Source organism: Candidatus Palauibacter polyketidifaciens (assembly GCF_947581785.1).
Taxonomy (GTDB): domain Bacteria; phylum Gemmatimonadota; class Gemmatimonadetes; order Palauibacterales; family Palauibacteraceae; genus Palauibacter; species Palauibacter polyketidifaciens.
Genome location: NZ_CANPVO010000045.1, coordinates 1 through 57085, shown reverse-complemented (window position 1 = coordinate 57085; position 57085 = coordinate 1). Strand labels below are relative to the sequence as shown.

Below are 57085 nucleotides of genomic sequence, written 5' to 3'. Positions count from 1 at the left end.
GGGCTGAACAAGGGTCGCTGGGTGCTGATGGACTACGTGGGTCTCATCGTACACGTCTTCCTGGGCGAGGTCAGGGAGTTCTATCGGCTCGAGCGGCTGTGGGGCGACGCCCCTCTCTTTGAACTGGAGTGAACCGGGCTCGTGGCCGTTCCGTGACCGGAGGTACGGCGCTAGCTTGGAGGGCCATGAATCGTTCTTCCTCTCGCTTCGTCGTGTGCGGGGCGAAGTTGCCGGCTGCGCTCCTTCTCGTGCTGGGTGTCGGGGGTGCGTCGGGCGCCTGCGGAAGCCCCCCGGAAGATCAGCCCGCCCCCCTCGAAGGCCCGACTCTCGTCTCCGGCACGTCGTTCGAGCGGTACGGACTTCTCGTCATTCCGCGCGGCGGCGGAGTCGCGGAGTTCCGTTCGATCGAGAGCCCGTCCACCGTGCGCTGGACCGGACGCCTGTCGCTTGAAGGCGTCACGGCGGCCCATTCGCTCGGTTCGGCCGCCGTGCTGCGGCGGGGGAGGCAGCTTCGCCTCTACACGACCTCGCCGGTGGAGGCCGAGACCCCGCTTCCCGACGTATCCGCCGAGGCGCGCTGGATCCCGTCTCCCGCCGGGGGCGCCTTCGTGTCCGGGGACCGGATCCTCGCCGTCACCCTCACCGGCACCGCGGAGGTCACGGCCGACGGTGCCGTGCACTGGGCGGCCCCCGCCGCCGGAGATCGGGTCGTCGCCCTCGTCGAAGGGGCGAACGGAGCTGAACTCGCGGTATGGGAAGCCGGGGAATCGCGGCCCGCGACGACGCGGGAGGTCGGTACGAGAGGCCCCGTCGCGCTCGCGGGCTGGGGTCGGACGATCGTGACGGCGTCCGGGGATGGCCGGGGACTCACGGAGTGGTCGATACCCGGGCTCGAGCCGGCCGAAGGGGCGGAGATCGGCGGCGCGCCGTCGGCTCTGGCCATCTCCCCCTCGCAGCACCGCGTGTTCGCGGCGTCGGTCGACCGGCCGCGCTTCACGGTCATCGATCGCTACGACTGGCGCGAACTCGGGTCGTCGCGGCTGGAGGCGCCCCTCGAGGCGTTGCGGCCGGGCATGACGGGAGACCGGCTCGTCGCCTGGGATGGCTCGAACGCGTGGTCCGCGAGGGCGGGGAAAGCCGGTTTGGACGCAGTGCCGGGACAGTGGCGGGCGGACCTGCCGCTCGCGCTTCCGGGTGGAGCGGTCCTGGTGTCCGCGGAGAGCGGCCTCGGCCTCCTTCGCCCGGACGGCGGAGTCGCCGCCGTGGAGGGCCCCGCCGACGCCTGGTGGCTCCCGTTCCGCTGGGGGCGTCGCCTGCCCGTCGCGTCCGCCGCCGTCGTGCCGGAGGACACGCTGGAAGATGCCGAGGAGGCACTGGACGCACTTGCCGACAGTGTTCCGCCCGGCCGCCGCATCGGACTGTTGACGGTGGGGAGGGTCGGGAGGACGACGGACGGGAGCCCGGCACTCCTCGATGATCTCGCGCCTGCTCCGCTGCCGGAGCTTCCCGGCGGCTTCTACGCCGTCGCGCTCTCCTCGCGGCAGGCGGCGGCGCTCGGGCAGATGCGCGAACTCCTCGACGCCTCGGGCTACTCGACGCACGTACTGCGGCGGGTGGATGAGGCGGGCGACATGTGGCATCGGCTCCTCGTCGGCCCGTACGAGACGCAGTCCGACGCGGAGGGCGCGGCACTCGAGTTGCGGCGGGAGAGAGGGATCGACGCGTGGATTCACGAGGAGGGAGATGAGGCGATGAGGCGAGGCCCGTGAGCGCCGCCGCCGTCCCGTTCACGTGGGAACTGCCCGCGGATGCGCGGATCGTGGCGCTCGTCTTCGAGCATTCGGAGGCCGGGCGGAGCGCGACGGTCGTCGATACGATCGCGACCTCCATCGCCCGCCGCCGGGGGCGGACGCTCGTACTGAATTCCGAATCCGCGCCGTCGCCCCTCGATGAGCTGGCCGGCGCGCCCGAACGGGCCGAGTCCCGCGGCATGGCGGAGTTCCTCGCGGGCCAGTCCCGGCTTGCCCGCGTGGCCGTGCGGCGCGCGGACTGCCCCTACGTATACCTGCCGGCGGGACAGGTGCCGGAAGGCGTCGTCGGTCTGCTGGAATCGCCCGCGCTCGCGCGCTTCGTTTCCCGCGTTAAGGAGGAGGACGGGACGCTCTTCATCGTCATGTCCGAACGCGGGCAGCCCTCCCCCGGCCTGATCGATCTCATCGACGGGTACATCGCCGTGGGAAGCGTTCCCCTCGAGGACCACGGCATGCCGTGTTACGGCCACGTACCCTTCGAGTCGAGCGTGGCGCCCACACCAGCTCCGGGGTCCGAGCCGGCGCCCGCGGAAGACGCGGCCAAGCCCCGGCCGGAGCCCGCGCCCGCGCGGGAGTCCGTGAAAGACGTCGCCGAACCCCTGCCGGAGCCCGCGCCCACGGCGGCCGCCGAGGCCGATCCGGAGTCCGGGCCCGACCCGGCGCCGGTGGACTCTCCACCGACACCCGGGAAAGCCCGGCACCGCCGCCCGCGTGGGCCGCTCGTCGCGGCGCTGGCGATCGCGGCGTTGGCGGTCGGGAACTTGTGGGCGTACAGGAACGGGTGGTTCGACAACGCGATCTCCCGTGTCGGGTCGATGATCGCGGCCCGGAATGAGGCTCCGGCGGAGGTTCCGGCGGCGGAGACGACGCCCGTGGAGGACGGCCCGGCCGCCGAAGACCCGGGCACGCCGACGGACCTGCCGGAGGGCGCCGCGCTGACGGCTCCGCCGGAGATCGCGGCGCCGGCCTCCATTCCGCCGCCGCCGGACGAGTCTGCGGTCGCAGCCGCCTTCCAGTCGGCCGCCGAACGGCCCTACTCCGTCCTCCTCGGGAGCTTCAGCGATCCGGCCGAGGCGGCGGAGCGCGTGGCGGAAATCCGGACACTTCACGGAGGCGTGCTGTACTTCATGGCCCCCACCACGATCCGGGAGGTCCGGTATCAGCGGATTCTCGCCGGGGCCGTCGCGAGCGAGGCGGAGGCTTCCGCCCTCATGGACGAACTCGCGGCGGTGGGCGTGGCCCAGGAGGCGAGTGCATGGCTCCTCCGCCCCGTGCGACTCGCGTACGATCTCGGCGTGTTCACGGATCGCGCGGGGATGGAGGCGCGGATTGCCCAACTCGCGTCGGTCGGCATCCCCGCGTACAGCCTGGAGACGGCACTCGACGGCATGCCGGTCTTCAGGGTGTACGGCGGCGCGTACGAGAACGAGGCGGCGGCCACCCCCATGAGCGATGCACTCGACGCCGCCGGCGAAAGCGCGCCACTCATCGTGAGACGCGGCGCCGCCACTCCTTCAACCCCCTGAGCGCGCTTGAAGATCAAGGCCCTGACGCTGCGCGGATTCAAGTCGTTCGCCGACCGGACGCGGATCGAGCTGCACCAGGGCATCACCGCTGTCGTCGGCCCGAACGGCTGCGGAAAATCGAACCTCTCCGACGCGCTGCGCTGGGTTCTGGGGGAACAGCGTCCCACCGCCATCCGAGGGTCCCGCATGGAGGAGGCGATCTTCGGAGGCACGGAGGCGCGCCAGCCCATCCACCGGGCGGAAGTCCTGCTCGAACTCTCGAACGAGGACGGCGTGCTTCCGGTGCCGTATGCCGACGTCGCGATCGGCCGCACGGTCTACCGCGGAGGCGAGAGCGAATACACGCTCAACGGAACGGCCTGCCGGCTCAAGGACATCCTGGACCTGTGCCGGGACACCGGGCTGGGCTCGAACGCCTACGCGATGATCGAGGGCCGCATGGTCGACGCGATCCTCTCGGACCGCGCCGAGGAGCGCCGGACGCTGTTCGAGGAAGCGGCGGGGATCGGGCGCTACAAGGACCGCCGCCGGATCGCGATCCGGCGGCTCGAGCAGGCGGACAGCGATCTGCAGCGGCTCGAGGACGTGCTGATCGAGGTGGGGTCCAAGGTCCGCTCGCTCGCGCAACAGCGCGGACGGGCTGAGCGCCACGCGAAGCTGCGGGCCCGGCTCCTGCAACTCGAGGTCGCCGTCGCGGACGCCCGACTTGAGGAGACGACGCGGCGGCTGGCCGAGGCACGCGCGGAACTCGAGCGCCTTGAGCCGGATACGGGGCCGGACCATGTGGATCTGGGTACGGCGGAGACCCGGGCGGAAACGCTTCGCCTGGAGTACACGGACATGGAGCGGGAACGGGCCGGTGTCGCACGGCGCCTTGAGGAGGCCAGGCGCGCCGTGGAGGAGCTGGAGCGTACCCGCCTCCTCGCCGGGGCGAGAGCTTCGAGCGCGCGCGACCGGCTGGCGACGCTCGAGGAGGAAGTGCGCCGGAACGAGCGCCGGCGCGAGGACCTCCGGGAACGGGTGGGGCAGGCGCGATCCGCCCTGAAGGAGGGGCAGTCGCTCGCCGCCGAGGGCGCCGCTGAAGCGGCTCAACTGGAGCTTCGGGCGGAGGCTCTGGCCGAGACGGCCCGCGACGCCGCGCGCGCGCGCGGTGCCGCGAGGGAAGCGGTCGAAGAGGCGCGCCGCGAGGTGGAACGCTGGCGCCTCGAACTCAGCGTGAAGGAGGTGCGGGCCCGCGACCGCAGCGAGGAACTCGAGCGGCGACGGCCCGCCCTCGACGCGCTTGCGGCCCAGGAGGACGGACTTCGGGCGGAGGCGGAGCGTGCGTCGGGACGCGAGGCGCAGGCGGGCCGGGCTCAGGAGGAGGCGCGCGACCGGCTGCGAACGGCGCGTGAGGCCGCGTCCTCCGCGGACGGGGCGCTGAGCCGGGGCCGCGAGGAAGCGGCCGACCTCGAGGGACGCCTCGCCGCCGCGCGCGCCCGCGCCTCGAGTCTCGGGTCTCTGGTGGGGTCGAGCGCGCTGCTCCCCGAAGCCGTGGCCCAACTGCTGAAGGACCGGAGCGCGATCCCCGGGCTCCACGGCGCACTGTCGGAGTTCATGGAAGTGTCCGCTCCCTGGGCGGCGGCGGTCGAGTCTCAGCTCGGCCCGTACCTGCACGGCGTCGTCGTGCGCGACGTGGCCGCGGTCCGGGCGGTCGAGGCGTGGCTCGAACGCCGGGACGGAGAGGAAGGCCTCCTCGTGCTCCCGCTCGATCCGGGCCCGCTCCCGGGGCCGGCTGAGGCCGCCGCGCCGCTCATGCGACACGTCGACGCGAAGGGGGCCGGCGCGGTCTGGGTGAAGGCGCTCCTCGCCGGCATCGAGGTCGCGTCGAGCGGTGACCTCACGCCGCGCCCGCACCCCTGGGTGGATTCCGAGGGGCGGCGCCAGGATCGGTTGGGCGGCGTCTACGTGGGAGGCCCGACCTCGGAGGGGCTCCTGAGCCGGCGAGCCGAACTTCAGGCACTCCGCGCGGAAGTGGAGGCGCTGGAAGCGGACCGCGTGCGGTCGCGGGAGGCGGTGGAGGCGTCGGGGGCCGGAGCCGCCGAGGCGCTCGCGCAGGTGAACGCGCTGCAGCGCTCGGTGTCCGATGCCGAGGCGGCGCGCCGCGAAGCCGAAGCCGACCGGACCTCCGCCGAGGCGCGGCTCGTCCGGCTGGAAGATGAGCGTCGCGAACTCGCCGGCCGGATCGAACAACTGGAAGCGTTCAGCGACGATGAGGTGTCGCTCTCGGCGGACGACGACGCCCGCGGCGGGGAACTCGACGGGAAGGTTTCGCGACTGTCCTCCGCATACGCGGATGCGCGAGAGAAGGCCGATGCCGCCCGTGCCGCCGCCGACACGGGGAAGGCCGAACTGCACGACGCGGAGCTTGCGCAGGCGCGGCGGGAGGCCGAGGTCGAGAACCGCCGCGGAGTGGAGGGCCGCCTCGCGGAGGCCGCCGACGACGCGGAGGAGCGGTCGCGGACGCTGGCGCGGGAGGTGGATGGGCTCCACGTCCTGATCGCGGAGAGTCAGGCGCAGTCGGAGGAGGTGGAGGCGTCCATCGGTGCCGCGCTCGAAACCAGGACCCGGCGTGAAGCGAATCTCGCCGCGCTGGAGCGCCGAATCGCCGAACGCCGCGCACGGCTGGACAGACTCGAATCGGAGCTGAGCGAGGCGCGTCGGCTCGAGCGCGAGCGCGTGAACGCCCGGCATCGGCTCGAACTGGAAGTCACGCAGCTCGAGGCCGGGGAGTCCGCGATTCGGGGCCGCGTGGAAGCGGAGTGGGACGCGCCGCTCGCGGAACTCCGGGAACGCGTCGACCCGGTCGACGATGCCGAGCCCGCCGAGTGGGAACCGGAGCTCGAGCGCGTGCGGCGCTCCATCGCCCGCATCGGCCCGGTGAATCTCCTCGCGCAGCAGGAATACGAGGAAGAACAGAAGCGTCTCGAATTCCTGACGGGACAGCGCGACGACCTGACCCGCGCGCGAGACGACCTCCGCACCTCGATCCGACGCATCAACCGGGAGGCGACCTCCGCGCTCATGGAGACGTTCGAGCAGGTCAGGACGAACTTCCACCGCACCTTCGATTCCCTCTTCGAGGGCGGACAGTGCGACCTCAAGTTCGAGAATCCCGACGATGCCCTGGATTCCCCGATCGAGATCTCGGCCAGCCCCCGCGGCAAGAAGACGCAACGGATTCACCTGCTCTCCGGCGGTGAACGGGCCCTGACCGCGCTCGCCCTGCTGTTCGCGATCTACCTCGCGAAGCCGAGCCCGTTCTGTCTGCTTGACGAGGTCGACGCGCCGCTCGACGAGACGAACATCCTCCGGTTCGTCGGCATGTTGAAGGAATTCAAGGAGGAGACGCAGTTCATCGTCATCACGCACAATCCGCGGACCATCGAGAACGCCGACTGGATCTACGGCGTGACGATGCAGGAGGCGGGCGTCTCGTCGATCGTCGGCGTGGAGTTCAACTCCGCCACGCAGGTGGCGTGAACGAGGCGGAACCCGCGCGAGACGCGCCGGACGGCGCGGCGGCGGATGAACTCATCGTCGTCGGGTGCGGGACCGTCGTCCCGGAAGCGGACCGGGCGGCCTCCTCCTACTGGGTCTCGTCCGCTGACCCGGAATCCGCGGCACGCATGCGCGTCCTCTTCGACTGCGGCCCCGGAGCACTGCAGGCGCTGGCCCGGCTCGGCCTCCCGTGGGGGAAGATCACCGACCTCGCGATCACCCACTTTCACGCGGATCACGTCGGCGCGCTCCCGGGACTCTTCTTCGCGCTGAAACACGGTCTCGCCCACCCCCGCACCCGGCCGCTCACGGTGTGGGGGCCCGCGGGCACGCGCGGGTTCCTCGAGAAGCTTGCCGGCGCCTGCGGGGACTTCGTCCTGGATCCCGGCTTCCCCGTCCTCGTCGAGGAACTCCCGCCGGGGGAGGTGCGCGAGCTGAGCGGAGGTCCGCGGCTCGAAGCCCACAAGACGCCGCACACCGCGGAGAGCGTCGCGTGGCGCCTCGATGGCGGGGCGTTCAGCTTCGGCTACACGGGCGATACGGGGCCGTCCACGGAACTGGGGTCGTTCATGCGCGGCGTGAACGCCCTCGTCTGCGAGTGCTCGCTCCCCGATTCGCAGGCGACGGACAACCACCTGTCGCCCGCGCGCGTCGCCGAGCTGGCGGCCGTCGCGCGCCCGCGTCTTCTCGTGCTCACGCACATCTACCCGCACCTCCGCACGGGTCACGACGTTCCCCGTCTCGTGGCCGAGGCCGGATACGCCGGCGCTACGTGCGTCGCGAGGGAGGGACTCGGCGTCTCGTTGACGAACGGGTGACGCCAGTGGAGTATCCTGCTCCTGCCGGCGCCGCGGGGAGCGGACCGGGGAGTCACGGCCCTGCCGCGCCGGGAGCGTGCGCAACGGGCGAAATCCACCCACAGGGGGACCAATGCTGGTGGTCATGAAGCACGGCGCCACGGACGGGCAGGTCGAGGACGTGGTCCGCGCGATAGAGGATATGGGATATCGGGCCCGGCCCATGCCGGGCGCCCAGCGCACGACCGTGGGTCTGGTCGGCAACGATGGGCGCGTCGAGGAGAGCCGGCTCGTGGGGATCGAGGGCGTGCTCCGCGTCATCCACGTGTCGCCCCCGTACAAGCAGGTCAGCCGGGAGTGGTGGCCCGAGGACACGATCGTCGAACTGTCCAACGGCGTGCGGATCGGCGAGGAGGACGTCGTCGTCATGGCCGGTCCGTGCTCCGTGGAATCGCGCGAACAGATTCTGGAGACCGCGCACCGGGTCGCGGAAGCCGGGGCGACCGCGCTACGCGGCGGAGCCTTCAAGCCGCGGACCTCGCCCTATTCGTTCCAGGGGCTGGGGGAGGAGGGACTGCAGTTGCTCGCCCGCGCGCGGGAGGAGACCGGCCTCGCCGTCGTCACCGAGGCGCTGGACACGGAGAGCATGGGCCTCGTCGCGGAATACGCCGACGTCATCCAGATCGGCGCGCGGAACATGCAGAACTACTCGCTGCTGCGGGCGGCGGGCCGCGCCGGCAAGCCGGTCCTCCTCAAGCGGGGGATGTCCGCGACGATCAAGGAGTTGCTGCTCGCTGCGGAGTACATCGTGGCCGAGGGCGAATCGCGCGTGATGCTGTGCGAGCGCGGCGTCCGCAACTTCGACACGCACGCGCGGAACCTCTTCGACCTCACCGCCATCGTGACGATCCACGAGTTGTCGCACCTCCCGATCGTCGCGGACCCCAGCCACGGCACGGGGGCCCGGTCGAAGGTCGGACCGATGGCCCGCGCCGCCGTCGCGGCGGGCGCGGACGCGCTCATCCTCGAAGTCCATCCCGATCCCCCGACGGCGGCATCGGACGGCCAGCAGTCTCTCACGTTCGAGCAGTTCGACGCGCTGATGGTCGAGCTTCACGCCATCGCGGACGCCATCGGCCGGCGGATCGCGCGCGCTCCGGTCCCCGCCCACGGCTGAAGGGGCCCGGGGCGCCCGGCCCCCGACGAAGCGCGGCCTCGGCAGCCTCGGCGAGCGAATCGCCGCGCGCCACCTGGCGGACGCGGGATATGAGATCCTCGACCGCAACTGGCGCGTGGGACGGCTGGAGATCGATCTCGTGATCCGGGACGGGGACACGGTGGCCTTCGTCGAAGTGAAGACCCGCCGCCCCGGCGTGCAGGCGCCCGAGGAGGCGCTCTCCCGCGCCCAGCGCGGCAGGATCCGCCGCGCGGCCGGAGCGTGGCTCAGCCGCCATCCGGGCGCCGCCGCGGAGGCCCGCTTCGACATCGTCGCGGTGGAGGTCGATCGCCGCGGAACGTCCCGGGTCCAACACATCCCGGAAGCCTTCTATGGCGACGATACATGACGGTTTTTTCTGGCCGCTGCTCCTGCGGGCCGATAAGATAATGGTGCCCCAGGCCCGTGGGGCCGGAGCGCGTAAATCCCGTCAGGACCGTGAAGGTAGCAGCGGTAAGCGTGTGACGGTCGCCACGGCCCGCCTGGGGTCGTTCGCCCGACGCCGGCGGCGTCCTCGCGTCGCGAGACGCGGGCGCCCTCAGACCCGAAGGAGTCGAACCCGGCCGGGGCCGTGACCCCCGGCCGACCCAGATGGCTCACGAGCCCTTGTACCGCACCGCGCTGGCCAGAACCTACCGGCCCCGACGCTTCTCGGAGCTGGTCGGACAGGACCACATCGGGTCCACGCTGAAGGCCGCCATCGAGTCCGGGCGCGTCGGCCACGCGTATCTTTTCTGCGGCCCGCGCGGGGTCGGGAAGACGACGACGGCGCGCATTCTCGCGATGGCCCTGAACTGCCCCGACCGCTCCGGCGGCGAACCGTGCGGCACGTGTCCCTCGTGCGAGCGGATCTGGTCCGGCGGCGCCTCGCTCGATGTCGTGGAGATCGACGCGGCGAGCCACCGGGGCGTCGAGGACGCGCGGGACCTCCGCCGCCGGGCCGCCTACGCGCCCACGAGCGAGGAGCGCTACAAGGTCTACATCCTCGACGAGGCGCACATGCTCACGCGCGATGCGTGGAATGCGCTTCTGAAGATCCTCGAGGAACCGCCGCCACGCGTGATCTTCGCCTTCGCCACCACCGAGCCGCAGAAGATCGAGCGCGGCGCGGCTCCCGTCATGTCCCGGTGCCAGCGATTCGACTTCCGGCGGGTCTCCGTCCGCGACATCGCGGGCCGGCTGGAGACGGTGCTCGAGGCGGAGGGCATCGCGGCCGAGTCGGCGGCGTTGCGGGCGATCGCGCGCCGGGCCGAAGGCGGCGTCCGCGACGCGCTTTCGTCCCTCGACCAGGTGCTCTCCTTCCGTGGCGACGCGGTGGAACTCGCGGACGTCGGCCGCATGCTCGGGCTCGTCGACGAAGATCGATACCTGGCGTTCTTCGAGATTGCGGCGAACGGGGATCGGGCCGGGGTGTTCGCCTTCGTCCAGGACCTCCTCGACGATGGGCACGACCCCGCGGAGTTTCTGCGCGGACTCGGCGACGCGCTGCGCACCCTCCTGGTGCTGAGGCTCGATCCGGACGCCGAGGCGGTCGAACTCCTGCCCGAGTCGCGGGGGCGTTTCCTCGCCGCCGCCGAGGCCCTGGTGCCGGCGGACCTGCTTAGGATGCTCGCCGCCCTCAGCGAATTCGAGGCCTCCGGCATGCTCCACCGGTCCTCCCAGCCGCGCATCCAGCTCGAGGTCCTGCTCCTGCGTCTCGTCCGCATGGAATCGACCGTCGAACTCGAGGAACTCCTGGCGGCCCTCGGCGCCCCCGACGGCGAGCCCGCGTCCCGGACGCGAACGCCGAACCCGCCCCGGCACCAGCGCGAGAAACGTCCTTCTCGGCCCGCTCCCGCTTCCGCGGACCGGTCGCCGGCCCCGCAGCCCGCGCCCTCCGCGGCGCCCCCGCAGCGCGCGTCGGCCCGGCAGTCCGCGCCGCCCCCGCCGCCGCCCGCCGACGCCGGAGAGACGGCGCCGTCATCCCCCGTCCGCGATGCGTGGGCGGCGGCGGTCGCCGAGACGCAGGGGCTGGGCGGCATGTCCGGGCTGGCTCTGCGCGGCACCGAGGTCGCCGGCCTCGTGAAGGACGAGCTTCGGCTCCGGGTCCAGGCCGGGTGGCGCGAGGAGCTTGAGGAACTGCTGAAGGACGATTCGCGTTCCGGCGCCCTCCGCGCGAATCTCGCGGAACGCCTGGGACTGCCGACCGTCAGATTCGCGATCGTCGACCACAAGGGCGGCCGCATGACCGCCGGGGAAGCGGCCCGGACGCGGGTCGAGCGGCTGCTGGACGGAAACCCGCAGCTGCGGGAAGCCGTGAAGGAACTCGACCTCACCCTGAAGGAGTAGGAGAACAGGAGAATCGGAGTGGACGGCGTAAACATCCAGCAGTTGATTCAGCTCAGTCAGCAAATGCAGTCGCGCATGAGCGAGATGCAGGAGAAGCTCGAGCGCGAGACGATGGTCGCGGCTTCCGGCGGCGGGATGGTGGAGGTGACGGTGGATGGCCAGGGGAACATCAAGGGCGTCTCCATCGACCCCGCCGTCGTGGACCCGGAAGAGGTCGAGATGCTCGAGGACCTCATCGTCGCCGCGGCCTCCGCGGCGCAGCGGCGGGCGAAGGACCGAATGGAGAGTGAAATGCGTCAGGCTGCGGGAGGCCTGCCGCTGCCGGGTCTGGGCAACATCCTCGGCGGTCCGTGAACGCCATCGAAGCGCTCGTGGGCGAATTCGGCCGGCTCCCCGGGATCGGTCGCAAGACCGCGCGGCGCCTCACGTATCACCTTCTCAGGAATTCGAAGGACGATACCCGGCGCCTGGCACGGGCCCTGGAACGGATCGCGGCCGAGGTCCGCGTGTGCGGCATCTGCGGCAACCTCAGCGACATGGACCCGTGCGAATACTGCAGCAGTCCGAGGCGCGACCCGGCGCAGGTGTGCGTCGTGGAGGAGGCCTCGGACATTCCGGCGATCGAGAACTCGGGGAACTTCGCGGGGCAGTATCATGTACTTGGCGGACGGTTGTCCCCTCTCGATGGGGTGGGGCCCGATGACCTGAATATCCGGGCCCTGCTTCGGCGTCTCGACACCCCGATCCGGGAGGTGATCATCGCGACGAACGCGAGCGTCGAGGGAGAGGCGACGGCGACGTACCTGCAGCGCCTGCTCGCCTCGGCCGCCGATGTCACGGTCACACGCCTCGCGCGCGGGCTGCCCGTGGGGGGGGACCTCGAGTACGCCGACGGAGTGACGATCGCCGAAGCCTTCGCCGGCCGACGGGAGATGTAGCAGCGATGACGACTCGAATCGAATACGAAGATGCGGACCGCCGTTCCGCGACGGGCTGGAAGATCGCGGCCGCGGCCCTGCTGGGCGCCGCCGCGGCCGTCGGCCTCGGGATCTATCTCGCGCGGGATCAGATGCGCCGCCACCGGCGCGAACTGTTCAGTCCGCATCCGCTCCGGCGCCTGGCCGCCCTCGGATACCTGAAGTCGCACCCGTCCGTGGACGATCTGCCGCTGTTGAGAGATTATCTGGCATGGGAGGAGCGACCGCTCCTCCGCAAGCGCGCGACGGCGGTTCTGGAGAGTCTCGAGAGCGTGCTCGCGAGCGACGAGGTCCTGGAGAGCGGAGACCCACACTGAATCTCCCGAACACGATTACCACGGGCCGGATTCTCGCGGCTCCCGTCGTGACGGCGCTGCTCCTGCAACCTCGTCCGGCGCCGCGCATGATCGCGTTCGTCGTGTTCGTCCTCGCCGCGCTCTCGGATCTGTGGGACGGACACCTGGCCCGAGCCCGCGGCGAGGTGACCTCCTTCGGCAAGATCGTCGACCCGCTGGCGGACAAACTGCTGCTCGTCGCCGCCCTCATCCCCGTCTACAGCATCAATCTCGGGCAGGCGGGAAGCCCGTCTCTCCCCCTGTTCCGCGTCATTCCGCTCTGGGCCATTGTCATCTTCCTGGGGCGCGAGGCGCTGATCACGCTGCTCCGCTCCTTCGCCGCGCGGCGCGGGCGGATCGTCGCGGCGCAGATCCTGGGAAAGAGGAAGGCGCTCGCGCAGAACATCTTCATCGGCTCCGCGATCCTCTGGGTCGCGTTCCTGACGCCCGGCTTCGTGGCCCCCGGCGGCCGGGCGTGGCAGTGGTTCTCCGCCTTCCACGGATGGTTCACGACGACCTTTCTCACCCTCGCCGTGTTGCTCACCCTGGCCTCCGCCGTGACCTATCTGGGCACGTTTTCGCGCCTCATGGCGGGTCGCCATTCGTAAGGGCGGTCCGTCGCTGGTCGAGGCCGCCGCGACGCTCATCGAAGGCCTGCGGGAGAGGGGTCACACCCTGGTGCTCGCCGAGAGTTGCACGGGCGGCCTGATCGGCGCCGCCCTCACGGCTGTACCCGGAGCGTCGAAGGTTTTGTGGGGTGGGCTGATAAGCTACGATGACGACGCCAAAAGGGAGCTGCTGAAGGTGTCGGAGGCGTCGCTCCACCGGTACGGCGCCGTTTCGCGGGCGGTGGCGGAGGAGATGGCCGCCGGGGCGCGGCGCGTGGCGGAGAGCACCTGGTCCATCGCCGTCACGGGAATCGCCGGGCCCTCGGGGGGATCCGCCGAGAAGCCCGTGGGCACGGTGTGGATCGCCCACGACGGCCCCTCCCGCGACGCGCGGTGCCACCGCTTCGGGGGGAGCCGGGACGAGATCCGGGAAGCTGCCGCGCTGGAAGCGATGCGCTGGCTGGATTCGCGGCTTTGACGAGCACACTCGAGGATATTCGATGGGAACGAGGGATCTGGAACAGGAAATGGAGAGCGCGCCGCCGGAGGATACCGCTCCGGAGGACGTCGCTCCGGAGGCCGCCGGCGACGCCGCCGAGCCCGATGCGCCTGCGCCGGAGACTCCCGGGCACGTGGACGAGGTCGGTCCGCCCGAGTCCGGCGAGGATCTCGGGCCGGCGGAGGAACTCGCGGCGCTGCAGGACCGCCACCTCCGGCTCGCCGCGGAGTTCGACAACTTCCGGCGCCGGACGAGGGGCGAGTTGGGCGATGCGGGGGAGCGGGCGCGCGCGGAACTCGCCGGCAAGCTGCTCGAAACGATGGATGACCTGCAGCGCGTGGCCGACACGCCGCTCGAGGGCACGACGACGGAGGCCCTGCACGAGGGGATCGGGCTCGTGGCCCGGAAGTTCGCGAAGGTCCTCTCCGACAACGGCGTGGAACCGGTGAACCCCGTAGGCGAGCGCTTCGATCCCAACCTCCACGACGCTCTGATGATGACCCCGACGGACGACCCGGAGCAGGACGAACTCGTGTCGCACGTCGTCCTGATCGGATACCGGCTCGGCGACCGGCTGCTTCGCCCCGCGCGCGTCACGGTCTACCGCCACGAAGCGGAAGCTTCCTGATCCGATGGCGACGCAGGCGAAGGATTACTACAAGATTCTCGGGGTCGCGGAGAACGCGAGCGAGGACGAGATCCGGAAGGCCTACCGCAAGCTCGCGAAGGAGCACCACCCGGACGCGAACGCGGGCGATCCGAGGTCGACGGAGAAGTTCAAGGAGGTATCGGAGGCGCACGGCGTCCTCTCCGATCCCGACAAGCGCAAGAAGTACGACCGCGTGCGGAAGTACGGCGGCCTCGGCGCATTCGGGCCCGGCCAGCCGGGCGGAGCCCCCGGCGGCGCGGGCAACTTCAAGTTCGAGGATCTGTCCGACCTGGGCGGCATCGGCGGCATCTTTTCCTCGATCTTCGATTTCGGGAAGAAGGCGAAGCCGGAGAGCAAGGGGCCGAAGCGGGGCCGCAACGTCGAATACCTGGTCACGGTGCCGCTCCGCACGGCGGCGCGGGGCGGCCGGGTCGCGGTCACGGTGCCGATCAACGAGGAGTGCGCGACGTGCGACGGGGATGGCGCCGCTCCCGGCACGTCGCTGGTACGCTGCGCCGAGTGCGATGGCAAGGGCGAGGTCACGTTCGGGCAGGGCGGGTTCTCCGTCACGCGCCCGTGCCCGGTGTGCATGCGCCGAGGGATGGTGCCGGAGACGCCGTGCTCGAGCTGTTCCGGGCGCGGCCAGGTGAACACGCGGCGCAAGCTCAGCGTCAAGGTGCCCGCGGGGGTGGAGAGCGGCTCGCGCGTCCGCATCTCCGGCAAGGGCGAACGCGGTCCGGGCGGCGGCCCCGCAGGCGACCTCATCATCAAGTTCCAGGTCGACCCCGACCGCTTCTTCACCCGCGACGGGCTCGACCTCGCCTGCGAGGTGCCGATCAACGTGGCGCAGGCGATCCTCGGCTCGAAGGTGAAGGTGAGGACGATCGGCGGGAACAAGGTCGTGCTCAGAATCCCGCCGGGCACGCAGAGCGGCACCACGTTCCGGATAAGGGGCCAGGGCATCCGGCGCGGCGACAACCGGGGCGACCAGCTCGTCAAGGTCGTCGTGGAAACGCCCGACCTCTCCGGCGAGGGCCTGAAGACGGTCCAGGATCTCGCGAAACAGGAGGGCCTCTCCTACTGACCCGCGCCCCGCGCCTTGGCGCTGGCCGCCAGCGCCTTGCGCCGGCCGTCAGTTTGAGACGATGACGCCGCCGCCGAGGACGAGATCGTCCCGGTAGAGCACGGCGCTCTGGCCCGGCGTGATGGCCGACTGCGGCACGGGCAGCTCCAGCGAGAAGCCCGTCGGCGTCGCCTCGATGACCTCCGCCTCGACGATCGCGGCACCATGCCGGATCCGCACCCCGATGCGCTCGCCCCCGTCGGGAGGCTCGGCCAGCCAGTTCGCACCCTCGGCGCCGATGCGCGAGCGGGCCAGGGAGGCCCGCGGCCCGATGATGACGTCGCGCGACTCCGGCCGGATCTCGAGCACGAACATCGGTTCGGGAAGGCCGCCCGGGAGCCCCTTGCGCTGTCCCACGGTGTAGTGTGCGTAGCCCGGGTGCTCGCCCGCATCGGAGCCGTCCTCGAAGCGGATGGCGCCGGGTGAGAGGGCAGGGTGGTCCTCCGGCAGGTACCGGCGCAGGACCCCGGCGTAGTCGTTGTCGGGGACGAAGCAGATCTCGAACGACTCCGGCTTGTCCGCCGTGTCGAGGCCGAGCCGCCGCGCCTCCGCGCGGACCTGTGGCTTCGTCAGCTCGCCGACCGGCAGGAGCAGACGGTCGAGCGCCTCGCGGGGCATCCCCCACAGGAAGTACGTCTGATCCTTGTGGTCATCCGCGCCGAGGTGGAGTTCCGGAGGGCCGGAGCGGGGTCGGACCACGCGCGCGTAGTGCCCCGTCGCCAGCCAGCGGCAGTCCAGCGCGTCCGCCCGCACGAGGAGGTCCCGGAACTTCGTGAAGCTGTTGCAGCGGACGCACGGGATCGGTGTGCGGCCGGCCGCGTACTCCGACACGAAGTCGTCGATCACGTCGCGCGTGAACTCCTCCTCCACGTCGAACACGTGGTGCGGCATGTCGAGCTGGGCGGCGACGGACTTGGCGTCCGCGATCCCGTCGAGGCCGCAGCAGGTGCGCGTGGGGCCCTCGCTGCCGGTGTAGCAGAAGGTCTTCATCGTCACGCCGATGATCGGGCGGCCCTCGCGCGCCAGCAGCGCCGCGGTGAGCGACGAGTCCACACCGCCCGACATGGCGACGAGCACGGAGTCCGCGAGGCGGTTCGGGGCGATCATGGATGCGCGATCTCAGGCCGTGATGGCGACGACCCGCGCGGCCACCCGGGCCAGCGCATCCGCCGCCGCGTCGACGTCCGCCCGGGACGTGTCGTGGCCGAAGCTGAAGCGCACGGCCGCGTACGGGACGTCGCTGGTGATCCCGATCGCGTCCAGCACGTCGGAGCCGACGCTCGAGTCGGAACCGCAGGCCGATCCGCCCGAGGCCGCGATCCCCTCGAAATCGAGGGAGACGAGCACGGCTCCGCTGTCACACCCCGGGATCCCGATGCTGACGAGATTCGGCATCCGCAGCGGCGCGTCGCCGGCATGGATCCGGGCGTCGGGGATCTCCGCGCGGATCCGCGCCTCGAGGTGATCCCGCAGCGCAGTCCAGCGTGCGACCTCTGCCTCGCGGTCCTCGAGCGCGAGCGCGAGTGCGGCCGCGAAACCCGTCGCGCCGATCGGGTTCTGCGTGCCCGGCCACATGGACCGTTCCTGGCCGCCCCCGTAGCTCAGCGGCTCAAGCGTCACCCCCGGGCGCAGGTAGAGGAGGCCGATCCCCACGGGCCCGCCGAGCTTGTGCGCCGTAGCCGAGAGAAGATCGACCGGCGTCCGCTCCAGATCGCAGTCCACCTTCCCCAGGGCCTGCACGGCGTCCGTGTGTACGAGCGCCCCGTACTCGTGGCCCAGCTCGACGATCTCCCCCATCGCCTGGACCGTGCCGATCTCGTTGTTCGCCCACATCACCGAAATCAGCGTCGGCGCGTCCGGGTCCGCCGCGAGTTCCCGCCGCAGCCATCCGAGGTCGATCGTCCCCGACCCGTCCACGGGAATCCGCGCCACGCGGGCTCCCTCCACCGCGCCGCGGTCCCCCGCCTCGAGGCATGCCTTGTGCTCGATCTCGGACACGAACACGCGCGGACTCCGCCCCGGATTCGACCGCACGAAGCCGAGGATCGCGAGGTTGTCGGACTGCGTGCCACCGCCCGTGAAGTAGATGGATGACCGCGCGCACCCGAGCAGATCCGCGATCCGCCCGCGCGCGACCTCGAGGCAGCGATGGGCCCGCCGTCCCGGGGCATGGGCGCTCGCGGGATTGAAGCCGTGCCGCAGCTCCGCTCCCATCGCCTCCCATACCTCCGGCCGCATGGGCCAGGTCGCCGCGTAGTCGAGGTAGAGTCTCTCTTCTTCCCGCTGTGTCATCGTCGTTTTCGGTCCGGATTCGCCCGTCGAGCAGAGAGCGTCTATTGTGTCGAAGCTTCAAACAACGCCGCAACTCGGGATGGAGTACATGGAGCCACCACGTTCCGCGCCGGGGCCGACCCCCCCGGCGCCAAGCCCCACAGGGCCCACGTCCGACGAGCAGAGCATACCACCGCTCGGGGCCCCGGTGTTCCGCACCACCGTACACGGACTCGCTTTCGAAGACCGCGCCCGCCACCTCGACACGGTAAGCCCGCAGGAGGAACTCCTCCTCATCCCCGACCCGCCCGGAGGCGAACCCGACGATGTCTGGGTCCACATCCGCGATGGCGATCCGGTCGGCCACCTCCCGAGGGAAATCGGCGCCTGGCTCGCCCCCTGGATGCGGCGCGGCGGCGCGGCACGCGTGCAGGTGATCAAGGTGGGCGCCGAGTCGGTCCCGAGCTGGAAGCGGCTCCTCGTCGAGGTTCGCTGCGGCTGACGGCTCCAGCGCCTTCTTACAACGAGCGGACTCCGAGGCGTGTGACATCGCTCACGCGCATCGTCTCATCCGTATGGAACGGTTCCCCGTGCGGCGCCCGGACCAGCGAGCCGTAGTGCCGCGACGCTGTCTCGATGCGTTCGACGAGCGGCTGTCCGGTGGGGAAGATCTCGCCCGCCGCCGTCGAGCCCTCGAACTGTGACGCGTAGCACCGCACCGCCTCGACCTTGCGCTGGAACTGCTCTTCGGTGAGCGGGACGACGAAGGTCGGTTTCACCGCGTCCTCCCGATACGCCATGGCGTAGAGGATCTTCTCCGGCCGCCGCCCCGGGCCGCCTTCGTACTCCCGCAGTCCCGCGAGGAAACAGGCATCGCGGGCGAGCTCGGAGGCGACCCGATGATCCGGATGACGGCCGCGCGGATACGGCAGGATCACGGTCGCCGGAGCGAGGTCCCGCAGGTGTCCGACGACGATCCGCCGCGCCTCCTGCGAGTTCTCGAGTCGCGCATCCGGGAGCCCGGCGTTGACCCGGACCCCGACGCCCAGCGCCGCCGCCGCCTGGTCCGCCTCCTCCGCCCGCAACTCCGGAGTCCCGCGCGAGGCCATCTCGCCCCGGGTCAGGTCCAGGATCCCCGTCCGGTATCCCTGTTCCGCGGCACGGGCCAGCGTCCCGCCGCAGGTGAGTTCCGCATCGTCCGGATGCGCCGCGATCGCAAGGAGGTCCAGAGATTGTTCGGTCATCGGGCGGTCAGCCGCTCGCCTTTCGGTCGCCTACTCGTAGCGCAGCGCTTCGATCGGATCCAGCGCTGCGGCCCGCGAAGCCGGGTAGAGTCCGAAACCGATCCCGGTGAGCACCGATGCCGCAAGGGCCGCCACGATGGACCACAGTGGCACGACGGCCGGGAGCGGCGTGAGCGCGTTCACGACCCAAACGATTGCGCCGCCCATCAGCATCCCGGTCGCTCCGCCCAGCAGCGTGAGCGTGGCCGCCTCGACCAGGAATTGCCACATGATGTCCCGCCGCCGTCCGCCCATCGCCTTCCGCAACCCGATCTCCCGCGTCCGCTCCGTCACGGAAATCATCATGATCCCGATCACGCCGACCCCCCCCACCATGAGCCCGATGCTCGACAACCCGAGCATCGCCGCAAACAGGACGTTTGTCAGTTGACCCCAGAGATTCAGCAATTGCTCCTGGGTCAGCACCGCGAAGTCGTCCTCCTCGGCTGGCTCCAGTTGGCGAAGCTGCCGCATCCGCGCGTGCGTCGCGTCGCGCGCCATCTGAAGGTCGGCTTCGGGTTCCGGCCGCACGATGATGCTGACGGCCCGGTCCCAGACGGGCAGCAGCTTGTCCGCGCTCGCGAACGGTACCCACACGTAGTGCGACGCGAGGCCGGCGAACAGGTTGGCCGGCACGCGGTACACGCCGACCACGCGGAACATGGCTCCGCGGCTGCCTTCGCCGATCCGGATCTCGCGGCCGAGCGGATTGAGCGACCCGAACAGGTCGGCCGCCACGGTGGAATCGATCACGGCGACGGGCGCCCGCCGCTCGGCCTCGGGGTGCGTGAACCAGCGGCCCGAGATGAAGTCGCCGCTGTAGATCTCGAGATAGTCGGCCCCGACCCCGTAGAACGAGATCTCGACACGATCCGATCCGACGCTCGCCTCGAAGGCCCCCGGACCGAAATCGCCGGTGAGTTCGACGAACGGAGATGCGCTCCGGATGCCCGGGATGCGTCCGAGGTCCCTGGCCCACCGCGGATCGAGGGGTTTGTTCCGGAACAGGTCCGGCTCCTCCTCGCCCAGAGGGCCGCCACCGAAGCCCCCCGACGTGAAGTCCCAGTGCGCCACGTAGAACGTCTCGACGCCGTTCGGCGACATCGCGTCTTCGAAGCTCTTGTTGATGCCGGTGATCGCGGCCGCCATCACCATGACGACGAGCACGCCGATGGTGACGCCCAGGATCGTGAGGCCGCTCCGAACCTTGTTGGCGCCGATCGAGTCGAAGGCGACCGCGATCCCTTCGGTGACCGTTGACAAGAAGCCCATGCCGCCACGAGCGGTCATACGCGCCTCCCCATCGCCCGCGGCTTCCGTCGCGTGCCGGAGTCAGGTCGCGCGTTTAACGCCGCGGGAGAGGACTACTCGTAACGCAACGCGTCGATGGGGTCCAGACCCGCGGCCCGGGAGGCCGGGTAGAGTCCGAAGCCGATACCGGTCAGAATCGAGGCCGCCAGCGCGGCCACGATCGACCACATCGGCACGACGGCGGTGAGCGGCGTGGCCTGGTTCACGATCCACACGAGCCCGCCTCCGAGCACCATCCCCGTCGCCCCGCCGAGCAGCGTGAGCGTGGCCGCTTCCACGAGGAATTGCCACATGATGTCCCGGCGGCGTCCGCCCATCGCCTTGCGGAGCCCGATCTCGCGGGTCCGCTCCGTGACGGAGATCATCATGATGCCGATGACGCCGACACCACCGACCATGAGCCCGATGCTCGACAGGCCGACCATGGCGGCGAAGAGCACGTTCGTCAGCTGGCCCCAGAGCGCCATCATCTGATCGGGAGTCATGATGGCGAAGTCGTCTTCCTCGCCGATCTGCAATCCCCGCAACTGCCGCATACGGGCGCGGGTCGCGTCGAGCGCGGTTTGCAGCTCCGTCTCCGGTTCCGGCCGCACGACGAAGCTGATCTGCCGATCCCATACCCGCAGCAGCTTGTCGGCCGTCGCAAAGGGCATCCACACGTAGTGCGAAACCAGGCCGGCGAAGAGATTGGCGGGCACCCTGTAGATGCCGACCACGCGGACCCTCGCGTTCTCGCTGCCCCGGCTGACGCGGATGTCCCGTCCGATCGGATCCCGCGTGCCGAACAGCTCCACCGCCGTGGCCGAGTCGATCACGGTGACCGCAGCGCGCCGGTCGGCCTCCGACTGCGTGAACCAGCGGCCCGCGATGATATCTCCGCCCGAGATCTCGATGTAGTCGGCGCCAACTCCGTAGAGTCCGATCTCGACCCGGTCGCCGCCGGAGGAGGCCTCGTATCCCGACCCCGCGAGGTCCACGATCGGCGCCGCGCTCCGGATCCCCTCGATCCGGCCCAGTTCCTTCGTCCATTCAGGCTCGAGCGGAGGGTTCTTGAAGAAGGCGTCCTCGCCTTCCTCCAGCGGACCGCTGATCTGCATGGAGGAAAAGTCGAAGTGCGCCACCCAGAAGGTCGTGACCCCCTCAGGGGCCATCAACTCCGAGAAGCTCCGGTTGATCCCGGTGATCACCGCCGCCATGACCATGACGACGAGGACTCCGATCGTCACCCCGAGGATCGTGAGACCGCTCCGTACCTTGTTCGCCCCGAGCGAGTCGAAGGCGACGGCGATCCCCTCGGTGACCGTCGCGATGAACCCCATGCCGCGCCCGCGCCCGCTCATCGCAGCCTCACTCGAACCTGAGGGCTTCGATCGGGTCGAGCCGCGCCGCCCGATACGCCGGGTAGAGTCCGGAGGCGATTCCGACGCCGAGCCCGAGCATTAGGGAGATGATCATCGCCGGAACCGAGACCGCTGTCGGGAGCGACCAGAGTCGCTCGATTATGAACGCGAGCCCGAATCCGGTCCCGATGCCGAGCGCCGCCCCCACGATCGAGAGCGTCGACGCCTCGGTCAGGAACTGAAAGAGGACGTCGCGGCGCCGAGCTCCGAGAGACTTGCGGAGCCCGATCTCGCGCGTCCGGTCCGTGACCGAGAGCAGCATGATGTTCATGATCACGATGCCGCCCACCACGAGCGAAATCCCGACCAGCCCGGGGAGCGCCGTCATCAGCACCCGGTTGATCGTCTCCCACGCATCGAGCAGCCCGCTCGACGTGTCGATGCCGAAATTGTTCGGTTCGGAGGGCCGCAGGCGCCGGTTGGAGCGCATCGCGCCCTCCACCTCCGCCATGGCCGGCTCGAGTTCGTCGATCGATCCCATCTTGACGGTGATCCCGTCGACCTCCAGCCGCCGACGCGCCACCGTGCGCTGAAACGTCTCGAAGGGAACGAGTATGGCCGCATCGCGCAGATTCCCCACAAAGCCACCCTCGGCCTCCAGCACGCCGACGACCCTGAAGCCGTGCCCGCCCGCCCGGATGCGCTTGTCGATGGGCGATGTCGTGGGGAAGAGCCGTTCGGCGATCTGGGCGCCGATGACCGCGACGGGAAGCGCCTGCTGGTCATCGATCGGCGTCAGCCCCCGCCCATCCACCACCTTCCACCCCTGGACCGCCTCGTATTCCGGCGAACCTCCGACCATGAGGACATTGCGTCGCTCGTACTGCCCGTAGCGAGCCGAGCCCGCGACATCTCGCGCGTAGTAGGCCAGGTATTGGGCGTCGGGCGCCGCGTCTCGCACGACCGCCACGTCCTCCATGGTGAGTTGGGGATTGCGGCGCTGCCGGCGTCGCTCGGCCTCATCGATGCGACCAGTGGTGATCTGCGGACGCCGCACGACCGTGAACGTATTCACGCCGAAGAGGGAACCCGCGAAATCGTCGCGCACATAGCTGTTCAAGCCCTCAACGATCGTGATCACGGCGATTAGAAACGTGATCCCGATGATGATGCCGAGGAGCGCGAAGAACGACTTCAGCTTCTGCGTCCATACCTGTTGCAGCGACAGGCGAATGCCCTCCCAGAATCTCATCGGCGGAGCGTCGCGCGGCCGCTAGCGGCCGCCATCGGCGGGCGGCGTGGGCGGGGGCGCCCAGGGGTTCGAAATGGGACGCCGCGTTCCCGGGGCGGGAGGCGCGGCCTCCGGCGGCACCGGGTCCACCGGAGCGGCTGTCGGCGGCGGTGCCGGAGCAGGCTCCAGCGTCGGCGCTGGAGCGGCGTCGGCCTTCAGGGACGGTGCTTGAGCGCGCTCGGCCTCCGGGGACGTCTCGGGCTCGGTCTCGGCCTCCGGGCTCGCCGGCGGGTCCGCCGCGGCCGGAGCCGCCGTGGGCTGCTGGAGGCCGCGCGCGAGGTAGTAGTCCACCGACATCTGCGCCTCGACCTTGCCGTCGACGAGCGTGATCACGCGCTGGGAGCGGGCCGCGATGTCGTACTCGTGCGTGACCATGATGATGGTCTGGCCGTTCTCGTGGAGCGTGTCGAAGACATCCATGATCTCCTCGGAGGTCGAGGAGTCGAGGTTGCCTGTCGGCTCGTCCGCGAGGAGGATCGAGGGGTCGTTGACGAGCGCCCTCGCGATGGCCACGCGCTGGCGCTGACCGCCGGACAACTCGTTGGGCTTGTGGTCCATCCGGTCGGCCAACTGCACGATCTCGAGCGCGTGCGCCGCCCTCCGCTGCCGGTCCTTGCTCGACACCCCCGCGTAGATCAGCGGCAACTCCACGTTGTGCAGCGCCGTCGCCCGCGGCAGAAGGTTGAAGGTCTGGAACACGAAGCCGATCTCGCGGTTTCGAATCCGGGCCAGGTTGTCGTCGCTCAGGTCCTGGACCGCCTGCCCGTTGAGGACGTATTCCCCGCTCGTCGGGGAGTCGAGGCAGCCGATCATGTTCATGAGCGTCGATTTGCCCGAGCCCGAGGGTCCCATGATCGACACGTACTCGTTCCGGAGGATCTCGATGTCCACGCCGGCCAGCGCGTGCACCGTCTCCGTGCCCATCACGTAGTCCTTCCGGAGATCGCGCGTGACGATCATCGACGTCATCTGGCCGTTCGCGCTCATCGTCCGTCCTCCCCGTTGATCGCGGCGTCGCTTCCTTCGCTGCCGTCGCCGTTGACGGCGGCCCCGGGCCCCGGCCCGTCGATCTGGATCCGGCTCCCGTCGCCGAGTTCGCGGATCGCCTGGAACGAGCCGGAGACCACGGTCGTGCCGAGTTCGATCCCCGAGACGACCTCGAAGTAGTTCTCTCCGGCGATGCCGATCTCCACGGGCCGGAAGCGGACGATGTTCCCCTCCACGACGAAGACGCCCTCGATATCCCGCGCCGCGTCGGAGCCCGGAGCGCTCGGCAGATTCTCGTTCGGGATCTCCTCGTATTCGTCCGCATCCATCAGCGTCAGCGCCGTGATGGGGATGCTGGGCACTTGGTCGCGGGTGGCCGTGATCACGTCCGCTGTGGCGGACAGGTCCGGCCGGATCCCTTCGGGCGGCTCACGAAGCTCGATGCGCACCTCGAAGTCGATCGCCTGGGCCGAACCTCCGGACGTGGCGGGATTAAGGGGGACGATCGAGCTGTTGCCGATCTCGGTGACGGTCCCCACGAAACGCTGGTTGGGGAAGGCGTCGATCTCGACATACGCGGAGTCGCCGATGGTAATGTCGGGCACGTCCGTTTCGTCCACCTCGATCACGGCCTCCATGACGGACAGGTCCGCGACGGTGAGGAGCAGGCTTCCCGGATTGTTCATCGTCCCGACGATTGCGGTCTCGCCGCGCTCGACGTTGAGCCGCGTGATCCGGCCCGACATGGGCGCCCGGATCGTCGTCTTCCCTAGCCGGTCACGCTCCTGGTCGAGGTTTGCCTCCGCCTGCTGCACGGAATGTTCCGAAGCCTCGAAGAGCCGGTGCTGGACCTCGGCGTTTGTCACCGCCTGCTCAACCTCCGCCTCGGTCACGAAGTCGGTCCCTCGCGCCTGCAACGCCGTGAGACGATCCGCGTCCCGCTGCGCCTGCTCGTATGCCGCCCGCTGCTGGGCGAGGGTGGCCTGCGCCTGCGCCACCCCGGCCTCCGCCCGGTTGACCGCCGCGCGGAAGAGGGCCGGGTCGATCTGAAGCAGGAGGTCTCCCTCCTCCACGTCCTGCCCTTCCTCCACCGGGAGTTCGATGATCCGCCCGGCGACGTCGGTCGTGATGTCCACGTGCGTCTTGGGTTCTATATGGCCTGTCGCGGAGACGTCGTCGATGAGATCCCGCAGCCCTACGGCCTCTACGCGGACTTCGACGGCGCCACGCCCTTCCCGCTGCATGGCGAGGAATCCCATGGTCGCGAGAAGCCCAACCACGACGACCGCGATGATCGCTTTCTTCATCCTGTACAACGACCTTTATTTCGAGATTCGGCGGGCGGTCCGGGCGACTGCATGGCCCGCCCCCGGCTGTACGTCATCGATACGTCACGGGTACGTCGAGGCGACCTGCGCGGTTTCACCCCTGCTAGCCGGCCAGGCCGGCTAGCAGGCCCGCGAACACCGCGACCGCCGCCACGAAGATCAGGTAGAGTACGAGCAGATACGTCGTGCCCGCCGCCACGGACCGGCCCGGATAGAAGCGGCTCACCGCCACCCCCAGCACCCCGCAGGTCCAAACAGAGAAGACGTTGATTCCGTTTAGGAACCTGCCGATGAACCCCTCCATCTCGGGCAGGAAGAGACCGGGCGAGAGCGTCACGATCTCGGCCCCGACCGCCATCAGGCCGATGGAAACGAGCCCACCCGCCGTCCCGATGTACATCGCGTGCGCGGCGGCGCTCAGCAGCTGCTTGAAGCTGGCTTCGCCCCCCAGCATGACGTTGAACGCGATGAGGAGGAGTCCCGCGATGAGCGAGAGTACGAGGGGCGTCATGATGATCGTGCCCACGACGACGCCTACTCCCGGGGTTACGGCCGCGTCGACCTGCTGTTCCAGAACCTCGGGGTCGGCTCCCGCCGGTATGAAGTCCGCGATTCGGGCCTCCGCCGCCCTCCGCAATACCTCTTCGGGGACGATGACGGGCGTGAGGAACTGAAGCGCGATGCTCAGTCCGATCAGCGCCAGGGTGGCGCCCATCCAGGCCGGCCGCTGGCGGAGTGCATCGAACAGCGCCGCCGGCGAGACGAAGACCTGCACGATGCGCACGGGCAGGGAGGGGATCGCGTGCTCCTCCACGGATGCCTCGGACGATTCCGGAAGGTGTTCCATCTTCTTCTCCTCCGTTCTGTTCTGACCGTTCTGTTCTGACCCCTCGGTGGTCTGTCTCAGCCCCCGGCTGGGGCGCGCAGAGCCTCGCGTCCCTCGGAGTCCAGGACGCGGAGGAGCCGGTCTTCCGCGTCGAGCCACACCCGGTGCAGGGCGCCTTCCATGTCCACGTCGTACCGGGTCGCGTCCACCGACTCCTCGCCGAGCGAGACGCTCTCCCCCGTCCGCGCGGCGAGGCGAACGGTCACGGTCCGCCCGTCGAGGGGCAGGATCGCCGTCAACCGCCCGTCCGGCGCTTCTCTGAGCGCACGCACGAGCACGAGATAGTGATGAGCGACCCCCGGCTCGAGGATCGCGGCCGCATCCTGGACCGGGTACTGCTTCCAGCGCTCGCCCTCCGGCGTCGCGAAGTGGAAGCGGACCCGGTCGGGGAAGCGCTCCCCGCTCACGATAGCCGATACCCCTTCGCGAATCTCGTATTTCACCGGGAGCAGGTCCGGGTCCATCTGGAGCCGCACCAGCCATGCGGTCCGCTGCACCATCTCGACGCTCGCGGCGGCGTTCACCGTGGACCCGGTCCGCCAGACCCGGAAGCGCTCCGTCCCCACCCGGCGTCCGGCTTCGCGAAGATACAGGTGGCCCGCGTCCAGTTCCTGCGCGCTCAGCGGCGGGGGAGCCGGCAGTCCCGCGAGCAGCGCACTCAGCAGGAGCACGCCCGGCAGCCTCACCGCTCTCGGCGGTGACGCCCGGTCTTCCCGCGGACTGATGGCGCCGCCGCACGACGATCTCACGCTCTTCGCCAAACTGCCCTCGTTCCTGCGCTCGTTCCCGGCCTGTTTGAGAACCGGTTGAGACCGGCGCCGATCAATGACTCACGGTGAAGTTACAAGGCTGCGGGGAGGGGAGCGAAGAAGAATGGCAAAGTGGGTGGGGTCGGCCTCGGTGATGTCGGCGGCGGTGATGGGACTCGACGTGCGGCCGGTGAGCGTCGAGGTGTCGCTGATCCACGGGACGCCGCTGATGCAGATCGTCGGCCTCGCGCAGAGCGCCGTGCGCGAGGGCCGCGAGCGAATCCGGGCCGCCGCGGCCCAATTGGGCCTTCACGTTCCCGGGTTGCGCATCACGGTGAACCTGGCGCCGGCGGACCTTCCCAAGACCGGGGCCGCGCTGGATCTGCCGATCATGCTCGGGATCCTGTGCGCGAAGGGGGACCTCCCTCAGGACGCCCTCGACGGGACCCTGGCCGTGGGCGAACTCGGGCTCGACGGTTCGCTGCGCCCGATCCGGGGCGCCCTCCCGATCGCCCTTTTCGCGGCCGCGAACCCGCAGGTCGCGCGCCTCCTCCTGCCGGTCGCGAACCTGCGGGAGGCGTCGGCGGCGGAAGGAATCGCCGTGGGCGGCTCGGAGTCGCTGACCTACCTCCTCGCCGCGCTGAATGGCAAGGCCCGGTTGCGCGAACCCGCGGTGCTGCTATCCCCCGCCGCTCGGACCTCGGGTGACCCCGCGCCTGACGATCCCGGGTTCGACTTGTCGGCCGTGAAGGGGCAGCCGGTCGCCAAGCGGGCGCTGGAGATCGCGGCCGCCGGCGGGCACAACCTCCTTTTTTCGGGCTCCCCGGGTTCGGGCAAGACGAGCCTCGCCCGCTGCCTCCCCGGTCTCCTCCCCACTCTCGACGTAAGGGAGGCGGTGGACGTGACGGCGATCCACAGCATCGCCGGCCTCCTGGCCGACGGTTCCGGACTCAAGCGCGCCCGACCCTTCCGGGCGCCGCACCATTCCATCAGCGAGGCCGGGCTGATCGGGGGCGGGACCCGTCCGCGGCCGGGCGAGGCATCGCTTGCCCATCACGGCGTGCTCTTCCTCGACGAACTCCCGGAGTTCGGGCGCCGCACGCTGGAGGCGCTGCGCCAGCCGATCGAGGAAGGACAGGTGCGGATCGTCCGCGCGGCCGGATCGGCCAGCTTTCCCGCCGAGTTCACCCTCGTGGCGGCGATGAACCCCTGTCCGTGCGGCTTCCTGGGCGTGCCGGGCCGCTGCCGCTGTCTCGAGGAAACCGTGCTGCGCTACCGCCGCCGGGTCAGTGGACCGCTCCTCGACCGGATCGACATGCTCGTCGATGTCCCGGCCGTGCGCTGGGAGCAACTCGCGCAAGCGGCGTCCGGCGATACGAGCGCGGTCGTGCGGACCCGGGTGTCGAAGGCCCGGGCCCGCGCCGCCCGCCGTCACGGAACGATCAACGCGCGGATCCCGCCAGTCCGTCTCGAGGAGGCCTGCCGGATCGACCGCGGCGGCCGTTCGCTCCTGCGGAAAGCCGTGACGCATCTCGGCTTGACGGCCCGCGGCTACCACCGCGCGCTTCGCGTCGCCCGAACCATCGCAGACCTGGAGGGACGGGGCCGCGTATCCGAAGACCACGTCGCCGAAGCGATTCGTTTCCGCGGACCCTGCTAAGGTCACGGGCGCCATGGAGTTCGGAGCAGAGGCTCGTGGGATGGCGATCCTGTCTACGCTTCTAGGGAGCCGCTTTGGTTTTGTGACACCAGACTCTCCCTCACGCGACGCCGACCTTCCGAACGGAGCGACCCAATTGAAACGACTAATCCAATCCCCGCGATGAGTCGGTTTGCGTTGCGTCCTTCACAGCAGTGAAGGCACCGACCGCGCGCGGGAGTTTCTGGTCGGTGTGGTGCGGTCCGGTGTGTGCGCAAGACTGGACGATGATGGCGGCAACCGCTTGTTCCGCATGCGCCTATGCGTTCATCGCATGCCAGAGGAAGTTCTCGACGATTCTGTTTATGTCGCCGCACGTTTCATGCGGTCTCCATACGAAACTGCCTAGCCCGGTCGCGTGCTACCCACTAGACTCTCCGTGCTCGACGACGGGTTCACCCTCGATAGGAGGAAGTCCCCATGAAGCGGTTTGTCCCAATCGCGTTGGTTGTTGTCGCTGCGTTCTTCTTTCCCGCGCAATCGCCAGAAATTGCAGGCGTCACGCTACCGGTCGGCGCTGCGCCTGTATGCGCACAAGAGGAGGGCCTAACGGAGTGTATCGAGGCCCTTGAGAGCTGTGCCCTGTGCGCAGCTTTAGGCCTAGAATGCGTGACAGGAGACCTTGGGGCTTGCTGGGCTGCGGCTGGAGCTTGCCGCGATTGCGGACGCGACATAGGAGATTGCGTAAACTAGCATGACCCTTTCCCGATATCGCGCGGACGGTGGCTCAAGACTCTCCGTCCACGCGATGTCGGTCTTCTCCCCCGGCACATGATCCTGACCCAACGAAGAAGCCGTACAAAGGTCGTCGTTCCGGCATCAGCTCGCCGGACGCCGTCGCCGCCATCGGTTGGAATTGCTACGACAACCGTACCAATCGGAGATGCCGGTGTCGTCCATCGCGAACGGCTCAAACGCGGCAAACCTCGTCGGTCGGCGGGCAATCCGGTTACGTCAGATCGTGTCCGCAGCACCCATAGCGTGGCACCTGGGCCGGGGTACATGTAGGGGGGCAGCAACGTCGTCGCGAACGTCGCTGCCATGCCAATCAAGACACTTCGTCGTTGTGAGCCGATGATGAGTTGATGACGGGCCTGCTACCGCGAGTCCGCCGGGACCAGGGCGTCGGCCGGGAGCTCCGCGCAGAGGCCGGCTTCCACGGGCTCGGAAGCGGGAACCTCCCCCCTTCCGAGCGCGAGGAAGTTCCCGAGCAGGCGGCGTCCGCCCGCCGTCAGTACGGCTTCCGGATGGAACTGGACGCCCCACAGCGGCCGCGACTCGTGTTCGAGGGCCATGACTTCGCCCTCCTCCGTTCGGGCCGTGACCCGGAGGCCGTCCCCGGGTTCGCCGGGATCCACGATCAGCGAATGGTAGCGGGTGACCTCGAGCGGCGAGGGGAGGCCCGCGAACAGCCCGCTCCCTTCGTGCCGGATCGCCGACAGGCGACCGTGCATCGGACGCGCGGCCCGGGCGACGCGTCCGCCGGTCGCCGCGGCGATACACTGGTGTCCGAGACAAACGCCGAGAATCGGGATCTCCGCGCCCACCACCCGGATCACCTCGACGGAAGCGCCGGCTTCGGCGGGCGTGCAGGGACCGGGCGAGATGACGATGTGCGAGAAGCCTTCGTCCTCGAGGGTCCCCGGATCGACGTCATCGTTGCGCCGCACCCGCACGGTCTCCCCAAGTTCCTCGAGATACCGCGCGAGGTTGAAGGCGAACGAATCGTAGTTGTCGATGAGGAGGATCATGGCAGCCGCAGGATATGTCGCCCCCGACGCCCGGTCGAGGCTCTTCGTCGCCGTCCTCCTCCCCTCCGCGATCCGCGCGGAGCTGACGCGCGCGACCGCGGCCCTGCGGGCGCTGGAGGGGGTGCGGCCGGTGCGTGCGGAGCAAATGCACCTCACGCTGCGCTTCATCGGAGAGGTCGACCGCCGCCTCGAGGCGCCGCTTGCACGGGCGATCTCCGCGGCGACCGCGGAGCTGCCGCGCTTCCCGATCCGGCTGCGCGCCGCCGGCGTCTTCCCCTCCCACCGGCGTGCCCGCGTTCTGTGGGTCGGTGTCGAGGAGGCTCCGCCGCTCTCCGCGCTGCGGCGATCCGCGGAAGAGGCCGTGGTCGGCGTCGGCGTCGCCCCCGACCCGCGTCCCTTCCGCCCGCACGTAACGGTGGGACGAATCCGCCGCCCCCGACCACCCGTAGGTCTGGCGGGCGCCGTCGCGGGTGTCCGCTTCGAGGCCACGGTTGACGTCCGGTGCGTGTCACTGATGCGGAGCGAACTTCTCCCCCGCGGAGCACGGCACACCGAAGTCGCCGCCTGCCAGCTGGCGGGCGGCACCGATGACGTCCGGCGCGCACGACGCTAGCTTTTCCTCTTTACCCGATTCCGGTCGGAGGCGGTTGACATGGGATTCTTCCGGAAGCTCTTCACAGGCTTGGGTTTTCTCATTTTCCTCCTGATTCTGCTGCTCGCCGGCTGGATCTTCCGGGAGGACATCGAGGCGTGGCTCTCGAACGTCGGCGCGGATGAGATCGTCGTCGTCGAGTCCGCGCCCGAATTCGGCCCCGAGGCGGCCGCGGACGTGGACGCGGCGCTGCAGGAACTGGCGGGCGGCGGCGGGGCGGCCGAGACGCGGTTCACCGAGACGGAACTCCAGAGCTACGTTCGCTACGAGTTGACCCCCCGGCTGCCGGCGGGCGTCGGCGAGCCCGCCGTCGAACTGCGCGACTCGACCGTCGCCTTTTCCGTTGTGCTCGACTTCACGCAACTCCCGATCGCCGCGGACATGGCGGAGAGCCTGGCGACGATGCTCGGGGATTCCGCCCGGGTCGCCGGAGAGGTCCTCCCGCGGGTGGGGGAGAGCGGCGAGGGGGGGCTTCACGTCGTGAATCTCCAGGCGGGCGTCCTCCCGGTGCCCCCGATGATGCTCGGCATGGCCGCGCAGCAGCTGGGGTTGCGTGCGGACGGACGAACCGTGCTCTTCGACATCCCCGCGACCGTCGTCGACGTCCGGGTGGAAAACGAGGAGATCATCCTCCTGATGAATCGCTAACAGCGGAGTTCCTCCGGCAATGGCTGAGAAGTTCCTCAACTACGTCGCGGGCGAGTGGGTCGCGCCCGCCACCGGCGAGTACATCGAGAACCGGAATCCGGCGCGCACGTCGGACCTCATCGGCCTCTTTCCGGACACCGGCGCAGCGGAACTGGACGCGGCCGTGGCCTCCGCGCAGCGTGGCTTCGAGCGGTGGTCCAGGACGCCGGCCCCGGAGCGGGGTCTCGTGCTGAAAGCGGCGGGGGACCTCCTCACGCGGCACAAGGAGGATCTCGCGCGCACGGCCACGCGCGAGATGGGAAAGGTGCTCGACGAGACGCGCGGCGACGTCCAGGAGGCCATCGACACGGCCTACTACGCGGCGGTGGAAGGCCGGCGACTCTTCGGACGCACGGCGCCCTCCGAGCTGCGGAGCAAGTGGGCGATGTCGTTCCGGCGTCCGATCGGCGTGTTCGGGATCATCACCCCCTTCAATTTCCCGGTCGCGGTCCCGAGCTGGAAGATCTTCCCCGCGCTGCTCTGCGGGAACAGCATCATCTACAAGCCCTCGGAAGACGTGCCCCACAGCGCGCATCGGTTCGTGGAAATCCTGCTCGAGGCCGGCCTGCCGCCCGAGTGCGTGCAGTTGCTGCACGGCCGCGGCGAGACGATCGGCCGCGCCATTGTCGAACACCCCGGCATCCCCGGGCTCTCCTTCACCGGATCCACCGAGACGGGCAGCCGGATCGGCGAGGTCGCGGGGCGCCTGCACAAGCGCCTCTCCCTCGAGATGGGCGGCAAGAACGCACAGATCGTCATGTCGGACGCGGATCTCGACCTCGCCCTCGAGGGCGTGCTATGGGGCGCCTTCGGCACGACCGGGCAGCGCTGCACCGCGACGAGCCGGCTCCTCGTGCAGAACGAGGTCCACGACGAGTTCGTGGAGAAACTGTGCTACGAAGCGCGCTCCCTCCGCCTCGGCGACGGGCAGGAGGCCGGCGTCGACGTGGGTCCGCTCATCCACGAGGCGGCTCGCGAGAAGTGCGAGCGCTACATCGCGATCGCCCGCGAGGAGGGGGCGACCGTCGCGACGGGGGGCGGGCGGCCGGCGGAGAGCGGCCTCGCCGACGGCTGGTTCTTCGAGCCGACGGTTCTCGCGGGCGTCGAACGGGAACACCGGGCCGCGCGCGAGGAGATCTTCGGGCCGGTGCTCTCCGTGATCCGCTTCGACACGATCGACGAAGCCTTCGATATCAACAACGAAGTTCCATACGGGCTCTCGTCGTCGATCTACACGCGGGACGTGACCGCGTCCTTCCGCGCCGTGGAGGAACTCGACAACGGCATCACCTATGTGAACGCGCCCACCATCGGCGCGGAGGCGCACCTCCCCTTCGGCGGCGTCAAAAACACGGGCAACGGGCACCGTGAAGGGGGGTGGGAAGTCTACGAGTTCTACACGGAAACGAAGGTGGCGTACGTCGATTACAGCGGCACGCTGCAGCGCGCGCAGATCGATGTCGATTGGTGAGCCCGGGCGGTGAGACCGCGTTGAGGTTCCCCCGTACATCACAGAGTGCGGCCGGCCCGGATTCGGGACGTGAAACCGGACCGCGCACGGGACCGCCAATCACCGGCTTGTGGAACAGGGAAGGGTGGGATGGAGGAACGACCGACTGAGGGAATGGAAGAGGACGCCGAGGGGCGTCGGCGAGTCCGCAGGTTCCGGGCTCCCTCGATCCGGGCGCGGAGGGGACGCGACGCGTCCGTCGGCCGGTGGATGTGGGAATGGACGAAGTCCATCTTCGTCGCCCTCGTCCTGTTCCTCTTCATCCGGACCTTCGTCGTGGAGGCCTTCCAGATCCCGACCGCCTCGATGGAGAACACGCTTCTTATCGGCGACTTCCTCCTCGTCAACAAGATGGTGTACGGAGCCGAAATCCCCGGCACCGACCTCGAGCTTCCCGCCTTCGGTGAGCCCTCGCGCGGCGACGTCATCGTGTTCGCGCCGCCCGAGTCCGCCGAACAGCCCCCGCGCACGAACTACGTGAAGCGGATCGTCGGGATGCCGGGAGATACGCTGCGCATGCGGCGGGCGCGGCTCTTCGTGAACGGGGTTCCGTTCGAGGAGCCCTACGTGAAGGCCGCGTCGAACTTCCCCGACGCCCCGAGCCCGAAGTTCGCGTGGCAGCGCCGGTTCCTGACCGATGGCGCGCGCCGCTCCGGGGCGGTGACGACGCGAAACAACTGGGGTCCTCTCGTGGTGCCCGGAGACAGCTACTTCGTCATGGGCGACAACCGGTCGAACTCCGAAGACTCCCGCTACTGGGGCTTCGTGCCCAGGGATGCGATCCGGGGGACGCCCTTCCTGGTGTACTATTCGTACGCTCGCGAGCCGAGGGGCCCCTGGTCCTGGCTCACCGAGATCCGCTGGGGCCGGATTCTGCGCGGCGTCGACTGAGTTCGACCCGGAATGGTCCGCATCTTCGAACGCTACCTGACGGACATCGGTCGCGAGACCCTGCTCGACGCGGAAGCCGAAGTGGAACTGGCGCGGCGAAGTCGGGCCGGCGACCAGGCGGCGCGGGTACGGCTCGTCAGTGCGAATCTCCGCTTCGTCGTGTCGGTCGCGCGCGGCTACCGGGGCCGCGGGGTTCCGCTGGCCGACCTCGTGAACGAGGGGAATCTGGGACTCGTGCGCGCCGCCGACCGGTTCGACCCGGAGCGCGGCGTCCGTTTCATCAGCTACGCGCATTACTGGGTGCGGCGGGCCATGACGCAGGCCATCGCCGACTACGGCGATCATCGGCCGCGCGGCGAACCCGCCCCGCACCGCTTTTCTCTCGACGAGATGGCCCCCGGGGGCACCTGCACCTTCGAGGAACTGCTGGCAGACGAACAGGCGCCCGAGCCCGGAGCCGGACTGATTCGGGAGCGGCTGCAGGACGCCATCGAGGCGAGTCTGGCCGACCTCCCGCCGCTCGAATCGGAGGTCGTGCGCCGATACTTCGGTCTGGGCTTCGAGCGGCCGCAGACGCCAGCCGAGATCTCGGCTGCCCTCGACGTGTCCCGGGAGCGGACGCGCCAACTCAAGGAGCGCGGCCTTTCGCGGCTGCGCGCGGGCGCCGAGCGGTCCGGGCTCGTTCGCCATGTCGGCGACGGCGCGCCCCGGGCCGGAAACGTCCCGCGTCGGGACGCGTCGCCCTCTCGTCCCGTCCGAAGATGCGCCTCCACCCGCGATTGACCCGCGATTGACTTCATGCGAAGCGCTGAATAGCTTCACGGGCTATCATTTTCACGCGCTCGGCATCCGTCCCGCCGGGCGGTTTTTTTGAGGTGGGCAGAACGAATGAAGACGTACTCGGTGAAGGCGGGGGAGATTGAACGGGACTGGTACGTGGTCGACGCCGCGGATCAGGTTCTCGGCCGGCTCGCGACGAGGATCGCGACCGTCCTTCGCGGAAAGCACAAGCCGATCTACAGCACGCACCTCGACACCGGCGACTACGTCGTCGTGGTCAACGCGGAGCGTGTCCGGCTGACCGGGAACAAGGCGGATCAGAAGGAATACTTCCGGCATTCCGGCTACATGGGCGGAGAGCGCTTCATCCCCTTCCGGCGCATGCTCGATCGGCACCCCGACCGGGTGATCAAGCTGGCCGTGAAGGGCATGCTGCCGAAGAACACGCTCGGGCGGCAGATGCTCGGAAAGTTGAGAGTGTACGCGGGGCCGGAGCATCCTCACGCGCCTCAGCGCCCCCGCCCCTTCGACGCGATCGCGGAATAGCGGCAGCGCGCACAGGGACGACAGAGCGCACACGGACTGCCAGGGAGACGAGAGTTGGCGGAAACGGAACAGGTCCAGTCGGTCGGACGCCGGAAGAAGTCGGTGTCCCGCATCACGATGAAGCGTGGCGTGGGCGTCGTGAACGTGAATGGCCGGCCGTTCGAGGAGTATTTCACGATCCCGCGACACCGTTCGGTCGTCGCGGCGCCCCTCGACGTCACCGGGACGCGAGCGTCGTACGACATCGCCGTCCGGGTCCGCGGGGGGGGCATCACCGGCCAGGCGGAGGCCACGCGCCTGGGCATCGCGCGCGCCCTCCTCGCGATGGATGAGGACCGCCGGCGCACGTTGCGGTCCCACGGCATGCTGACCCGCGATCCCCGCATCGTCGAGCGGAAAAAGCCGGGTCGTCCCAAGGCGCGCAAGCGCTTCCAGTTCTCCAAACGATAGCGGGAAGGCGGAAAGCCGAGCGCATGGGCGTCGAGTTGCAGGACCTCCTGAAGGCGGGCGTACACTTCGGACACCAGACACACCGCTGGAATCCGAAGATGCGGAAGTACATCTTCGCCGAGTGCGGCGGGATCTACCTCATCGATCTCAAGAAGACGCAGCGGGAGCTCGAACGGGCTCACGAACTCGTGCGCGAGACGATCGTCGGGGGCAAGTCCGTGCTCTTCGTCTGCACGAAGCCCCAACTCGCCCGCGTCGTGCGGGGAGAGGCCGAGCGGTGCGGTTCCTTCTACGTCACGGAACGCTGGCTCGGCGGGATGCTCACCAACTTCCAGACGATCAAGAAGAACATCGCACGCCTGAAGGAACTCGAGCGCGGCGTCGAGGAGGGGGCGTTCGAGTTCTATACGAAGAAGGAACGGCTGCTCCTTGAGCGGGAGCGCCAGAAGCTCGACCGTTATCTGTCGGGCATCAAGGAGATGTCACGGCTTCCGGGGCTCGTGTTCGTGGTGGATTCGACCCGCGAGGACATCGCGGTGCGCGAGGCGAACCGCCTCGGCATCCCGGTCGTCGCGATCGCGGACACGAATGCGGATCCCGATCTCCTCACGATCGCCATCGCGGGCAACGATGACGCGATTCGCTCCGTCTCCCTGATCACCTGCTCGGTCGCGGATGTCGTGGAAGCGGCGCGTCGCGAGATTCCGGAGGCGGGACGGGAAGAGGCCGAGTCGCAGGCGTACACGTATTCGAGCGACGCCGGAGGGGTCGCCGACGCCGCCGGCAGTTCGCGCCGCCGGAGGCCGAGGCGAAAGCCACGCCCGGAGGTCATCGCGCAGCGGCTGCACCATCCGGCCGTGATAGAGAGTGCGGACGAGGGAGCCGAGCCGGCCGAGAGCGATGCGAAGGCCGAAGCGGCCGACAAGTCGGAGCCCGAAGCGGCCGACAGACCGGAGCCCGCGGCGGCCGACAAGCCGGAGCCCGCGGTGGCCGACAACCCGGAGCCCGCGGCGGACGCCGGATCGGAGGGCGCCGAAGCGGCAGTTGTCGGAGAGGTGGAGTCAGAAGAGAAGTGACCACAAGGGGCCACTTCGGTGGCCCTTTTTTTTGGGAAGGAGATATGGAGACCATGACGCAGATCACGGCCGGGGCGGTGAAGGCTCTCCGCGACCGGACAGGCGCCGGGATGATGGACTGCAAGCGCGCGCTGATCGAATCGGACGGAGATACGGAGCGGGCCGTGGACCTGCTCAGGAAGGCGGGCGCGGCAAAGGCGGCGAAGCGCGTGGCGCGTGCGGTTTCGGAGGGCACGATCCGCATCGCGATGCGCGACGGGTCCGCTTCGATGGTCGAAGTGCTGAGCGAAACGGACTTCGTCGCGCGCAGCGAGGCGTTCGAGGACTTCTCGCGGGACCTGGCGGACCGGCTGCTCGACCTCCCGGTGCCGGACGGGGAGACCGTGCAGGGCACCGCTCTGCTTGAGCTCGAGGGGGGAGACGCGATCGAAAGCCGCCTCAACGAGCTGCGGGTGCAGGTCGGAGAGAACGTCCAGGTCGGACGCGCCGTGCGCTATGATCTCGGCGCGCACGGGGCCTTCGCATCCTACGTCCACTTCGGAAATCGCATCGGCGTGCTGCTGGAGGTTTCGGACTCCGGCGATGCCGCGACCGAGGCGGCCCGCGGGGTTGCGATGCATGCCGCGGCCACGAATCCCCGGGGCGTGTCGCCGGACGACATTCCGGAGGCGGAGGTCGAACGCGAGCGCAAGCTGCTGACCGAACAGGCGCTGGAGCAGGGCAAGCCGGCCTCGATCACGGAGAAGATCGTGGAGGGCCGCATGCGCAAGTTCTATGAGGAGAACGCGCTCCTCTGGCAGGCCTACGTGCGGGATCCGGACCTGACGGTGAAGGACGTACTGCGCAAGGCGGGAGAGGATCTGGCCGTTCGGCGGTTCGTCCGCTTCGAGGTGGGCGGCTGAGTTCCGACCGGATGCCCGGGGGCGCGGCCGACCTGAAGTATCGCCGCGCCCTCGTGAAGCTCTCCGGCGAGTCGCTCGCCGGGAACCGGGGGTTCGGCATCGACCCGCCGGTCATCGAGGAACTCACGCACGAAATCCGTCGCGTCCACCGGAGCGGCGTGAGTCTCGGGCTTGTCGTCGGCGGCGGGAACATCATGCGCGGCACCGTGGCGAGCGCGCGCGGCATGGATCGGGTGAGCGCGGACTACATGGGCATGCTCGCGACCGTGATCAACGCGATGGCGCTCCAGGACATGCTCGAACAGTCCGGCGTGGAGACCCGCGTGATGTCCGCCATCCGGATGGAGGAACTCGCGGAGCCCTACATCCGCCGCCGCGCGCTGCGCCATCTCGAGAAGAGCAGGGTCGTGATCTTCGCGGGAGGTACGGGAAATCCGTATTTTTCCACCGATACGGCGGCCGTGCTCCGGGCGATCGAGATGGAAGCCGACGTGATCATGAAGGCGACGCGGGTCGACGGTGTGTACACGGCGGACCCGGAGACCGACCCGGAGGCCTCGCTCATCGACGAGATCGGCTATCTCGAGGTGATGACCCGCGAACTCGGCGTCATGGACGCGGCGGCGATCTCCCTGTGCAAGGAAAACTCGCTGCCCATCGTCGTCTTGAACATCAAGCGGCCGGGTGCAATCCTGGCAGCGTTGCAAGGCGAGAGGATCGGGACCCTCGTCGCCTAGGCGACAGAGCCTTTGATCGGAGGGGACGGTGCCGGAGGAGACGCTGGAGAATGCGGTCCTGGCGATGGAGAGCGCGATCGAGGCGATCGCGCGGGAATTCGCCACCGTTCGTACGGGCAAGGCGACGACGGCGATCCTCGACGGTGTGAGGGTCGAGGCGTACGGGTCCATCGTGCAGCTGCGGCAGGTGGCGAACGTCAGCGCCCCCGAGCCGACGATGCTCCTGGTGCAGCCGTACGACCCGAACATCGCCCAGGATGTCGCGCGCGCGATCCAGAGCGGCGACCTGGGGCTCAACCCTTCGGTGGACGGGGCCGTCGTCCGGGTCCCCATTCCACCGCTGACCGAGGAGCGCCGGCGCGAATTCGTCAAGATCCTCCACCGGATGGCGGAGGAGGGGCGGGTCTCGATCCGGCACGCGAGGCACGAAGCGCGCGACCGGCTCCTGAAGATGCAGCGGGACGGGGAGGTCGGTGAAGACATCGCCCGCCGCACGATGTCGGAGGTCCAGACGCACACCGACGAGTACGTGAAGAAGATCGATGCGATGCTCGCGCGCAGGGAAGCGGAGGTGATGGAGGTTTGAGCGGATCCAGGGACGTCACGGGCGCTCTGCGCGCATACGTCGCCGGGCGGGATCGCGTCTGGGAGCACGGGCGCAAGCTCGGCCGATCCGGGGCGGCCTCCGCGGACGCCTCTCCGGAGCCCCCGCGCGAGATCGCGTTCGGGGAGTTGCCGGCACGACCGAAGTTCGGCGTCTCCGTGGCCGAGGAACTGGACTTCCGCCGCGGCCCTGCGGCGTGGAGAGACCGCCCCCCTCACGGAGAGTCCTGACGCCCCGCGCCGAAGCCCCGTCAGCTCCGGGCGCCGGCGTCGCCGCGCGCCTGCGGGGTGTGCTCCGCGCGGCTCCGGAACTTCTGCCGCGAGGCTCGCGCGTCCTCGTGGCTTTCTCCGGCGGATCGGACTCGCTCGCGCTCCTGCACCTCCTCCGCGCGCTCGGCGAGTCCTGGCCGCTGAAGCTGAGCGCGGCCCATTTTGACCATGGACTCCAGCCGGAAAGCGCCGCATCGGCGTCGAGGGCGGCGGAAGTCTGCCGCCGGGCCGGAGTGCCGTGCGACGTGGGCCGGACGAACGGACTCGCGGGCGGCCCGGCGGAGTGGCGGGCGGCCCGATACGCGTTCCTGGCCGACGCGCGGCGTCGCGCCGGGGCGGATCGCGTCGCCCTCGCACACCAGCGCGATGACCACGTGGAGACGGTATTGATGAACCTCCTGCGCGGCCCCGGCTTTCGCGGGCTGGCCGGCATCCCCGCGCGCCGCGCCGCGTTCGTGCGCCCGCTGCTCGGCTTCTCGCGAGAGGAGCTGAGGGGCTACCTGCGAGCCACGGGACGGGAGTGGGCGGAAGACCCCGCCAACCGGAATCCCCGCTACCGCCGCTCGCGGATGCGGCACGGGCTGCTCCCGGCGCTGGCCGCCGAGGAGCCCTCCGTCCGCGCACTGCTGGCGGAACTCGGACGGAACGCCCTGGTCGCCGAAGGCGGGCTGGAAGCGGCCGCCCGGCGCCTCCTCTCCGCCGCGGGATACCGGGAAAGCGCCGACGGAGCCCAAATTGCCCGGCCTCGATTGCTGGGATATGATCGGGCGGCTCGCGGACGCATGTTGCGGCACGTCGCCCGGGACATGGGTTTCCGAGTGTCCCGGCGCGGCACCCGGACGGGCGCAGCCTTCCTGGACGCGGGGGAAAGCGGACGCGGAGTGGACATCGCGGCGGGCCTGCGGGTCGAACGGGAGTTCGATCGGATCCATGTGCGACGCGGGCGAGAGGTGCCGCTCGACCACGAACTCGACATCGATCGGACGCGGGCGCGGCGGGCGGGTCGCGGGCCGCTCCGCCTCGGCGGGAACGCCTGGGAGGTGCGCTGGAGCGCCCTCGAGGGCACGGAACGCTGGGCGACCGCCTTCCCCGTCGACAGGATCCGGTTCCCGATCCGCGTACGGGGGCCGCAACCCGGAGACCGGATCCGCACGCGGGCCGGGTCGCGAAAGGTCGCGAAGCTCCTGATGGAGTGCCGCGTGCCGGCCTCGGATCGTGCGGGCGTGCCGGTCGTCGTGGACGCCGACCGGAGAGTGCTGTGGGTGGCCGGACACTCCCGGGCGGCGGTGGAACCGATCGACTCCGGAGGAGCGTGGTTCGCCATTGGATTCACAGAGCGCCGGGACCGGAACGATGACAGCCGCGGAACGTGAGTTCGAGGAGTACACAGGGGGCGAACCGCTCGGACGCATCGTCTACTCCGCGTCGGAGATCGCGGCCCGCGTCGCCGGCATGGGAGCGGAGATCGCCGCCGCGTACCCGCCGGATGCCGATATCCTGCTGCTCGGACTGCTCAAGGGGTCGTTCGTGTTTCTCGGCGACCTGGTCCGCCAGATCCGGCGGCCGCTGCAGGTCGACTTCCTCGTCGCGTCGAGCTACGGCACGGGCATGAAGAGTTCGGGCAGCGTCGAACTGCTCTACGACCCGCGGGCCCCGATGGCCGGCCGGCACATCATCATCGTCGAGGACATCGTCGACAGCGGCACCACGCTGAACCAGTTGTGCGGCGGGATCGCCGATCGGGATCCCGCGTCCGTCGAGATCTGCGCGCTCCTCCACAAGCGCATCGCGCCGGATCTCGATTGGGAGCCGCGGTGGGTTGGCTTCGATGCACCAAATGAGTTCCTTGTGGGGTATGGATTGGATCACGCGGAGGATTTTCGTCACCTTCCGTTCATCGCGTGTCCCCGTACGTGAGTCGTATGCGGGACAGTCTCGGGCGAGACATCGGAGCCGGAACAGGTCGGAATAGATCAAAATGAGACAAGAACAGCCGCAGAGGCCGGACGGCAGCGATTCCTCGGGCCGCATGCACCGATGGCTCAGGACGGCGTCGTTCTGGGCCCTGCTGATTCTGATCCCCGTCGCCCTCCTCCAGTTCATGGGAGGCGCCAGAGAGGGTCGGGAGACGCTGAGCTACACGCAGTTCCGCGAGCAGATCACGCAGCGGAACGTGGAGTCGATCCAGGTGCGCCTCGGAACCGGCGAGGTGGAGGGCAGTCTCAGGAGCGCGATCACCGTCGACGAGACGGAAATCGCGAACTTCCATCTCCTGCTGCCGACGCGGGAGATCGGCGACGCCCTGATGAGCGAACTCCTAGAGGCGGACATCACGATCGAGACGCTTCCCGCGCGCAGCAACTGGCTCAACGTATTCATCTCGATCCTCCCCTGGATCTTCATCATCGGGCTCTGGCTCTTCGTCATCCGGCAGATGCAGGCCGGAGGATCGCGGGCGTTCAGTTTCGGGAAGTCGAAGGCCCGGCTCCTGAGCGGCGACACGCCGAAGATCACCTTCGCCGACGTTGCGGGGTGCGATGAGGCGAAGGACGAACTGCAGGAGATCATCGAGTTCCTCAAGGATCCGCGGAAGTTCTCGCGTCTGGGAGGACGCCTGCCGAAGGGCGCGCTCCTCGTCGGACCGCCGGGGACCGGAAAGACGCTCCTCGCGAGAGCCGTCGCCGGGGAGGCCGGACGACCGTTCTTCTCGATGTCGGGCTCCGACTTCGTCGAGATGTTCGTCGGCGTGGGCGCTTCCCGCGTCCGCGATCTCTTCGAACAGGGGAAGGCCCAGGCGCCCTGCATCATCTTCATCGACGAGATCGACGCCGTCGGACGCCACCGGGGGGCCGGTCTCGGCGGCGGGCACGACGAGCGGGAGCAGACGCTGAACCAGCTGCTCGTGGAGATGGACGGATTCGAGTCGACCGAAGGGGTGATCCTCCTCGCGGCGACGAACCGGCCCGATGTGCTCGATCCCGCGCTCCTGCGTCCGGGTCGTTTCGACCGCCAGATCGTCGTCGACAATCCCGACATCAAGGGGCGCGAAGGGATCTTCCAGGTGCACACGCAGGACATCCCGCTGGCCGACGACGTCGACCTCGCGGTGTTGGCGAAGGGGACCCCCGGGCTCTCGGGCGCGGACATCGAGAACGTCGTGAACGAGGCCGCCCTCATCGCGGCGCGGGACGACAAGGATCGCGTCTACATGGAGGAGTTCGAGCGGGCCAAGGACAAGGTCATGCTCGGTACCGAGCGCCGGAGCATGGTGATCTCCGAGGAAGAGCGCCGCGTCACGGCCTACCACGAGGCGGGGCATGCCGTGGTCGCGCTCCGCGTCCCGGGTCTGGACCCGCTCCACAAGGTCACGATCGTCCCGCGCGGACGTGCCCTCGGGATCACGGCCTCACTCCCCGAGGAGGACCGCCACAACTACACCAAGGAATGGCTCGAGGGCCAGCTCAAGATGCTCTTCGGCGGGCGCGTGGCCGAGGAGATGATGTTCGGCGACGGCAAGATCACGACCGGCGCGGGTAACGACATCGAGCGCGCGACGGATCTCGCGCGCCGCATGGTCACGCAGTTCGGGATGTCGCCCGCCGTGGGCGCGATGTCCGTGGGGGACCGGGAACAGGAGGTCTTTCTCGGTCGGGACCTCTCTCAGCGCCGCGAGGTCAGCGAGAAGACCGCCGAACTCGTGGACGGCGAGATCAAGCGGATCCTGGATGAGTCATACGCCGCGACGCGTGGCGTCCTCGAAGAGAACCAGGCGCTGCTCGAGGCGATCGCGAAGGCGCTGCTTGAGCGGGAGACGCTCGATTCGGAAGACATCAAGCTGCTCGAGGAGGGCAGGGAGCTGCCGGCCCTGGTTTCGGAACCCGCCCAGCCGGCGCCGCAGCCGGCGGCCATCGAGCCGGCGCCGCAGCGCGAGCGTCCGCTGGAGGGTGCGGGGGGCGAGCCCGCCCCGGCGCCGGCCTGACGGGGCTGACGGGGCGCGGCGCGCGGATGGGGCTCTCGGCGGTCGGGCCGGCGCGCACCTGGCGGACGGGCGATCGCGAGATCTCCCTGGAATCACCCGTGATCGCGGGGATACTGAACGTCACGCCCGATTCGTTTTCGGATGGCGGCCGGTACACCGAGCCGCGGAAGGCGATCGCGCGAGGTCGGCAGATCGCGGAGGAGGGGGCGGCGATCCTCGACATCGGGGCCGAGTCCACCCGCCCCGGCGCCGACCCGGTGCCGGCGGACGAGGAGTGGGCCCGGCTCGAACCGGTGCTCCGCGGACTGCGTGACCTTCCGATCCCCATCTCCGTGGATACACACAAGCTCGAGGTGGCGGAGCGGGCGGTGGACGCGGGCGCCGCGGCGATCAACGACGTGACGGCCCTGCGCGCCGATCCGGCGCTGGCGGGGCTCGCGGCCCGGACGGGCGTGGGGCTCGTGCTCATGCACATGCGCGGCACACCCCGCACCATGCAGCTCGACACCGACTACGGCGATGTCGCGGCGGAGGTCCGCGGCGCCCTCGCCGAGGCGCGGCGGGCGGCGCTCGACGCGGGCTGCGACCCAGGTCAGGTCGCGGTCGACCCGGGGATCGGCTTCGGAAAGTCGCTGGACGGCAATCTCGAGCTGCTGGCCCGGCTCGACGAGATCGCGTCGCTCGGAGCGCCGGTGTGGGTCGGCCCGTCGCGCAAGTCCTTTCTCGGGGCGCTGCTCGATGTGGGGCCGGACGAGTGCGTCACAGCCTCCGTCGCGGCGTGTCTCGCCGCGGCGCGGCGCGGCGCCCATGTGCTCCGCGTGCACGATGTTTGCGAGATGCGTCAGGCGCTCGACGTCGAGGGTGCGATCGAGGTCCGCCGACCCGGGGTCGTCCGCGGCGCCCGTCCGTCAGCTCGCCCGCGCGCGGCTGGAGGCCGCAGGTGATGGACGCTTTCTGGAACTACCTGCGCCTCCTGCAGATCGATCTTCTGGACGTCTTCGAGATCACCGTCGTCGCGGTCCTCATCTACCGGGTGCTCATCCTCTGGTCCGGCACGCGGGCGTTCCAGATGCTGTTCGGCCTCGTCCTCCTCGCGGCGGTCTACGCGGCGGCGGGATGGCTCAGCCTCGACCTCATCCGGTCGATTCTCTCGCAGGCCTTCACCTACGGCGCCTTCGCGCTCATCGTCGTCTTTCACCCCGAGCTGCGGAACGCGCTCGCCCGGATCGGCCGCAGCCGCGTGCTGAGCGTGCTGACCCGGCTGCAGGAGCGGAGCGAAGCGGTCGCGGATGAGATCGCAAAGGCGGCGGCGGAACTGTCCCGCACCCGGACGGGGGCGATCATCGCGATCGAACGTGAACTGTCTCTCGAAGAGTACATCGAGAAGACGGGGACGCGCCTCCGGGCCGATGTGTCGTCCAGCCTGCTCGTGTCTCTGTTCACGCCCAGGTCGCCCCTCCACGATGGGGCGGTCGTCGTGCGCGACGGGCAGATCGTGGCTGCCGGCGTCCATCTCCCGCTCACGCAGTACCCCCTCAGCGACCGGACGCTGGGGACCCGGCACCGGGCCACGCTCGGCCTCTCCGAAGAGACCGACGCGTACGTCGTCGTCGTGTCCGAGGAGACCAGCCAGATCTCGCTGGCCCGTCGCGGCGTCCTGCGAAGGAACCTGGCGCCGCAGCAGCTTCGGGACCATCTGGCGGCCGACGTCCCGGCGCCTGAACTGGGCCGTCCCGGTGCGGATCTCGACGCGGAGCCCGGGGATCGGCCGGATGGACCCAAACGGTTTGACGAGGCCCCGTCAGTCCCCTAAACTTTTCAAGTTGCGACCAGGCCGGGAATCGAGCGACAAATCCCTTACGGGCAGGCGATATGGACAATCAGTACGAGCTGCTGACTCTGTTCACCGATGGCGGGTTCATGATGTACCCCCTCGTCCTCTGCTCGCTGATCGCGATCGGCGTGATGCTGGCCAAGGCGTGGACGCTGTGGATCGCCCACCGCGATTCAAGGAAGCTGCTCCACGAGATCGAGAGTCTCGGAGTGAGCGGCCGCCTGGGCGAAGCGATTACGACGGCCGAGGAAACGCGGGGACCCGTCGCCGCGATCCTCCTCGCCGGACTGCGCCGCCTCCGCGACCGCGGCAGCGAGGCGCGCTCCGACGGCAAGGACATCCAGAAGGCGATCGCCACGACGGGTGTGATCGAGCTCGACTTCCTCGAGCGCGGCCTCACGGTTCTGGGCACAATCGCCAACGTCGCCCCCATGCTGGGCTTCCTCGGAACCGTGATCGGGATGATCCTCGCCTTCCAGGCCATCGAGATCGCGGGACAGGTCGAGCCGGGGCTCGTCGCCGGCGGCATCAAGGTGGCGCTCATCACGACCGCCACGGGGCTCTCAATCGCGATCCCCGTCAACATCGGCTACAACTTTTTCGTCACGCGCATCGATCGTCTCATCCTCGACATGGAGGAGGGGGCGCAGGAGGTGCTCGGGCTTATCTGGGACCTCGAGGACCGGGGCGCGCGGGCGAGCTGACGAGCCCGGGTCGCAGATCGAAGCGACAAACGGAGAAAGAAGTCCACAATGGCGATCATGAAACGCAAGCAGAAGGTGTCGGACGAGATCCCGACCTCTTCGATGGCGGACATCGCGTTCCTCCTCCTGGTCTTCTTCCTCACGACGACGGTGTTCAACGAGGAACGGGGACTGCCGATCGTGCTCCCGGAGCAGGCCGAGGAGCAGGATGTGTCGGGGCGGAACCTGATCTTCTTCATCGTGCAGCCTGACGGCCGCGTCATCGTGCGCCGGGGCGAAAGCGAACAGGAACAGGTCGTGGCGCACACGCAGGTGGCGAACATTCTGCGCACCGAACTGGCGGGCAACGAGAATCTCATCGCCGCCATTCAGACCCACCCCAACGCGCCCTACCGTCACATGGTCAACGTGCTCGATGAGGTGAAGCTGGCGGGCGCCGAGCGAATCTCGCTACAGGAGATGGAGAACTAGATGGCCATCAAGGACAGCGGCTTCAAGAAAAAGTCCGGGTCGGACGGGTCGATCCCGACCTCTTCGATGGCGGACATCGCGTTCCTCCTTCTCATCTTCTTCATGGTCACGACCGTCTTCCGGAAGGACCGGAACCGGCAGATCGAATGGACGACGGCGGAGGCCACCGAGAAGATCGACGAGAAGCGGCAGAACATCCTCCACCTCTGGGTTCAGCGCGACGGTTCGGTCTGGATCAACGACGTGCTGACGCCGTTCGAGGACATCTCGGAGACCGTTCGGCCGATCTACGCGGAGAACCGTGAACTCGTGATCGCGATTCGCGGCGATTCCGAAGTGCCTTATCAGCAGATCAATACGATTACGGAAGAACTGCAGGCGTCCGGCGCGGTGCGCGTCACCTTCGCCACGCGGCTCGAGCAGCGCGCGATGCGGGCTCGGCGCTAGCCAGCAGCAGGACACCACGGGCTTCAGGAGACCGGGAGAGAAACGATGGAAGAGACCGGAATTCGGCTCACCGCGAACGATCAGTTCAAGCGGGCGAGCACCAACTGGACGCAGGTCGGGTTGTTGGTTGCCGTCACGCTCCACTTCGGACTGTTCGTCCTCGTCCGCCCGTTCGAGGCGGCGGACCTGGGCGTCGTGGTCGATGAGATCGAGGCGGTGGCGTTGCCGCCCGAGGTGAAGATCCCGCCGCCGCCGGAACAGATCGCCCGTCCGGCCACCCCGCGGGTCGCTTCGGTTGACATCTCCGAGGACATTACGATCGCGGAAACGACGTTCGAGTCGTTCACGACGGATAACGCCCTGCCGCCGCCTCCCGAGACCGGCAGTCCGGCGGATCGGCCGTCGTTCATCGTGTACGACACGCCTCCCGTGCTGCTGAACGGCGGTGAGATTCAGCAGATACTGCAGCGGGAGTATCCGCGCACGCTGATGGATGCGGGCATCGGGGGCCGGGTCGAACTCTGGCTCTACGTGACGGAAAACGGAGCCGTCGAGAACTTCGAGGTGAAGACCTCCTCCGATAACGGCCTCCTGGACGAGGCGGCGGGGAAGGTCGTGCAGCAGATGCGGTTCACGCCTGCGAAGAACCGCGACAAGGTCACGGCGGTCTGGGTCTCCCAGTGGGTGACGTTCGAGGTGATCTAGAACTACGGAGACACGACACCAGCCGTCCCGCTTCCGAGCGACGGCAAGCGCCCGGCGACGCCAAAGCGACGCCGGGCGCTCTTTTTTTTCGGTCCGCCGGGTGCCGCCCGGACCCCCGGTAGATGGCTCGCATCGCCGGGCGCGGCCCCGTAAACTGTGCCGCGTGACGAAAGATCAGGTCGAGGCCCGGCTGGCCGAGGTGACGGAGCGCATCGAGGCTGCGGCGAGGCGGGCAGGACGGCGCGCGAGCGACGTCGAGATCCTCCCCGTGACGAAGGGACATCCCGCAGGGGGAATCGAGATCGTGAAGGCGCTCGGCGTGGGCCGGATCGGCGAAAACCGGGTGCCGGAAGCCGAAGCCAAGCGGTTGGAACTGGGGCCGACGCCCGGCGTCGCGTGGCACCTGATCGGTCGGCTGCAGCGCAACAAGGCGCGGCGCGCGGTCCGGCTGTTCGATGTCGTCGAGTCGGTGGACAGCGTGCGGCTCGCGGGCACGTTGAACCGGATCGTCGAAGAGGAACGGCGCGAACCGGTCGAGGTGCTCGTGCAGGTGAACACGTCGGGGGAGGCGGCGAAGGCCGGCCTGAACCCGGACGTGGTGCTGGACGCCGTGGCCGAGATCTGTGAACTGCCCGGTCTGCGGGTGGCCGGGCTGATGACGATGGCGCCGTTTACGGCGGACGAGGCGGAGGTCCGGCCCGCGTTTCGCGGCGCGGCGCGGCTGCTGAAACGCTGTCGCGCGGAGATTCCGGATTTTGAGGGCAGGGCGCTCTCGATGGGGATGAGCAACGATTTCGAGATCGCGATCGAGGAGGGGAGCACGCGGGTGCGACTCGGCACGGTGCTACTGGGGGAGAGATGATCGATCTGACACCGCTTGACGTCCGCAAGAAGAAGGACGACTTCAGGCGTTCGGTGCGCGGGTACGACGCACAGCAGGTCGATGCGTTCCTCGCGGTCGTGGCGGATTGCCTCGAACGCCACGTGCGCGAGCACGTCGTGCTCAGCGATCGGATCGAGCAGCAGAAACACCAGTTGGAGAGCTACAGGGCTCGCGAGAAGGCCCTCAACGAAGCGCTCCTGGCCGCTCAGGAGCTGCGCGAGGAGGCCCGCCTGCAGTCCGAGCGCGACGCGGCCGTGCGGCTCCGCGAGGCCGAGATGCGCGCGGGCGCCGTGCTCGCCGACGCGGAGCGGGCCGTCCGCCTCTGCCACGACAAGGTCGAAGACCTGAAGGCGACCCGGGGCCGCTTCCTCGCCGCGCTGCGGAAACTGTTCGAGCGCTTCGACGAATACCTCGACTTCGAGGATGAACGGTTCGGGGACGGAGCCGGCGATCTCGACCGGTTCATCGAGCGGCTCCGGAGAGCGAGCGGAGACGGGGCACCCGAGGTTGCCGCCGCCGAGCCCATCGCGGCCGAGCCCATGGCTCCGGAGTCCGATACCGAGGCCCCGCTTCCATCGATTAGCCGGGTCGACGCCGGCGGTTCGGGCGCCGCGTCGACCTGACCGCAGCACCCCGCTGCGCACGCCCGCCGTTCCGACGACTGCGTCGACCATCGAGAGATAACCAGACGGAGCACCTCCATGGCCTACCGGCCGATACCGGAGTCCGCACGCGGGCTCGAAGCCGAAGTCCTCGAAAGCTGGGAGGAAGAGAAGACCTTCGAGCGCAGCCTCGCGGCCCGGTCGGCTGCGCCGGATTTCGTGTTCTACGAGGGACCGCCGACCGCGAACGCCGCGCCCGGCGTCCATCACATCCTTGCCCGCACGATCAAGGATGCGGTGGCGCGATACCGCACCATGTCCGGCCATCACGTGCCGCGGAAAGCGGGCTGGGACACCCACGGACTGCCGGTGGAACTCGAGGTCGAGCGCTCGCTCGGCATCTCCGGCAAGCCGGACATCGAGCGTTACGGAATCCGGAAGTTCAACGACAACTGCCGGAACAACGTGTTCCGCTACCAGGACGCCTGGGAGCGGCTGTCCCGGGACATCGGCTACTGGCTGGACTACGGCGACCCGTACGTCACGTACTCGAACGAGTTCATCGAGTCGGGCTGGTGGGCGCTCTCGGAGATCGAGAAGCGGGGCCTGCTGTACAGGGGATACCGCGTCATCCCGACGTGTCCGCGCTGCGGCACCGGCCTCTCGAGCCACGAGGTGGCCCAGGGCTACCGCGACGTGACCGAGCCCGCGGTCTACATGAAGTTCCATCTCGTCGACGACCCGGACGGCGCGCGGATCCTGAGCTGGACCACGACCCCCTGGACGCTTCCGGGCAACCTCGGCCTCGCGGTGGGGCCCGACATCCCCTATGCCCGCGTACGCGTCCTGCCCGAGGGTGCGGACGGCGGCACGACCCCCGCACGGGCGCACGACGGGCCCGGCGGGGCTTCGCCGGGAGAGGTGCTCATCCTGGCCCGCGACCGCGTCGCCGAGGTGCTGCGGCACCCCTATGAGATCGTCGGGGAGGTGCGCGGCGGTGAACTCGCCGGGCGGCGCTACCGCCCGCTCTTCCCGAACGCGGTGGACGGCGCCGGCTCCGATACGGCATGGACGGTGCTGGAGGCGGATTTTGTCACGGTCGACGACGGGACGGGCGTCGTCCACACGGCGGTGATGTACGGGGAAGACGACTTCCGGCTGGGCGAGGCGGCGGGACTGCCGATGCAGCACACGGTCGGCGGGGACGGGCGCTTCCTCGACACCGTGCCGGGCGGACTTGCCGGGATGCACGTGAAAGATGGAGAGACCGAACGCGCGCTCCGCGACTGGGCCGTCGCGCACGACCAGCTGTATCTGCGCGAGATGTACGAGCACAGCTATCCCCACTGCTGGCGCTGCGACAGCGCGCTTCTCTACATGGCGCGCGATTCGTGGTACATCCGGACGACCGCCGTGAAGTCGCGCCTGCTCGAGCATAATGCGTCCATTGACTGGCATCCGCCCGAGACGGGATCCGGCCGCATGGGCGAGTGGCTGCAGAACAACATCGACTGGGCGCTCTCGCGCGAGCGGTACTGGGGAACCCCCCTTCCCATCTGGCTCTGCTCCGACTGCGACGAACACCGGGAGGTGCTCGGATCCTTCGCGGAACTGGGGCGCCGCGTCGGCGGCCTCCCCGAGGACTTCGATCCTCACCGGCCGGGGATCGACGGATACGAGTGGTGCTGTCCCGTCGACGCATGCGGCGGCACGATGCGGCGCGTCCCGGAAGTCGCCGATGCGTGGTTCGACTCCGGCTCCATGCCCTACGCCCAGTGGCACTATCCGTTCGAGAACCGGGACACCTTCGAGCGCTACTTCCCGGCCGACTACATCGCCGAGGGCGTCGACCAGACGCGCGGCTGGTTCTACTCGCTCCTCGCGCTGTCCACCATTCTCTTCGACCGCGCACCGTTCCGGGCCGTCGTCGTCAACGACCAGGTGCTCGATGCAAAGGGACGGAAGATGTCGAAGTCGCGGGGCAACGCGGTGGATCCGCGCGACGCGCTCGACACGTACGGGGCCGATGTCACGCGTTTCTACTTCCTCTCGGGGTCCAACCCCTGGGTGCCGAAGCGGTGGGATCCGTCGGCGCTCCGCGAGACCGACCGCAAGCTGTTCGCCACACTCCGTCACACGTACCGCTTCTTCGCCCTCTACGCGAACGAGGAGGGGTGGTCCCACACCGCGTCCTCCGCGGCTCCCGTCTCCGACCGAAGCGACCTCGACCGCTGGGTGCTCGCCCGCCTGGACCGGGTCGTGCGGCTCGTGGGGGAAGCGCTGGAGGCGTTCGATCTCACGGCCGGGGCGCGCGCCATCCAGGAGTTCGTGCTCGACGACGTGTCGAACTGGTACGTGCGCCGGAGCCGCGACCGCTTCTGGGCGACGCAACCGGGGACCGCGGCCGCGAGCGCCGACGCCTTCGCGACGCTCCACGAATGTCTCGCCACGACCGCGCGGCTGCTCGCCCCGTACGCCCCGTTCATGTCCGATTGGCTGTACCGGGCGCTCACAGACGAAGCGTCCGTCCACCTGGCGGATTTCCCGGAGCCGGAAGGGCATTCGGAGCCGGAGCTCGAGCAGGCGATGGACGACGTCCGGCGCCTGGTGGCGCTGGGCCGCGCCGCCCGGGAAAAGGCGGGGGTGCGGATTCGGCAGCCGCTGCGCACGCTTCACGCGGTTCTGCCGGAGGGACGGGCGCTCGCGGACCCGATGGCTGCGCTTGCGATGGAAGAACTCAACGTGAAAATGGTTGTGTCGCTGGGGGACAGCGAAGATCTTACCCGGCTATACGCGAAGCCGCGGTTCGGTGCGCTGGGTCCGAAACACGGGGCGCGCACGCCGGCCGTCGCGGCCGGGATCGCGGATCTGGATGCGGTGGCCCTGAGGAGGCTCAGGGACGGGGAGCCGCTCGACGTCGAGATCGGAGGCGAACGGGTTCGGGTGACGCCCGAAGACCTCGTGATTCACGAGGAGACGCTCACCGATCTCGCCGTGGCGACGGGAGGCGGTTACCTCGCGGCCTTGGATACCGACATCGATGATGCGCTGCGCGGCGAAGGTTACGCGCGGGAGATCGTGAACCGCGTCCAGCGGTTGCGGCGCGATGCGGGGCTCGAGGTCGCCGACCGCATCCGCCTCGGCGTGGCGGGTCCGCAGGATCTGGAACAGGCGGTGTCGAAGCACGCGGACTACGTCGCCGGCGAGACGCTGGCCGTAGAAGTACAGACGGGGTCGGTCCCCCGGGGAGGCCTGAGTACGGCCGTGGTGAAGATCGACGACGTCGAGGTCCGCATCGGAATCGGCGGAGTCGACGAACGCGCTTGAGAAGGATGAACGCGGAACAACGGAAACACATCGAGAAGAGACTGCTGGCGGCCCGGTCGCGCGCGACGCGGGAGCTCGGTCAGTACGACGACTCGTTCACGAGTTCCCTTCAGGGGGCGGACAGCGACCTGGCCGCCTACAGCTTCCATATGGCGGACCAGGGGACGGACGCCATGGAGCGCGAGAAGGCGTTCCTGTTCGCGAGCAAGGAGGGTCGGCTGCTCTACCACATCGACGAGGCGCTGAGGCGGCTCTATCGGAACCCGGAGCAATTCGGAAGGTGCGAGGACTGCGACGAGGAGATCAGCTTCGAGCGGCTCGACGCCCTCCCGCACGCGCGGCTCTGCATCAGGTGCAAGGAGAAGGAGGAGACGGGTGGCTGAAGCTTCCGGACGCGATCACCAGGTCCGCCTCTGGCTGACGCTCGTTCCGATCGTCGTTATCCTCGCGCTGGACATCGTGACCAAGGCGTGGGTCATGAACACGTTCGAGCTGTACGAGCGAACACCCGTGATCGGCGACTTCTTCCGCTTCACCTACACGCACAACCGCGGCGCCGCTTTCGGGCTCGACATCGGCGAACATTCGCGGATCTTCTTTCTCATCCTCTCCCTGATCGCGCTCGGCGTGCTCGGCGTCATCTACCGCGGCACCCCGTCGTCGGATCGACTTCGCATCCTCGCCATCTCGCTCGTATCCGCCGGCGCGCTCGGCAACATCTGGGATCGCATCCGGCTGGAAGCCGGCGTCGTGGACTTCCTCGATTTCGGCATCGGTGCGAGCCGCTTCCCCATCTTCAACATCGCGGATTCCGCCGTGACGGTCGGCGCGGTGCTGCTGCTGATCTCGTTCTGGCTTGAGGGCCGGCGCGAGAGGGAGGTAGCGGCTGCGGCGGCGGAGGCGACCCCCGAGTGAAGTGAGTCCACCCGAATCCGATGCGGCGGGTGCGGGCGGGCCGCGGCTCATCGAGATCGGCGAGAGCGAGGACGCGGCCGCCGACCGGATCGACCGCCTGCTGGCCGAACGTCTCTCGCTGAGCCGGGCCCGAGTCGTGCAACTCATCTCCGACGGCCGGGTGACCGTCGGTGGACAGGTCCCGAGGAAGCGATACCGGCCGCGGGCGGGAGATCGGATCGAGGTCGAACTGCCGCCCCCGGTTGCGACCCGGCTGGAGCCCGAGGACATCCCCGTCGAGATCCGATACGCGGACGACGACCTCGCGGTGGTCGAGAAGCCGGCAGGACTCGTCGTCCACCCCGCGCCCGGCCATCCGGGCGGCACGCTTGTGAACGCCCTCCTCTTTCACCTCGGCGGGCTGTCGAGCATCGGCGGGGACCGCCGGCCCGGGATCGTTCACCGGCTGGACAAGGACACGAGCGGGCTCATGCTCGTCGCGCGCCGGGACGAGGCGCATCGGGCGCTGTCCGCCGCACTCGGGCGCCGCGAGGTCGAGCGCGGGTACGTCGCCGCGGCCTGGGGACACCTCGACGAGGAGCGGTTCACGGTCGATCGCCCGATCGGGCGCGATCCGCGCGCCCGGAAGCGGATGGCCGTGCGCGAGACCGGACGGCCCGCGGTGACGCACTTCAAGCGCCTGGAGCGGTGGAACGCCGCGGAGTTGCTCGCCGTGCGGCTCGCTACGGGGAGGACGCACCAGATTCGGGTGCACCTCGGATCGCTCGGACACCCGGTCGTCGGCGACCCGATCTACGGACCGAACCGGGAACGCGGCTTCGGCGGCGCGGGCGGCCGCTGGGCCGGAGAGTTCCGGCGCCGGGCCGGGCGACTCTTCCTGCACGCCGCGCACCTCGCGTTCGAGCACCCCGGGACCGGCGAGGCGCTGTCCTTCGCCTCGCCGCTCCCCTCGCCGCTCCTGGAGGCCTCGGAATGGGCCCGGGCGAGTTCGTGAGTTGCCCCCGGCGGGCCGGGAACGCGTGCCCATCGTGGTTGACGCGTGTCGGAGGGACGTCTAGCGTCCCCGCATGAATCAGGGAAGACGCGACCGGAGGAGTGGGGACGCCCCCGCCCGGGGCCTCCAGTTCGGAGTGGCCAACTACGTGGCGTTCGCGCTCGGCCTCACGTCGATCGCCGCCGGGTACGTGCTGCTCGACCGGGGGTCCGTGACGGCTGCGCCGCTCCTGCTCATCCTGGGCTATGTGGTGTTCCTGCCCGCCGGCCTGATCCTCGGCTGGCGTCGGCTCAGCTAGCGCCGGCTCGGCCAGCGGGAGTCGGCCCGGGGAGGCCCCGCCGCAACGCCGCGCGGATGGCCACGATTCGGGGCGAATAGCTCAGCCGGTTCAGAGCGCCTGCCTTACAAGCAGGAGGTCGGGGGTTCGAATCCCTCTTCGCCCATTGAACTTGCGCGATCTGGAGGGCCCTCCGCCCTCCACCAACCATCCCGGGAGAACTCTCATGAAGTTGCCGCGCAGCGCATTCCCGCTCGCCCTCGCACTCTTCGCTCTTCTCGCCGCCACACCGGCCCGGGCCCAAAGCCCTGCGGCCATCTCGGCTGCGCTGGGCGACATCGAGTGGCGGCACATCGGTCCCGTGAACATGGGCGGACGGGTGTCCGCCATCATCGGCGTACCGGGCGATCCGCGGACCTTCTGGGTCGGAGCGGCCAACGGAGGCGTCTGGAAGACGACCAACGGCGGCGTGACCTTCGAGCATCAGTGGGACGACGAGAACACCTACTCGGTCGGGGCGCTGACGCTTGCTCCCTCCGACCACAACGTCGTCTGGCTCGGCTCCGGCGAGGGCGACCCGCGCAACTCGGTCTCGTACGGCGACGGCGTGTACCGTTCGACCGACGGCGGCGCCACCTGGACCCACCTCGGCCTCGACGACAGCGAACGCATCAAGCGCATCGTCGTCGACCCGCGCGACCCCGATGTCGCCCTGGTCTGCGCGATGGGCCACGAATGGGGCCCCAACCGGGAGCGCGGCGTCTTCCGCACGACCGACGGCGGCCAGACGTGGGACCACGTGCTGTTCATCGACGAGGACACCGGGTGCTCGGACATCGACATCGACCTGACGAACCCCCGCAACGTCTACGCCGGCATGTGGACCTTCCGCCGTCTGCCGTGGCGTTTCGACGACGGGGGCAGGGAGACGGCGCTTTACGTCTCGCGCGACGGCGGCATCTCGTGGAAGAAGATCACGACCACGCCGGACGAGCCCATGGCCCGCATCGGCATCAGCGTGGCGCAGTCGCGTCCGAACATCGTGTACCTGATCACCGAATACCCCACCGCCGGCACGCTCTTCATGTCCGACGACCACGGCGAGACCTGGGAGATGGTCAACGACAACAGGAACCAGCTCAACTTCCGGCCCTTCTACTACTCCGACGTCTACGTCGACCCGTCCGACCACGAGACGCTGTACACGCTCTCGGGCGGACTGTCGAAATCGACCGACGGGGGCCGGACCTTCGAGCGCATCGCCAACGACGTGCACGGCGACCACCAGGCGTACTGGATCGACCCGGAAGACGGTGAGCGGATCCTCTCGGGCTCGGACGGCGGCATGCAGGTGTCGTACGACGGAGGCGCCAACTTCCACATCTTCCGCAACTTCAGCCTCGCGCAGTACTACCACATCTTCGTCGACGACCGCGACCCGTACTACGTGTGCGGCGGGCTGCAGGACAACGGCAACTGGTGCGGGCCGAGCCGGCTCAACGACCGCCGTGGCATCCTGCCCGGCTATTTCTACACCGTCTCCGGCGGCGACGGCTTCTACACCGTGCCGGTCCCGGGTCAGCCGAACCTGATCTACTCGAACGCGCAGGGCGGTTACTTCCGCATCACGGACACGAACTCGGGGCAGATGCGGTCGATCGAGCCGTGGCCGCTCATGATCGGCTCGGTGGGGCAGGGCATGTACCAGGCGAGGTACCGTTTCAACTGGGACGCGCCGATCGTCATCTCGCCGCACGACCCGGCGACGGTGTACTGGGGCGGCAACGTCGTTTTCCGCAGCAACGACTACGGCCACTCGTGGGACGTGATCAGCCCCGACCTCACCACCGACGACCCGGAGAAGCAGCTCGATTCGGGCGGCGAGATCTACCTCGACAACACCGCGGCGGAATTCCACACGACGATCCTCACCATCGCCGAGGACGAGTTCGAGCCGGGTGTGATCTGGGTCGGCACCGACGACGGCAACGTGCAGATCACGCGCGACGGCGGCGCGACGTGGACGAACGTCCGCGACCGCGTGCCCGGTCTGCCCGCCGAGACCTGGATCGGCAACATCGAGGCGTCACCCACGGATGCCGGCACCGCGTACATGGCCGTCGACAACCACCGCCTCGACGACTTCACCCCGCACCTGTACGAGACGCGCGACTACGGGCAGACGTGGCGCGACATCTCCGCCGGGCTCCCGCAGGACGACTACGTGAAGGTCGTGCGGCAGCACCCCTCGAACCCGGATCTGCTCTTCGTCGGCATGGAGCGCGGCATTTTCGCGTCCTGGGACCGTGGCGACACGTGGGTGGACATCCGCGGCAACCTGCCGCGCGTGTCGGTGCGGGGCGTGAAGATCCAGCGCCAGTACAACGACCTCGTCATCGGCACGCACGGGCGCGGCGCGTTCATCCTCGACGACATCCAGCCCATGGTCGAGCTGACCGAGGCCATCGGCCGGGACGCCCATCTCTTCGACATCCGCACGGCGACGGAGTGGGAGATGTGGGGCCGCACCAGCAACTT

Annotated in this window: 55 protein-coding genes, 1 tRNA gene, 1 other RNA gene and 2 pseudogenes (1 of these 59 cut by a window edge); 48 read left to right on the top strand and 11 right to left on the bottom strand. The window is 69.3% G+C overall.

The window, feature by feature from the left end:
* The 16 genes and pseudogenes from rsfS to dnaJ form a co-directional block, all read left to right on the top strand.
* On the top strand, positions 1-132 hold the 3' portion of the coding sequence (gene rsfS / locus RN729_RS12520) for a ribosome silencing factor (protein WP_310785265.1). It extends 264 nt beyond the left edge of the window; only the last 132 of its 396 coding nucleotides appear in the window; its start codon lies beyond the left edge, outside the window; it ends in the stop codon at positions 130-132.
* 53 nt (positions 133-185) lie between these two features.
* Positions 186-1769, top strand: coding sequence for an SPOR domain-containing protein (locus tag RN729_RS12515; RefSeq protein ID WP_310785263.1), 1584 nt, complete (start codon positions 186-188; stop codon positions 1767-1769).
* Positions 1766-3337 (top strand): SPOR domain-containing protein, encoded by a 1572-nt coding sequence (locus RN729_RS12510; RefSeq protein ID WP_310785262.1) that lies wholly within the window; start codon positions 1766-1768, stop codon positions 3335-3337. The genes RN729_RS12515 and RN729_RS12510 overlap by 4 nt, the downstream gene beginning before the upstream one ends.
* A gap of 6 nt (positions 3338-3343) precedes the next feature.
* Positions 3344-6859 (top strand): chromosome segregation protein SMC, encoded by a 3516-nt coding sequence (gene smc / locus RN729_RS12505; RefSeq protein WP_310785260.1) that lies wholly within the window; start codon positions 3344-3346, stop codon positions 6857-6859.
* On the top strand, positions 6856-7695 hold the full coding sequence (locus tag RN729_RS12500; RefSeq protein WP_310785257.1) for a ribonuclease Z: 840 nt from the start codon (positions 6856-6858) through the stop codon (positions 7693-7695). Before smc ends, RN729_RS12500 begins: the two co-directional genes overlap by 4 nt.
* Positions 7696-7807: 112 nt before the next feature.
* On the top strand, positions 7808-8851 hold the full coding sequence (gene aroF / locus RN729_RS12495) for a 3-deoxy-7-phosphoheptulonate synthase (protein ID WP_310785256.1): 1044 nt from the start codon (positions 7808-7810) through the stop codon (positions 8849-8851).
* A 37-nt stretch (positions 8852-8888) separates the two neighbouring features.
* A pseudogene (locus RN729_RS12490) lies at positions 8889-9239 on the top strand (YraN family protein); the annotation flags it as partial.
* 46 nt (positions 9240-9285) lie between these two features.
* Positions 9286-9381: signal recognition particle sRNA small type (gene ffs / locus RN729_RS12485), an RNA gene on the top strand.
* Between the two features lie 100 nt (positions 9382-9481).
* Positions 9482-11218: a DNA polymerase III subunit gamma/tau gene (gene dnaX, locus RN729_RS12480; protein ID WP_310785254.1), complete on the top strand. Its 1737-nt coding sequence runs from the start codon at positions 9482-9484 to the stop codon at positions 11216-11218.
* An 18-nt stretch (positions 11219-11236) separates the two neighbouring features.
* Entirely contained in the window at positions 11237-11572 is a 336-nt protein-coding gene (locus RN729_RS12475; RefSeq protein ID WP_310785253.1) for a YbaB/EbfC family nucleoid-associated protein, read from the top strand.
* The gene (gene recR, locus RN729_RS12470; protein WP_310785252.1) at positions 11569-12156 is read left to right on the top strand and encodes a recombination mediator RecR; all 588 of its coding nucleotides are present in this window, start codon (positions 11569-11571) and stop codon (positions 12154-12156) included. The genes RN729_RS12475 and recR overlap by 4 nt, the downstream gene beginning before the upstream one ends.
* A 5-nt stretch (positions 12157-12161) precedes the next feature.
* Positions 12162-12512 (top strand): hypothetical protein, encoded by a 351-nt coding sequence (locus tag RN729_RS12465; RefSeq protein ID WP_310785250.1) that lies wholly within the window; start codon positions 12162-12164, stop codon positions 12510-12512.
* 47 nt (positions 12513-12559) lie between these two features.
* Positions 12560-13138: a CDP-alcohol phosphatidyltransferase family protein gene (locus RN729_RS12460; protein WP_343218930.1), complete on the top strand. Its 579-nt coding sequence runs from the start codon at positions 12560-12562 to the stop codon at positions 13136-13138.
* Positions 13095-13616, top strand: a complete 522-nt coding sequence (locus RN729_RS12455) for a CinA family protein (RefSeq protein WP_310785273.1) — start codon at positions 13095-13097, stop codon at positions 13614-13616. Before RN729_RS12460 ends, RN729_RS12455 begins: the two co-directional genes overlap by 44 nt.
* Before the next feature lie 22 nt (positions 13617-13638).
* A complete protein-coding gene (locus RN729_RS12450) occupies positions 13639-14265 on the top strand; it encodes a nucleotide exchange factor GrpE (RefSeq protein WP_310785246.1) in 627 nt (208 codons plus the stop codon).
* A gap of 4 nt (positions 14266-14269) precedes the next feature.
* Positions 14270-15370 (top strand): molecular chaperone DnaJ, encoded by a 1101-nt coding sequence (dnaJ, locus tag RN729_RS12445; RefSeq protein ID WP_310785244.1) that lies wholly within the window; start codon positions 14270-14272, stop codon positions 15368-15370.
* A 48-nt stretch (positions 15371-15418) separates the two neighbouring features.
* On the opposite strand, the gene mnmA is transcribed toward dnaJ, so the two are convergent.
* Together mnmA and RN729_RS12435 are read right to left on the bottom strand one after the other, a co-directional pair.
* Positions 15419-16516 carry a tRNA 2-thiouridine(34) synthase MnmA gene (gene mnmA / locus RN729_RS12440; RefSeq protein ID WP_310785242.1) on the bottom strand — a complete coding sequence of 366 codons (1098 nt, stop codon included), beginning with the start codon at positions 16514-16516 and terminating at the stop codon, positions 15419-15421.
* Between the two features lie 12 nt (positions 16517-16528).
* Entirely contained in the window at positions 16529-17701 is a 1173-nt protein-coding gene (locus tag RN729_RS12435) for a cysteine desulfurase family protein (protein ID WP_310785240.1), read from the bottom strand.
* Positions 17702-17888: 187 nt separating this feature from the next.
* Here RN729_RS12435 and RN729_RS12430 point away from each other — a divergent pair, with 187 nt between their 5' ends.
* Positions 17889-18182, top strand: a complete 294-nt coding sequence (locus RN729_RS12430) for a hypothetical protein (RefSeq protein ID WP_310785238.1) — start codon at positions 17889-17891, stop codon at positions 18180-18182.
* Between the two features lie 16 nt (positions 18183-18198).
* Here the strand turns inward: RN729_RS12430 and bshB1 are convergent, their stop codons facing one another.
* The 8 genes and pseudogenes from bshB1 to RN729_RS12390 form a co-directional block, all read right to left on the bottom strand.
* Entirely contained in the window at positions 18199-18924 is a 726-nt protein-coding gene (gene bshB1, locus RN729_RS12425) for a bacillithiol biosynthesis deacetylase BshB1 (protein WP_310785236.1), read from the bottom strand.
* 30 nt (positions 18925-18954) lie between these two features.
* A complete protein-coding gene (locus RN729_RS12420) occupies positions 18955-20253 on the bottom strand; it encodes an ABC transporter permease (RefSeq protein ID WP_310785234.1) in 1299 nt (432 codons plus the stop codon).
* Positions 20254-20327: 74 nt separating this feature from the next.
* Positions 20328-21614, bottom strand: coding sequence for an ABC transporter permease (locus tag RN729_RS12415; RefSeq protein WP_310785233.1), 1287 nt, complete (start codon positions 21612-21614; stop codon positions 20328-20330).
* A gap of 7 nt (positions 21615-21621) precedes the next feature.
* Positions 21622-22866, bottom strand: a complete 1245-nt coding sequence (locus tag RN729_RS12410) for an ABC transporter permease (RefSeq protein WP_310785230.1) — start codon at positions 22864-22866, stop codon at positions 21622-21624.
* Between the two features lie 339 nt (positions 22867-23205).
* Positions 23206-23874, bottom strand: a pseudogene (locus RN729_RS12405) (ABC transporter ATP-binding protein); the annotation flags it as partial.
* A 14-nt stretch (positions 23875-23888) separates the two neighbouring features.
* Positions 23889-25199, bottom strand: coding sequence for an efflux RND transporter periplasmic adaptor subunit (locus tag RN729_RS12400; RefSeq protein WP_310785227.1), 1311 nt, complete (start codon positions 25197-25199; stop codon positions 23889-23891).
* A 124-nt stretch (positions 25200-25323) separates the two neighbouring features.
* Positions 25324-26067, bottom strand: coding sequence for a YIP1 family protein (locus RN729_RS12395; protein WP_310785225.1), 744 nt, complete (start codon positions 26065-26067; stop codon positions 25324-25326).
* A 56-nt stretch (positions 26068-26123) separates the two neighbouring features.
* A complete protein-coding gene (locus RN729_RS12390) occupies positions 26124-26792 on the bottom strand; it encodes a hypothetical protein (protein ID WP_310785223.1) in 669 nt (222 codons plus the stop codon).
* Between the two features lie 187 nt (positions 26793-26979).
* Between RN729_RS12390 and RN729_RS12385 the strand changes: the two genes are divergently transcribed.
* Complete coding sequence (locus tag RN729_RS12385; RefSeq protein ID WP_310785220.1) at positions 26980-28515, top strand: YifB family Mg chelatase-like AAA ATPase; 1536 nt, start codon at positions 26980-26982, stop codon at positions 28513-28515.
* Between the two features lie 1136 nt (positions 28516-29651).
* On the opposite strand, the gene RN729_RS12380 is transcribed toward RN729_RS12385, so the two are convergent.
* On the bottom strand, positions 29652-30305 hold the full coding sequence (locus RN729_RS12380; protein ID WP_310785218.1) for an aminodeoxychorismate/anthranilate synthase component II: 654 nt from the start codon (positions 30303-30305) through the stop codon (positions 29652-29654).
* On the opposite strand from RN729_RS12380, the gene thpR reads away from it, so the two are divergent.
* The 30 genes from thpR to RN729_RS12230 form a co-directional block, all read left to right on the top strand.
* On the top strand, positions 30304-30918 hold the full coding sequence (gene thpR / locus RN729_RS12375; protein ID WP_310785216.1) for an RNA 2',3'-cyclic phosphodiesterase: 615 nt from the start codon (positions 30304-30306) through the stop codon (positions 30916-30918). The two genes, RN729_RS12380 and thpR, sit on opposite strands and share 2 nt — an antisense overlap.
* 39 nt (positions 30919-30957) lie before the next feature.
* A complete protein-coding gene (locus RN729_RS12370) occupies positions 30958-31605 on the top strand; it encodes a hypothetical protein (RefSeq protein ID WP_310785214.1) in 648 nt (215 codons plus the stop codon).
* Positions 31606-31624: 19 nt separating this feature from the next.
* Positions 31625-33115 (top strand): aldehyde dehydrogenase family protein, encoded by a 1491-nt coding sequence (locus tag RN729_RS12365; protein WP_310785212.1) that lies wholly within the window; start codon positions 31625-31627, stop codon positions 33113-33115.
* A 249-nt stretch (positions 33116-33364) separates the two neighbouring features.
* The gene (gene lepB, locus RN729_RS12360; protein WP_310785210.1) at positions 33365-34045 is read left to right on the top strand and encodes a signal peptidase I; all 681 of its coding nucleotides are present in this window, start codon (positions 33365-33367) and stop codon (positions 34043-34045) included.
* Positions 34046-34057: 12 nt separating this feature from the next.
* Positions 34058-34828, top strand: a complete 771-nt coding sequence (locus tag RN729_RS12355) for a sigma-70 family RNA polymerase sigma factor (protein WP_310785208.1) — start codon at positions 34058-34060, stop codon at positions 34826-34828.
* 105 nt (positions 34829-34933) lie between these two features.
* Positions 34934-35371, top strand: coding sequence for a 50S ribosomal protein L13 (gene rplM / locus RN729_RS12350; protein WP_310785206.1), 438 nt, complete (start codon positions 34934-34936; stop codon positions 35369-35371).
* Positions 35372-35425: 54 nt separating this feature from the next.
* Positions 35426-35821: a 30S ribosomal protein S9 gene (gene rpsI, locus RN729_RS12345; RefSeq protein ID WP_310785204.1), complete on the top strand. Its 396-nt coding sequence runs from the start codon at positions 35426-35428 to the stop codon at positions 35819-35821.
* A 23-nt stretch (positions 35822-35844) separates the two neighbouring features.
* Positions 35845-36897: a 30S ribosomal protein S2 gene (gene rpsB, locus RN729_RS12340; RefSeq protein ID WP_310785202.1), complete on the top strand. Its 1053-nt coding sequence runs from the start codon at positions 35845-35847 to the stop codon at positions 36895-36897.
* 53 nt (positions 36898-36950) lie between these two features.
* On the top strand, positions 36951-37799 hold the full coding sequence (gene tsf / locus RN729_RS12335) for a translation elongation factor Ts (protein WP_310785200.1): 849 nt from the start codon (positions 36951-36953) through the stop codon (positions 37797-37799).
* An 11-nt stretch (positions 37800-37810) separates the two neighbouring features.
* Positions 37811-38536, top strand: coding sequence for a UMP kinase (gene pyrH / locus RN729_RS12330; protein WP_310785198.1), 726 nt, complete (start codon positions 37811-37813; stop codon positions 38534-38536).
* A gap of 28 nt (positions 38537-38564) precedes the next feature.
* Entirely contained in the window at positions 38565-39122 is a 558-nt protein-coding gene (gene frr, locus RN729_RS12325; protein WP_310785196.1) for a ribosome recycling factor, read from the top strand.
* Entirely contained in the window at positions 39119-39370 is a 252-nt protein-coding gene (locus tag RN729_RS12320; protein ID WP_310785194.1) for a hypothetical protein, read from the top strand. The genes frr and RN729_RS12320 overlap by 4 nt, the downstream gene beginning before the upstream one ends.
* A gap of 107 nt (positions 39371-39477) precedes the next feature.
* Entirely contained in the window at positions 39478-40782 is a 1305-nt protein-coding gene (gene tilS / locus RN729_RS12315) for a tRNA lysidine(34) synthetase TilS (RefSeq protein WP_310785191.1), read from the top strand.
* Positions 40763-41326: a hypoxanthine phosphoribosyltransferase gene (hpt, locus tag RN729_RS12310; protein WP_310785190.1), complete on the top strand. Its 564-nt coding sequence runs from the start codon at positions 40763-40765 to the stop codon at positions 41324-41326. Before tilS ends, hpt begins: the two co-directional genes overlap by 20 nt.
* A 61-nt stretch (positions 41327-41387) precedes the next feature.
* Complete coding sequence (ftsH, locus tag RN729_RS12305; protein ID WP_310785188.1) at positions 41388-43388, top strand: ATP-dependent zinc metalloprotease FtsH; 2001 nt, start codon at positions 41388-41390, stop codon at positions 43386-43388.
* Positions 43389-43414: 26 nt separating this feature from the next.
* The gene (gene folP / locus RN729_RS12300; RefSeq protein ID WP_310785186.1) at positions 43415-44332 is read left to right on the top strand and encodes a dihydropteroate synthase; all 918 of its coding nucleotides are present in this window, start codon (positions 43415-43417) and stop codon (positions 44330-44332) included.
* Positions 44332-45201, top strand: coding sequence for a diadenylate cyclase CdaA (gene cdaA, locus RN729_RS12295; RefSeq protein WP_310785184.1), 870 nt, complete (start codon positions 44332-44334; stop codon positions 45199-45201). The genes folP and cdaA overlap by 1 nt, the downstream gene beginning before the upstream one ends.
* Before the next feature lie 59 nt (positions 45202-45260).
* On the top strand, positions 45261-45926 hold the full coding sequence (locus tag RN729_RS12290) for a MotA/TolQ/ExbB proton channel family protein (RefSeq protein ID WP_310785182.1): 666 nt from the start codon (positions 45261-45263) through the stop codon (positions 45924-45926).
* A gap of 48 nt (positions 45927-45974) precedes the next feature.
* Positions 45975-46397, top strand: coding sequence for a biopolymer transporter ExbD (locus RN729_RS12285; protein WP_310785180.1), 423 nt, complete (start codon positions 45975-45977; stop codon positions 46395-46397).
* Positions 46398-46844, top strand: a complete 447-nt coding sequence (locus tag RN729_RS12280) for a biopolymer transporter ExbD (RefSeq protein ID WP_310757561.1) — start codon at positions 46398-46400, stop codon at positions 46842-46844.
* A 45-nt stretch (positions 46845-46889) separates the two neighbouring features.
* The gene (locus tag RN729_RS12275) at positions 46890-47549 is read left to right on the top strand and encodes an energy transducer TonB (RefSeq protein ID WP_310785178.1); all 660 of its coding nucleotides are present in this window, start codon (positions 46890-46892) and stop codon (positions 47547-47549) included.
* 163 nt (positions 47550-47712) lie between these two features.
* Positions 47713-48411, top strand: coding sequence for a YggS family pyridoxal phosphate-dependent enzyme (locus tag RN729_RS12270; protein WP_310785176.1), 699 nt, complete (start codon positions 47713-47715; stop codon positions 48409-48411).
* The gene (locus RN729_RS12265) at positions 48408-49055 is read left to right on the top strand and encodes a DivIVA domain-containing protein (RefSeq protein WP_310785174.1); all 648 of its coding nucleotides are present in this window, start codon (positions 48408-48410) and stop codon (positions 49053-49055) included. The genes RN729_RS12270 and RN729_RS12265 overlap by 4 nt, the downstream gene beginning before the upstream one ends.
* A 78-nt stretch (positions 49056-49133) precedes the next feature.
* Positions 49134-52361 (top strand): isoleucine--tRNA ligase, encoded by a 3228-nt coding sequence (ileS, locus tag RN729_RS12260; RefSeq protein ID WP_310785171.1) that lies wholly within the window; start codon positions 49134-49136, stop codon positions 52359-52361.
* 5 nt (positions 52362-52366) lie between these two features.
* Positions 52367-52744, top strand: a complete 378-nt coding sequence (locus RN729_RS12255) for a TraR/DksA family transcriptional regulator (protein WP_310785170.1) — start codon at positions 52367-52369, stop codon at positions 52742-52744.
* On the top strand, positions 52737-53276 hold the full coding sequence (gene lspA / locus RN729_RS12250; RefSeq protein ID WP_310785169.1) for a signal peptidase II: 540 nt from the start codon (positions 52737-52739) through the stop codon (positions 53274-53276). The genes RN729_RS12255 and lspA overlap by 8 nt, the downstream gene beginning before the upstream one ends.
* A gap of 1 nt (position 53277) precedes the next feature.
* Complete coding sequence (locus RN729_RS12245; RefSeq protein WP_310785167.1) at positions 53278-54270, top strand: RluA family pseudouridine synthase; 993 nt, start codon at positions 53278-53280, stop codon at positions 54268-54270.
* A 73-nt stretch (positions 54271-54343) separates the two neighbouring features.
* A complete protein-coding gene (locus tag RN729_RS12240; RefSeq protein WP_310785165.1) occupies positions 54344-54568 on the top strand; it encodes a hypothetical protein in 225 nt (74 codons plus the stop codon).
* Between the two features lie 70 nt (positions 54569-54638).
* Positions 54639-54713: transfer RNA gene (locus tag RN729_RS12235), tRNA-Val, on the top strand.
* A gap of 60 nt (positions 54714-54773) precedes the next feature.
* A partial coding sequence (locus RN729_RS12230; protein WP_310785163.1) for a hypothetical protein occupies positions 54774-57085 on the top strand: 2312 nt, incomplete at its 3' end.

Bases quoted from the DNA above. Each gene is read 5' to 3' on its own strand.
- RN729_RS12435 (WP_310785240.1), bottom strand. From the start codon at position 17,701: ATGACACAGCGGGAAGAAGAGAGACTCTACCTCGACTACGCGGCGACC.
- RN729_RS12240 (WP_310785165.1), top strand. From the start codon at position 54,344: ATGAATCAGGGAAGACGCGACCGGAGGAGTGGGGACGCCCCCGCCCGG.
- ileS (WP_310785171.1), top strand. From the start codon at position 49,134: ATGGCCTACCGGCCGATACCGGAGTCCGCACGCGGGCTCGAAGCCGAA.
- RN729_RS12415 (WP_310785233.1), bottom strand. From the start codon at position 21,614: ATGAGCGGGCGCGGGCGCGGCATGGGGTTCATCGCGACGGTCACCGAG.
- hpt (WP_310785190.1), top strand. From the start codon at position 40,763: ATGACAGCCGCGGAACGTGAGTTCGAGGAGTACACAGGGGGCGAACCG.
- pyrH (WP_310785198.1), top strand. From the start codon at position 37,811: ATGCCCGGGGGCGCGGCCGACCTGAAGTATCGCCGCGCCCTCGTGAAG.
- RN729_RS12355 (WP_310785208.1), top strand. From the start codon at position 34,058: ATGGTCCGCATCTTCGAACGCTACCTGACGGACATCGGTCGCGAGACC.
- folP (WP_310785186.1), top strand. From the start codon at position 43,415: ATGGGGCTCTCGGCGGTCGGGCCGGCGCGCACCTGGCGGACGGGCGAT.
- RN729_RS12385 (WP_310785220.1), top strand. From the start codon at position 26,980: ATGGCAAAGTGGGTGGGGTCGGCCTCGGTGATGTCGGCGGCGGTGATG.
- RN729_RS12380 (WP_310785218.1), bottom strand. From the start codon at position 30,305: ATGATCCTCCTCATCGACAACTACGATTCGTTCGCCTTCAACCTCGCG.
- RN729_RS12275 (WP_310785178.1), top strand. From the start codon at position 46,890: ATGGAAGAGACCGGAATTCGGCTCACCGCGAACGATCAGTTCAAGCGG.
- rpsB (WP_310785202.1), top strand. From the start codon at position 35,845: ATGGGCGTCGAGTTGCAGGACCTCCTGAAGGCGGGCGTACACTTCGGA.
- RN729_RS12290 (WP_310785182.1), top strand. From the start codon at position 45,261: ATGGACAATCAGTACGAGCTGCTGACTCTGTTCACCGATGGCGGGTTC.
- RN729_RS12465 (WP_310785250.1), top strand. From the start codon at position 12,162: ATGACGACTCGAATCGAATACGAAGATGCGGACCGCCGTTCCGCGACG.
- RN729_RS12280 (WP_310757561.1), top strand. From the start codon at position 46,398: ATGGCCATCAAGGACAGCGGCTTCAAGAAAAAGTCCGGGTCGGACGGG.
- cdaA (WP_310785184.1), top strand. From the start codon at position 44,332: ATGGACGCTTTCTGGAACTACCTGCGCCTCCTGCAGATCGATCTTCTG.
- thpR (WP_310785216.1), top strand. From the start codon at position 30,304: ATGGCAGCCGCAGGATATGTCGCCCCCGACGCCCGGTCGAGGCTCTTC.
- RN729_RS12395 (WP_310785225.1), bottom strand. From the start codon at position 26,067: ATGGAACACCTTCCGGAATCGTCCGAGGCATCCGTGGAGGAGCACGCG.
- RN729_RS12285 (WP_310785180.1), top strand. From the start codon at position 45,975: ATGGCGATCATGAAACGCAAGCAGAAGGTGTCGGACGAGATCCCGACC.
- RN729_RS12515 (WP_310785263.1), top strand. From the start codon at position 186: ATGAATCGTTCTTCCTCTCGCTTCGTCGTGTGCGGGGCGAAGTTGCCG.
- RN729_RS12365 (WP_310785212.1), top strand. From the start codon at position 31,625: ATGGCTGAGAAGTTCCTCAACTACGTCGCGGGCGAGTGGGTCGCGCCC.
- RN729_RS12255 (WP_310785170.1), top strand. From the start codon at position 52,367: ATGAACGCGGAACAACGGAAACACATCGAGAAGAGACTGCTGGCGGCC.
- dnaJ (WP_310785244.1), top strand. From the start codon at position 14,270: ATGGCGACGCAGGCGAAGGATTACTACAAGATTCTCGGGGTCGCGGAG.
- aroF (WP_310785256.1), top strand. From the start codon at position 7,808: ATGCTGGTGGTCATGAAGCACGGCGCCACGGACGGGCAGGTCGAGGAC.
- RN729_RS12370 (WP_310785214.1), top strand. From the start codon at position 30,958: ATGGGATTCTTCCGGAAGCTCTTCACAGGCTTGGGTTTTCTCATTTTC.
- mnmA (WP_310785242.1), bottom strand. From the start codon at position 16,516: ATGATCGCCCCGAACCGCCTCGCGGACTCCGTGCTCGTCGCCATGTCG.
- tsf (WP_310785200.1), top strand. From the start codon at position 36,951: ATGACGCAGATCACGGCCGGGGCGGTGAAGGCTCTCCGCGACCGGACA.
- RN729_RS12410 (WP_310785230.1), bottom strand. From the start codon at position 22,866: ATGAGATTCTGGGAGGGCATTCGCCTGTCGCTGCAACAGGTATGGACG.
- RN729_RS12420 (WP_310785234.1), bottom strand. From the start codon at position 20,253: ATGACCGCTCGTGGCGGCATGGGCTTCTTGTCAACGGTCACCGAAGGG.
- ftsH (WP_310785188.1), top strand. From the start codon at position 41,388: ATGAGACAAGAACAGCCGCAGAGGCCGGACGGCAGCGATTCCTCGGGC.
- RN729_RS12400 (WP_310785227.1), bottom strand. From the start codon at position 25,199: ATGAAGAAAGCGATCATCGCGGTCGTCGTGGTTGGGCTTCTCGCGACC.
- RN729_RS12450 (WP_310785246.1), top strand. From the start codon at position 13,639: ATGGGAACGAGGGATCTGGAACAGGAAATGGAGAGCGCGCCGCCGGAG.
- dnaX (WP_310785254.1), top strand. From the start codon at position 9,482: ATGGCTCACGAGCCCTTGTACCGCACCGCGCTGGCCAGAACCTACCGG.
- RN729_RS12265 (WP_310785174.1), top strand. From the start codon at position 48,408: ATGATCGATCTGACACCGCTTGACGTCCGCAAGAAGAAGGACGACTTC.
- rplM (WP_310785206.1), top strand. From the start codon at position 34,934: ATGAAGACGTACTCGGTGAAGGCGGGGGAGATTGAACGGGACTGGTAC.
- bshB1 (WP_310785236.1), bottom strand. From the start codon at position 18,924: ATGACCGAACAATCTCTGGACCTCCTTGCGATCGCGGCGCATCCGGAC.
- lepB (WP_310785210.1), top strand. From the start codon at position 33,365: ATGTGGGAATGGACGAAGTCCATCTTCGTCGCCCTCGTCCTGTTCCTC.